Raw genomic sequence first — 57,210 nt, forward strand, 5'->3', positions numbered from 1 at the left:
GCTGGCGGACGGGGCGGGAGCCGCGCACGTCCAGATCAGGGGCGGGGGCACCGACAGGCCGCTCACCCCCGATCGGCTGGCGGACGGGCGGCCACGGCGGTGACGGGCTTCGGTTACAGCTGCGAGCCGACGAGCTTGACGAGGTCGACGAGGCGGTTGGAGTAGCCCCACTCGTTGTCGTACCAGCCGACGACCTTCACCTGGTCGCCGATGACCTTGGTCAGCCCTGAGTCGAAGATGCAGGACGACGGGTCGGTGACGATGTCGCTGGAGACGATCGGGTCCTCGGTGTAGGTGAGGTAGCCCTTCAGCGGGCCGTCGGCGGCGGCCCGGAACGCCTCGTTGACCTCCTCGACCGTCACGTCGCGGGACAGTTCGACGGTGAGGTCGGTGGCCGACCCGGTCGGCACCGGGACGCGCAGGGCGTAGCCGTCCAGCTTGCCCTTCAGCTCGGGCAGCACCAGGCCGATCGCCTTGGCGGCGCCGGTGGAGGTGGGGACCACGTTCAGCGCGGCGGCGCGGGCGCGGCGCAGGTCCTTGTGCGGCGCGTCCTGGAGGTTCTGGTCCTGCGTGTAGGCGTGGATCGTCGTCATCAGGCCCTTCTCGATGACGAAGTTGTCGTGCAGCACCTTGGCCAGCGGGGCCAGGCAGTTGGTGGTGCAGGACGCGTTGGAGATCACCGTGTGGTTCGCCGGGTCGTACTTGTCCTCGTTGACCCCGAGGACGACCGTGAGGTCCTCGTTCTTGGCCGGCGCGGAGATGATGACCTTCTTGGCTCCGTTGTCGGCGTGCACCCGGGCCTTGGTGGCGTCGGTGAAGAAGCCGGTCGACTCCACGACGACGTCGGCGCCGACCTCGCTCCACTTGAGGTTCGCGGGGTCGCGCTCCTCGAAGGCCTTGATGGACGTGCCGCCCACGACGATCTCGTCAGCGGTGGCGTGGACGTCCTCGGGGAAGCGGCCGAGGATGCTGTCGTACTTGAGCAACTGGGCGAGTGTCGCGTTGTCCGTCAGGTCGTTGACGGCCACGACCTCGATGTCGGCCCCGGACGCCTTCACCGCGCGGTAGAAGTTGCGGCCGATCCGGCCGAACCCGTTGATGCCTACTCGGATGGTCACGGAACCGCTCTCCTCGTACGTCGTATCGCCCGGTGCCAGCCGGGCTCTTACCTACGGTCGATCCGGGGTTCTCCCCCACCTCAGACCCTATCCAATGACCCACGAGTAGCCGGACACCGGTTTCGTGGGATTCACGGGTGAGGCCGCCTTCCCCCACCTGGGGGAGCCGCCCCGCCCCGCCCCCTTTCACGACATAGCACGATCATCACTACACTGCCGGGCCATGTGGCGCGGGTGGTCTGTTCTGTTGGCGGGGCTGGTGGGAGCCGTGCTGCTCGGCGGTCCGGCCGCGGCCGCACCCGTCTTGGAGCGCGCCAAACCGACGAGCCGCGCGGATGCCATCGCCGCCGCGCTCCGCCGCGACCCCGTGTACGTCACCGACCACGCGCCCAGGGCCCTGCCCCCTGACGCCGCCGCGCGGATCCGGGCGTCCGTCGCTCGCCTCGGGGTCCCCGTGTACGTGGCGGTGACGCCGACTTCGGGCCTCGGGCCGCAGAACCCGTCCGAGTCCTTCGCTTCGCTACTGCGCGACCGGCTGCGCAAGGACGGCGTCTACATCGTGGTCCCCCCTTCCGGAGGCGGCGGCGAGATCCGCCAGTTCGGCGACGTCCGCGGCCTCCCGCTGGACGACGCCTGGTCGGCCGCGGAGTCCGAGACCCCCTACGACGCGGGCGCACCGGGGGTGATCGCGCTGTTCGTGGACATCGCCCTGTCGGGGCACGCCCGGGAGCGCCGCGACCATCCCCGCCCGAGGCCGAAGTCGAAGGTCCGCGAGGCCCTGGACGCCGACGACGCGGCCGACCGGAGGGCGTCCCGCGTCGAGTGGGGCCTGTTCGCCCTCGGCACCACGCTCAGCGGGGGCTCGATCCTCGGCCTGCTGGCCGGGCGCCGCGTCCAGCTGGCGAGGCGGGCGCGGCGGCCGAGAAGACCACCGGCGAAGAAGAACACCAGGAAGGCGCGCAGATGAGGCCGTACCCGGTGGTGCTGCGGTTCCCGGTGGTGCTCGCCGCCCTCGTCCTCGCCGCGCTCGCGGCGGTCCCCGGCGCCGCCGCGGCCGGCGAGCCCCCGCACGCCTACCACCGGCTCGACCGGGTGGGCGCCGCGCTGGCCAAGGATCCGCTGTTCGTCGACCCGGACGTCGCGCAGGCGCTCGGCGCGTCCGACCGCGCCCGCCTCCGCGCGGCCATCGCCGGGACGGCGAGGCGGCTCGGCACGCCGGCGTACGTCGTGGTGATCCCGAACCCGAGCCAGTCGGAGTCGCAGGGCCGCGACGACGCGTTCCTGTTCATGCTGCACGACCGCACCCGCCGCGACGGCCTCTACGTGATGGCCGACGCGCACGGCGATCTGGAGTCCGAGGCGTTCAACGTGCCGCGCCGGGGCCGGTCCCCCCTGGACGATATGGACGAGGAGGACGAGCCGGGCGCCGCGACCCCCGCCGACTCCGAGCACCCGTTCGCGGGGCTCGCCGACCGGATCGCCCGGCGGCTGGACGGCTACGCGGCGGCGCCCTCGGCGTCCCCCACCCTGCCGCGGCTGTACTCCAGCCCCGACCCGTTCGGGCAGGAGAACACGCTGCGGCCCGACGAACCGGAGATCACGGCGCCGCTGCTGACCGGTCTCCTGCTCGCCGGGCCGGCGGCGGCCGCGGTCCTGTACGGGCTGGGCCTCGGCGTCCTGGCGCTGCGCCGGGGCGGGCCGCGGCCCTCCCCGGACCGGCCGAAGGCCGGACGGCACGCCCGGGCGCGCACCAGGCCGAGCATGCGCTGGCTGCGCCGGAACGGCGCCAAGGATCTTGAGAGGCTCCGCCGCCTGCTCGCCACGGCCGACACCCGGCGGGGACGCGCCTACGCCGTGTCCGCCTACGACGCCGCGCAGATCCTCTATGACGACGCCAAGGACGACGAGAGCAAGGCGATCGACCTCGTCGGCGCGATCGTGCTGGCCCGCCAGGGATGCGTCACCCTGGCCCGCGACATCGAGGCTCCGCCGTCACCGTGCCTGGTGAACCCGCTGCACGGCAGGTCGGTCGTGCGCAAGCGCGTTCGGAAGCTGGAGGAGGACCACGGCGGAGCACTGCCGAGGCAGTGCCCGCTCTGCGCGAACTGCCGGGATCTCGACAAGAGGCAGGCGCTGGACGAGCGGCGCCTCCTGCAGATCCCGGGGCCCGGCGGCCACCGCCCGCACACCCTCGTCCCGGGCGTGTGGCGCGAGACGGCATGGGGCGCCCACGGCAAGACCTTCCTCCCGCGTGTGATGAGGTACCTCGGTGTTGACTGAACCGTCCCCCGGCGAGCGGCTGGCCGCCGCCCTGCGCCGCTCCCCCGTCTACGTCGACCCGTCCCTGGCGTCCGCGCTCCCCGCGGCGGCCCGCCGCACGCTCATCGCCAAGCTGCGCAAGGCGCCCGCGCCGGTCTTCGTCGTGCTGGTCCCCATCGTCAAGGGCGGCACGTGGACGGACGCCGAGCAGCTCGCGACCGTCGTCCACGACCGCCTGGGCCGCGACGGGATCTTCATCACCTTCGACGACGACTCCCAGGACCTGAGGGCGCGCGAGTGGGGCGGCGACCACCGCGCCGACCGCGCCGCCTGGGCGGTCACCCTGGACCGCGCCATGGACGACGCGCCGCTCGCCGCCCGGCTGTCCCGCGTCGCCGACCTGATCGTCTCCGGCACCGGCCAGCAGGAGTACGACCGGGTCTCCGCCGAGATCGACAAGCGCTACAAGGCCCGGCACGGCACCCCGCCGCCCGGCCGCGGGGACGGGGACGGCGGGGGCGGGCTCGCGGTGCCCCTCGGCGCGGGCGCGGCGGTCGCGGCCGCGGCCGGCGCCGGGTTCCTGCTGTGGCGGCGGCGCCGGATGGCCTCGGTCCGCCGCGAGGGCGAGGGGCTGCTGATGCCCCGCACGGTGTTCGCCACGGCGAACCGCGCCACCGAGGACCAGCTCCGCGCGCAGGCGTCCCGCGAGGTCATCGCGTTCGGCGAGCTGCTGGACGACAGCGCCGTCCCGACCTCCGAGGAGCGCGCCCGCACCCTGGTGGCCCGCGCCCTGGACGCCTACCAGGCCGCGGGGAAGACCCTGGACGCGGCGCAGGGCGTCCCCGACCTGGCGGGCGTCCTGGTCCTGCTCGACCAGGGCCGCGACGCCCTCGCCTCCGCGCAGGCCGTCGCGAAGGGCCGGCCCGAGATCCCGCCCGTCCCGCTGTGCTTCTTCAACCCGCTCCACGGCGACGCGACCGCCGAGCTCGACTGGCGGCCCCTCGGCTCCCGCAGGCGGCTGAGCGTCCGCACCTGCCGCCCGTGCGCCCGCGCCGCCCGCGACAAGCGCGCCCCCGAGGTCCTCACCGACCGCCGCGACGGCCGCGAGGTCCCCTACTACGAGGCCGACCCGTCCCGCAGCGTGTGGGCCGAGACCGGCTACGGCCAGCTCCGCGACGACCTCATCGAGCGCGTGCTGCGCGGTGACAACACCCCCCGCTGACCGCGCGCCCCCGAATGTTTACCGTCCCTTCACCGGTGGCGGTCCGACGGCAGGGCGCGCCAGGTGTGTGGTGGGAACGTGGCCCATCGATCTTGGCGAGGCGCCCGCGGCACGGGGTGCGCCGCGCTCCTGCTCGCACTGTCGTGCGGCTGCCACGGCGCCGCCCCGCACGCCGTCCCGGTGACGGCGCGCGGCGCGGCGCGGGCCGTCTGCCTCGGCTACAACGGCCTGGACAGGGTGAACCCGGCGGCGCGGGTCCGCGCGGGCCGGTTCGCCACACCGAGCGCCGCCCCCGTCCGCGTCGCCGACGGGACGGACGTGGACTGGAGCCGCGACCCGTACGGCGACCGGTCGTGGCAGCTCTGGTTCCACTCCCTCGAATGGCTCGGCGGCCTCATCAGGGAGTACGAGCGGGCGGGCGACCGCGCCGCGCTGCGGACGGCCGCGGGCATCGCCCGGGACTGGCTCGCCGACAACGCCCGCCCCGGACGGTTCCCCGAGCACCGGCGCGAGGCGATCAGGGAGGCCGCCAAGTTCCGCCTCGCCACCCTCGTCTGCCTCCGGCGGCACCTGACCGGACGGTGGCTGGACGAGGCCATCGCCTCCCACGCGCGGTGGCTGGCCCGTCCCGAGCACTACTCCGGCCCCTGGAACCACGGCACCGACGAGGCGATGACGCTCATGACGGCGGGCTGCGGCATCGGCCGGCAGGACCTCGCCGACCTCGGCCACCGGCGCCTGCTCGACGCGATCCTCGCCCCGCCCGGTGGCGCGCGGCCGGCCGTCGACGACGAGGGCGCCGGCAACGAGCAGTCCGCGCACTACGCCGTCTACAACCGGAGCAGGTGGCGGCTCGCCTTCCACGTGATGCGCGAGTGCGGCCGTCCCGTCCCCGCCGAGCTCGTCCGCCGGCTCGACCTCCTGGACGAGTTCATCGCCTTCCAGACCACGCCCGCCGGGGACCTGCTCCAGATCGGTGAGTCGTACGCGGGCAGAGCCTCCGATATCGACAGCCCTGGAACGGGACCGCTCAGGTACGTCGCGACGCAGGGCGCGCAAGGCGTCCCGCCGAAGGAGCGAGCCCGCGTCTACAGCGCCGGGTACGTGATGGGCAGGTCCGGCTGGGGACGGGAGGGCCGCCCGTTCGCCGACGAGATGTCCTACACGGCGCGCTTCGGCCCGGCCCGGTACGCGCACGGGCAGAACGACCACATGGCGCTCACCTTCCATGCGCTCGGCCGCGACATCCTCGTCCCGAGCGGCAACATCGGCTACAGCGACACGACCTGGCGGAGGTGGCTGGCCTCGCCGGAGGCGCACAACACGCTCGTCGTGCGCGGCGTCCCGTTCCGCGAGCACGCGGCGACGGCCCTGGTCGCGCACGATTTACGGCGCGGCGCCGACACGTTCCGGTTCTCCGACACCGCCTTCGCGGGGACGACCCGCTCCCGCTCGGTGCTCGCCGCGTCCGATCCCGACGCCGTCGCCGTGCTGGACGAGGTGCGCTCCGCCGCCCCCCGCCCCGTCGAGCAGCTCTGGCACCTGCCCGCGGCGTTCACCGCCGTCCCGGACGGAGCCGGCGCCATCGCCACCGCGGGCCCCGTCCGCGTCTACTTCCTCCGGTTACCGCTGCCCGGCACGACGAGCGGCCCCACCAGGATCGTCCGGGGCTCCCTCACCCCGAGGCAGGGCTGGATCGCCCCCTCCGCCCGCAAGAGGCTCCCCGCCCCGGTGGTCTCCTTCACCGCACGGGGCGGAACCCCACCGGCCCGCATGCTGACCCTGATCGCGCCCGTCCGCGGCGAAGCAGGCCCAAGCGTCCGAACCCGCATGCTCGAGGACGGAACACTCCGCGTGGAGGCGGCCTTCTCCGGTCACCGCCTGACCTTCGAGGCCGCCCCCGACGGCACCCTCCACCGCCTCCCCTGACCGGCATCCACATTCAGCGCTCTCGGACGCGCCACGCCCGGACGCTCTTGGAGTCGACCTGAGCGAGGCCGCGGGTCGGGCGGCCGGAAGGCGCTCCAAGCGCCTGGAGGTCGCCCGACCCGCCGAGCCGGGCGACCGCAGCGACACGACAAGAGCCCGCACGGGCACCGAAACCCGCACCGTGGCGTGAGGATCGCCCGGCTCGCAACGGGGGGATCGGGGGGCGCCCCCCAGAAATCACTGCGCGAGCATGTCGGCGGTGAGGCTGGCCTCGGTACCGGGGATGCCCTGGTCGCCGGCCCGCTTGTCGGCCATGGCCAGGAGGCGGCGGATGCGGCCGGCGATGGCGTCCTTGGTGAGGGGCGGGTCGGCGAGCTGGCCGAGCTCCTCCAGAGACGCCTGCTTGTGCTCCAGGCGGAGGCGGCCGGCGTTGACGAGGTGCTCGGGGGCGTCGTCGCCGAGGATCTCCAGCGCGCGGGCGACGCGGGCCCCGGCGGCGACGGCGGCTCGGGCGGAGCGGCGCAGGTTGGCGTCGTCGAAGTTGGCGAGGCGGTTGGCGGTGGCGCGGACCTCGCGGCGCATCCGCCGCTCCTCCCAGGCCAGGACGCTGTCATGGGCGCCGAGCCGGGTCAGCAGGGCGCTGATGGCGTCGCCGTCGCGGACGACGACGCGGTCGACGCCGCGGACCTCGCGGGCCTTGGCGTGGATCTTCAGGCGGCGGGCGGCGCCGACGAGGGCGAGCGCGGCCTCGGGGCCGGGGCAGGTCACCTCCAGCGACATGGAGCGGCCGGGTTCGGTGAGGGAGCCGTGCGCCAGGAACGCGCCGCGCCAGGCCGACTCGGCGTCGCAGGCGGCGCCCGCGACCACGTGCCGGGGCAGGCCGCGGACGGGCCGGCCGTTGTTGTCGATGAGGCCGGTCTGCCGGGCGAGCGACTCGCCGTCCCGGAAGACGCGCACGACGTAGCGGTTGCCCTTGCGCAGGCCGCTCGGCGCGAGCACGACGACCTCGGAAGTATGCCCGAACACCTCCGAGATGTCCTTGATCAGCCGCCGCGCCGCCACCCCGGTGTCGATCTCGGCCTCGATCACGATGCGGCCGCTGACCAGGTGCAGGCCGCCGGCGAACCGCAGCAGCGTCGAGACCTCGGCCTTGCGGCAGCACGGCTTCAGCACCGTGAGCCTGCTCAGCTCGTCCTTGACCACACCGGTCATCGCCATCTGATGAACCCTCCCCCTATCGGACTTCCAGCAGTCTGGCCGATCCCGGCCGCGCCGGTCGTCACTCGGTGAATATCTGTACGAAGGCTTGGGCCAGACGGGCGGGTTCATGACGCGGCGATCCGTCGTCGGCGGCGACGTCGGCGAGCACGAGGCGTCCGCCGAGGTCCTGCACGGCCTTGTCGAGGGCGTCCGGGTCGTCCACCACCGCGCGGTCGGCGAGGACGACGTCCACGCGAAGGTCGGGCGCGTGCGCCTGGAGCACCTCCAGGTGGGTCTGCGGCGAGAAGTCGTCGGTCTCGCCGGGCTGCTGCGCGAGGTTCAGCGCGACGACGCGGCGGGCGCGGGAGGTGGTGAGGGCGCGGGCCAGCGCGGGCACCTTCAGGTGCGGCAGGACGCTGGTGAACCACGAGCCGGGCCCGAACACGATCCAGTCGGCGTCGTCGACGGCGGCGAGGGTCTCCGGGCAGGCGGGCGGGTCGGCCGGCACCAGCGAGACGCCGAGCACGCTGCCGGGAGTCCTCGCGCACGCCACCTGCCCCTTGACATGGGTGATCTCGTCGGGCCTTGCGGGGTCGGCGCCGCGCACCTCGGCGACGATGTCCATCGGGACGGCCGCCATCGGCAGCACGCGGCCGTGCGCCCCGAGCAGCCGGCCGACCCAGTCGAGGCCGGCGACGGTGGAGCCGGGCGAGGCGCCGCCGCCGCCGAGCAGCTCCCACAGCGCGACGATGAGCAGGTTGCCGACGGCGTGGCCGCGCAGGTCGCCCTCGCTGCGGAAGCGGTGCTGGACGACGTCGCGCCAGGTCTGGCCCCATTCGTCGTCGCCGCAGAGGGCGGCGAGCGCCATCCGCAGGTCGCCGGGCGGCAGCACGCCGAGCTCGCGGCGCAGCCTGCCGCTGGAGCCGCCGTCGTCGGCGACGGTGACGATCGCGGTCAGCCGGTCGGTGACGCGGCGCAGCGCCGACAGCGACGCGTAGAGGCCGTGGCCCCCGCCGAGCGCGACGACCTTCGGGCCGAGGGGCTTCACCGTGCCGTTTCTCTCCTCGTCCGGGCCCCCCGCCGGGTCCCGGCGCGGGCCGTCATTCGCGGCCGAGGTCACGATGGGCGACCTGCACCTCGATGCCCTCGTCCCGCAGCCGGGCGGCGATCTGTTCCGCCATGGCAACACTACGGTGTTTTCCACCGGTGCATCCCACGGCGAGGGTCACGTAGTGCTTGCCCTCACGCTCATACCCGCCGGCGAGGAGCCGCAGCACCTCGGAGTAGGCGTCCAGGAACTCCTTGGCGCCGTGCTGCCCGAGGACGTAGTCGCGGACGGCGGCGTCGCGGCCCGTCATCGGGCGCAGCTCCGGCACCCAGTGCGGGTTCGGCAGGAACCGGCAGTCGACGACGAGGTCGGCGTCGACCGGCAGGCCGTACTTGTAGCCGAACGACACGACGGTGGCGCGCAGGCTGGACTCGCCGCTGTCGTTGCCGAAGAAACCGATGATCTTGTTGCGCAGCTCGTGCACGTTGAGGCCGCTGGTGTCGATCACCAGGTCGGCCTCGGCGCGGACCTCGCGGACCAGCTCGCGCTCGCGGGCGATGCCGTCCACCAGGCGCCCGTCGCCCTGCAGCGGGTGGGGGCGGCGGACGCTCTCGAACCGGCGCACGAGGTCGGCGTCACCGGCCTCCAGGAACACCACGCGCGGGTGGACGCCGCGGGCCTCCAGCTCGGCGATCGAGGAGTGCAGGTCGTCGGTGAACGCTCGGCTGCGGACGTCCACGACGACGGCGATGCGCGGCACCGCGTCCTTCACCCGGCCGCCGAGATCGGCCATCGTGGCCAGCAGCCCCGGCGGCAGGTTGTCGACCACGAACCAGTCGAGGTCCTCCAGCGACTTGGCCGCCGTGCTGCGGCCCGCCCCGGACATGCCGGTGACGATCACGATGTCCGGAATCTTGGTATCGCTGGTCATGCGCTTCTCCCCCTGTGCTCCCCGTCGTCCCCGCCGGGATCCTCGCCCCCGCCGCCCGCCGTCGCGGCGCCGCCGTGCAGCGCCGCGACGATGCTCTCGGCGCTGCGCATGCCGATTCCCGGAACCTCGGCGACCTGCGCGGGCGTCGCGTCCTTCAGCCGCTTCAGCGACCCGAAGTGTTTCAGCAGCGCCGCGCGGCGCGCCGGGCCCAGACCCGGAACGTTATCGAGTTCGCTGACCGTCATGGACCTGGAACGCCGCTGCCGGTGGAAGGTGATGGCGAACCGGTGCGCCTCGTCGCGGACCCGCTGGACGAGGAACATGCCCTCGCTGTTGCGCGGCAGGATGACCGGGTCGCCCTCGCCGGGCAGCCAGAGCTCCTCCAGCCGCTTGGCGATCCCGCACACCGCGATGTCGTCGACGCCGAGCTCGTCGAGGGCGCGCTGCGCGGCCGCGACCTGCGGGGGGCCGCCGTCGACGAGGACCAGGTTGGGCGGGTAGGCGAACTTGCGCGGCCTCCCGGTCTCCGGGTCGATCGGCTGATGCGCGCCCTCCTCCGGGTCGCCGAGGGCGTCGAGCTCGCCGGTCTTCTCGCTCTCGGCCAGGTAGCGCCTGAACCGGCGGGTGATGACCTCGTGGATGGAGCGGACGTCGTCCTGCCCCTCCACGGCCTTGATCGTGAACCGGCGGTACTCGCTCTTGCGGGCCAGGCCGTCCTCGAACACGACCATGGACGCGACCACGTCGGTGCCCTGGAGGTTGGACACGTCGTAGCACTCGATCCGCAGGGGCGCGTCGTCGAGCTCCAGGGCCTCCTGGAGCTCCTGCAGCGCCCGGCTGCGGGTGGTGAGGTCGGACGCGCGGCGCGTCTTGTGCTGCTTGAGCGCCTCGTGGGCGTTGCGCGCGACCGTCTCGAGCAGGGTCCGCTTGTCGCCGCGCTGCGGGACGCGCAGCCGGACGGGCCCGCCGCGCTGCTCCGACAGCAGCTCGGTCATGGCCTCCTCCTCCGGCGGCAGGGCCGGGACGAAGACCTCGCGGGGCACCGACTCGCTCTCGCCGTAGATCTGGATGAGGAAGTGCTCGACCAGGTCGGCGGTGGTGACGTCCTCGACCTTGTCGACGACCCAGCCGCGCTGCCCGCGGATGCGGCCGCCGCGCACGTAGAACACCTGGACGGCCGCCTCCAGCTCGTCCTCGGCGAAGGCGATCATGTCGCAGTCGGTGCGGTCGGGCAGCACGACCGCCTGCTTCTCCAGGGCGCGCTCCAGGGCGCGGATGTCGTCGCGGAGCCGGGCCGCGCGCTCGTACTCCTGGGACGCGGCCGCCTCGCGCATGTCGCGTTCGAGGCGCTTGATGAACCGGCTGGTGTTGCCGGCCATGAAGTCGCAGAAGTCCTCGGCGAGCAGGCGGTGCTCGTCGGGCGAGACGCGGCCGACGCACGGGGCCGAGCACTTGCCGATATAGCCGAGCAGGCAGGGCCGGTCGAGCTGGTGCTGCCGCTTGAACACCCCGGCGCTGCACGTCCGGACGGGGAAGACGCGCAGCAGCTGGTCGACCGTCTCCCGGATCGCCCACGCGTGGGAGTACGGCCCGAAGTAGCGCACGCCCTTGCGTTTGGCGCCCCGCATCACCATCACCCTCGGGAAGTCCTCGTTCAGGGTGACGGCAAGGTAGGGATAGGACTTGTCGTCGCGGTAACGGACGTTGAACCTGGGGTCGAACTCCTTGATCCAGGAGTACTCCAGCTGGAGGGCCTCGACCTCGGTGCCGACGACCGTCCAGTCGACGCGCGCGGCGGTCCGCACCATCGTCTGGGTGCGGGGGTGCAGGGCGGAGAAGTCGGCGAAGTAGGACCCGAGCCGCGAGCGCAGGTTCTTCGCCTTGCCCACGTAGATGACCCGGCCGTGCTCGTCGCGGAACCGGTACACCCCCGGGGATTCCGGGATGGAACCGGGTGCGGGTCGGTAGGTCGCCGGATCTGCCACGCTCGAAAGCCTAATGGGCGGCACCGACACGCCGGGCCCCGCGGCCCGCGCCGCCGGGCGGCTCCCCGCGGAGTGACGCAGATCTCTCCCTCTCGCTCGGATGTTCGCAAAACCTCCGGAAAGGGAGGGTCAAACGGTTGGCGGATCCGGAAGGGGGTCGTCTCAGACATGTCCGCGCTCTGGGCATGGATCATCTTGGGCGCCGTCGTCGGCACGTCCGTGATCGTCGTGGAGGGGGGCCGCCGGCTCGTCGCGGGCCGGCTGTCGCACCGCTGGCCCGCGACGAGCCGGGTCGCCCGGCGCTGCACCGCGCCCGCGTTCGCGTTCGCGGTGGTGGTCGGCTCCAGCACCGCGATGCCGTACCAGTTCATCGGCGGGCACGCCGAGGGCGTGGTCCGGCACGCCATGCGGATCGCGGCGATCGGCGCCTCCACCTGGCTGGTGATGCGGATCGGGTACGCGCTGAGCGACCCGCCGCTGGCGCGGCTGATGCGGATCGAGGGCGAGCGCAACCGGCGGGCCAGGCGGGCACGCACGCAGATGCTGCTGCTGCGCCGCATCGCCGCCGTCATCATCGTGGTGCTCGCCGTCGGCGCGGCGCTGTTCACCTTCCCCGCCGTGCGGGCGGTCGGGGCCGGGGTGCTGGCCTCGGCGGGCGTCGCCGGCCTGGTGGTCGGCATCGCGGCGCGGCCGACCCTCGGCAACCTGCTGGCCGGGCTGCAGCTGGCGTTCAGCGACGCGCTGCGCCTGGACGACGTCGTCGTCACGCAGGGCATCTGGGGCCGGGTCGAGGAGCTGACGCTGTCCTACGTCGTCCTGCAGCTCTGGGACGACCGGCGCATGATCTTCCCGGTGTCGCACTTCACCGAGCAGCCGTTCGAGAACTGGACCCGGCACTCCAGCCGCCTGCTCGGCTCGGTCGAGCTGCACGTGGACTGGGCGGTCCCGGTCGAGGACCTGCGCGCCGAGCTGTACTCGGCGCTGAAGGAGAACCCGCTGTGGGACCGGCGGGAGTGGATGCTGCAGGTGGTGGACGTCCAGCCGACCGGCCTCGTGACGGTGCGCGCGCTGATGAGCGCCGCCGACTCGGCGAGCACCTGGGACCTGCGCTGCGACGTGCGCGAGCACCTGGTCTCCTACATCCGCGACCGCCATCCGGAGGCCCTCCCCCGGCTCCGCGTCGGCCCCGAGCCGGTCGTGGACGGCGCCGAGGCCGAGACGGGCGGCCCGGCGCCCGCCACCGAGGGCGAGGTGGCGGAGGGACGGCACGCCGACGGCGCGCGGGCCGTCCCGCGCGAGGACGGCCCGGCGCGCGCGGCGTCGCTCAGGCGAGCATGATCTTCCCGCCCTGGACGGTGACCTTCCTGCCCGCCAGGGGCTCGTCGGCCGGCGGACTCGCCACCGACCCGTCGGTGATCTTGAACTTGCTGCCGTGACAGGGGCAGTTGATCGTGCCTCCGGACACCGATCCGACGCTGCATCCCCGATGGGTGCAGGTCGCGGAGAACGCGGTGAACTCGCCCTGGCGGGGCTGGCAGACGACGACCTTGGCGTCCTCGAACACCTTGCCGCCGCCGACGGGGATCTCGCTCACCGAGGCCAGGGCCGCATCCGCGCCGCCGTCACCGCTCCCGTCCCCGGAGCCGCCGGAGCCGCCCGAGCCGCCGGACCCGTCCCCGCCGTCGCCCGACTCGCCGCACGCCGCAGCCAGCCCGGCCGCGCCCGCGAGCCCCGCGCCGAGGAGGAGGGCCCTGCGGCTGCCACCGGCGGGCCCCTCCCCCGGCGTGCGCTCCGTTCCGTCCGCCTGCGTCTCGGACCTGTGTGGCATCCTCGCCCCTCCGGTGACCTGTCTCGGTTCCTGTCCGTCACCGGGAAGCACGGATGCGCGAGCGGGCCGGTTCAACGCGCGGCCGGACGATGATCAGGTGACGACGATGCCGCCGCCCTCGACCCGCACGGGGTACTCCTTGAGCGGCGCCTTCGCGGGGCCGTGCTGCACCGACCCGTCAGTGATCTTGAACTCGCTGCCGTGGCAGTGGCACTTGATCAGCCCGTTCGCGACCCCGCCGACCGTGCAGCCCTGGTGGGTGCACACCGCCGTGAACGCCTTGTAGGCGCCCTGGCTGGGCTGGGTCACCACGACCTTCGCGTCGCCGTACACCTTGCCGCCGCCGACCGGGATGTCGGCGGTCTTCGCGATCTGCTTGCCCTTGAGGTCCGCGGCGGGCTTCGCCCCGCCCCCGGACGCGCACCCCGCCAGCGCGGCGGCGCCGATCGCCCCCGCCCCGCACAGCACCGCGCGCCGGCCGACTCCCCCGCACCCCGCGGCCTCGGCGGCCCCGGGCGTCACTTCGTCTTCCATGGCTCCATCCTGGTGGACGGTCTCACCCGCCGCGCACCGGCCCGCCCTCCGCTAGGCGAGGATCTTCTTGAGGAACTGGCCGGTGTGGCTGGCCTCGACCTCGGCGACCTCCTCGGGGGTGCCGGTGGCGACGACCGTGCCGCCGCGCGAGCCGCCCTCGGGGCCCATGTCGATGATCCAGTCGGCGGTCTTGATGACGTCGAGGTTGTGCTCGATGACCAGGACCGTGTTGCCCTTGTCGACCAGGCCGTTCAGCACGCCGAGGAGCTTGCGGATGTCCTCGAAGTGCAGGCCGGTGGTCGGCTCGTCCAGCACGTAGATGGTGCGGCCGGTGGAGCGCTTCTGCAGCTCGGACGCCAGCTTGACGCGCTGCGCCTCGCCGCCGGACAGGGTCGGGGCGGGCTGGCCGAGCCGGACGTACCCGAGGCCGACGTCGTTCAGCGTCTTCAGGTGCCGGTGGATCGCCGTGATCGGCTCGAAGAACTCGGTGGCCTGCTCGATCGGCATGTCGAGCACCTCGGAGATCGTCTTGCCCTTGTAGTGGACCTCCAGGGTCTCCCGGTTGTAGCGGGCGCCGTGGCAGACCTCGCACGGGACGTAGACGTCCGGCAGGAAGTTCATCTCGATCTTGATGGTGCCGTCGCCGGAGCAGTTCTCGCAGCGGCCGCCCTTGACGTTGAAGGAGAACCGGCCGGGCTGGTAGCCGCGCACCTTCGCCTCGGTGGTCTGCGCGAACAGCTTGCGGATGTGGTCGAACACGCCGGTGTAGGTCGCCGGGTTGGACCGCGGGGTGCGGCCGATCGGCGACTGGTCGACGTGCACGACCTTGTCGAGCTGGTCGACGCCGTTGACGCGCTTGTGCCTGCCGGGGACGGTCTTCGCCCCGTTCAGCTTCTTCGCCAGCGCGTTGTAGAGGATGTCGTTGACCAGCGTCGACTTGCCGGACCCCGACACGCCGGTGACGGCGGTGAGGACGCCGAGCGGGAACGCCACGTCGACGTCGCGCAGGTTGTTCTGCTGCGCGCCCTTGACGGTGACCTCGCGGCCCCTGGTGCGGGGCCGCCGGATCTGCGGGACCGCGATCTCGCGGCGGCCGTCGAGGTAGGCGCCGGTCAGGGAGCGCTCGGACTTCTTCAGGTCCTCGACCGTGCCGGAGACGACGATCTCACCGCCGTGCTCGCCCGCGCGCGGGCCGATGTCGACGATCCAGTCGGCGGCGGCGATGGTGTCCTCGTCGTGCTCGACGACGATCAGGGTGTTGCCCATGTCGCGCAGCCGGAGCAGCGTCTCCAGCAGCCGGTGGTTGTCGCGCTGGTGCAGGCCGATGGACGGCTCGTCCAGCACGTACAGGACGCCGACCAGGCCGGAGCCGATCTGCGTGGCCAGCCGGATGCGCTGCGCCTCCCCGCCGGCGAGCGTGGCGGACGCCCGGTCGAGGGTGAGGTAGTCGAGGCCGACGTCCAGCAGGAAGCCGAGCCGGGCGTTGATCTCCTTGAGGACGCGTTCGGCGATGTGCGTCTCGCGCTCGTTCAGCTCGAGCGCCAGCAGGAACTTCGCGGCCTCGCCGATCGGCATCGCGGCGATCTCGGCGATCGACATCCCGCCCATGGTGACGGCGAGCACGACCGGCTTGAGCCGGGCGCCCTCGCACGTCGGGCACGGGATCTCCCGCATGTAGCCCTCGAACCGCTCCCGGCTGGAGTCGCTCTCGGACTCCGCGTGGCGCCGCTGGATGTAGGGGACGACGCCCTCGTAGGCCGTGTAGTACGAACGCGTCCGGCCGTAGCGGTTCTTGTAGCGGACGTGGACCTGCGTCTCGTGCCCGTTCAGGATCGCCTTGCGCGCCTTGGCGGGCAGCCTGTCCCAGGGCGTGTTCAGGTCGAAGCCCATCGCGTCGCCCAGCGCCGACAGCAGCCGCAGGAAGTAGTCGCTGACGTGCCCGCCCGACCACGGCTGGATCGCGCCCTCGCCGAGCGAGAGCTCCCCGTCGGGGACGACGAGCTCGGCGTCGACCTCCATGCGCGTCCCGAGGCCGGTGCAGTCGGGGCAGGCGCCGTACGGCGAGTTGAACGAGAACGAGCGGGGCTCCAGCTCCTCGAACGACAGGTCGTCGTAGGGGCAGTAGAGGTGCTCGGAGTACATCCGGGTGCGGTGCTCGTCGTCTTCGGGAAGGTCGACGAAGTCGAGGACGATCGTGCCGCCCGCGAGGCCGAGCGCCGTCTCGACCGAGTCGGCGAGCCGCTGCCGGGCGGAGTCCTTCACCGAGAGCCGGTCGACCACGACGGAGATGTCGTGCTTCTCCTGCTTCTTCAGCCGGGGCGGCTCGTCCAGGCGGATCATCTGCCCGTCGACCAGCGCCCGCGAGTACCCCTTGGACTGCAGCTCGCGGAACAGCTCCAGGTACTCGCCCTTGCGCCCGCGGATCACCGGCGCCAGCACCTGGAAGCGGGCGCCCTGCTCCAGCTCCAGCACCCGGTCGACGATCTGCTGCGGCGCCTGCCGGCTGATCGGCCGGCCGCACTCGGGGCAGTGCGGGTGCCCGATCCGGGCGTAGAGCAGCCGCAGGTAGTCGTACACCTCGGTGATCGTCCCGACCGTGGACCGGGGGTTCTTGCTGGTCGACTTCTGGTCGATCGAGACCGCCGGGGACAGCCCCTCGATGAAGTCGACGTCGGGCTTGTCCATCTGCCCGAGGAACTGCCGGGCGTAGGCCGACAGCGACTCCACGTACCGGCGCTGCCCCTCGGCGAAGATCGTGTCGAAGGCCAGGCTGGACTTCCCGGAACCCGACAGACCGGTGAACACGATCATGGAGTCCCGCGGGAGGTCGAGCGAGACGTCCTTCAGGTTGTGCTCGCGTGCTCCACGCACGATGAGTCGGTCATGCACGTTCTTCCGGTTCCTCTTCTGGGCGCGGCGATCTGCGGATACGGCGGCTCGGTATCAAGGCTAGCCACGGGGTGCGACAGGATCCCCCGGATTTCTCAACAGCGGCGCTCGCCGCTGCATTTCATGACGCTACCCGGCCGATCCGAGCGGTCGGGACGGCACCATCGCACCGTACACGTGTTCGAACGATGCCCGCCACCGGAACACGGCCGGAAGCGCGGCACCCCTTCCGACCACCCGGAACGCGCTCCGGCCGAGGACGCGCCCGGCCCGCCTCACTCGTCGTCGGAGCTCCATGATCACCTGCGCCGCGGCGGCCTGGCGCCGGCCGGTCCGGTGCGACAGGATTTCGGTGCGACAGGATGGAGCGTCCTTTCCGCCGAGGAGGGTCATGGACTGGCGCGACGTGATCGACGAGCTGGACGCGGGCGTGGAGCGTATCGCCGCGACGCTGGAGGGACTGACCGGCGACGCCCTGCGGGGCGCGTCGGCGCTGCCGGGGTGGAGCCGCGGGCACGTGGCGACGCACATCGCGCGCAACGCCGACTCCCTGTGGAACCTGCTCGAAGGGGCGCGCACGGGGACGGAGATCCCGCAGTACCCGAGCCTGGAGCGGCGCGACGCCGACATCGCCGCGGGCGCGGACCGCGCCCTCGGTGAGCTGGTCGCGGACGTCCGGGCGACGCAGACGCGGTTCTCCGAGCAGGCCCGGTCACTGCCCGAGAGCGCCTGGAGCGCTCCGGTGCGGGCGATGGCGGGCTGGCCCCATCCGGCCTGGTACACGGTGTTCCGCCGCTGGAACGAGGTGGAGGCCCACCACGTGGACCTCGCCGCCGGGTACGGCCCCGCCGACTGGCCGGAGCCCTTCGTCCGGTGGTCCGCGGCGGCCACGCTGACGGACATGGCGGTGCTGCCCGACCGGCTCCTCGGGGAGCTGGCCGGGCTGCGGATCACCGCGACCGACTCCGGCGAGACCGCCGAGCTCGGCCGGGCCCCGGGCGGCCCGGAGGCGTCCGGCTCCGCGCGGGCGCTGCTGGGCTGGCTGAGCGGACGCTCGGACGGCGCGGGCGTGCACCTGCGCCCGGACGGCCCCCTGCCCGCCCCGCCGCCCTGGCCGCACGAGCCTTCGCGGTTCCAGGAGCCGGGCCCCTGAAAGGGCCGGGCGCCCGGGAAAGGCCGCGGGCCTAGGACCAGGTCTCGAAGTGGCTCCGGCCACGCCGCGCGAACGCGTGAGCTGGCCGGTGGAGCGAAGCCGGAGGCGAGCGGAGCCGGGCAGATCGCGAAGCGATGCCGCGTTCGCCCAGTACCGGTCACGTAGCGAGCCGCCAGGCGAGCTACGTGGGCCGGGACGTGGAAACACAGCCTAGGGAGGGTCGTCGCCGGCCAGCCGGTGCAGGGCGTCCGCGGAGTGGACGGCGATCGCGCTGCGGGCGACGGTCACGCGGCCGCGCACGGGCTCGGCCGCGAGGATCTGCGCGACCTTGCGGCGGCCCATGCCGGCCCAGCGGCCGAGATCCTGCTGGGTGACCGGGACCTGGACGAGGACGCCCTCCTCCGTCACACCGTCCGGGCGCTCCCGCTTGACCGGTGCGCCGAACCGCGCCGCCAGGCGCAGCAGGCGGCCGGCGAGGCGGCGCTCGGGGTCGTCGGGGAAGTGGGCGACGCGCAGTCCGTTGGCGTCGCGGAGCCGCTCGGCGAGGACGGCGGCGACGGCCCACACCGAACCGGGCTGGTCGTCCAGGACGCCGCGGAAGCGCGCGGCGGGCAGCACCAGGGCCTCGACCCGCGTCAGCGCCTCGGCGTTGGCGTGCCGGGTCCCACCGTCCACCGCCTCCAGCTCCCCCACCAGGTCGCCGGGGCCGAGGACGTCGAGGATGGCGGTCTCGCCGTCCCGGTCCACCCAGACCTTCACCGCCCCGGACCGCAAAACGAAGACCTGGGCCGCGCGGGTGTGCTCGCGCGTCAGGAACGCGCCGGGCCTGATCACCACCGGGGCGCCCGCCCGCCGCAGGGCCTCCTGGGCGCGGGGGGTCAGCGCGTCCCAGAACCGGGTGGTCTGCATGTCGCCTCCTCACCGGACCCGGATCCGGACGGGCCCCGGCTTCATGATCGCGTGCGTCGCGGTCCAGTGAACGCCCCCCGGGGACCCGCCGACCAGGTCATCGGTCACACGTCGAGCGGTCGTTCCGGGGCGAGCAGGCCGTCCAGGGCGCGGACGCGGCGGACGCAGTCCGCGGCGGCGGCCTGGTCGCCGAGCGCCAGGTGGGAGTCGCGCAGCAGCTCCAGCGCCCGCCGCAGCCCCCGCTGGTCGTCGGTCTCGCGGCGGATGGCGATCTCGGCGGTGACGTGCTCCACCGCGCGGGCGTGCTCGCCGGTCAGCTGGGACGCGCGGGCCATGCCGTGCAGGGCGTGGGCCTGCTCGCGGGTGGCGCCGAGCTCGGCGGCGAGGTCGAGGGCGCGCCCCCCGGTCGCGAGGGCCTCGCCGGCGCGGCCGAGGTCGAGGTGGATCGCGGCGAGGTGGACCAGGCCGACGGCCTCGCTGTGCCGGTCGCCGACCTCGCCGAGGAAGCGCAGCGCCTCCAGCTCCCGCTCCAGCGCCTCCTCGGGACGGCCGGCGCGGCGCAGCACGGCGGCGAGGGTGTCCATGCCGACGCCGAGGCCGTACCAGTCGCCGCCGGACTCGCGGATGCCCAGCGCCTGCCGGGCGGCGCGCTCGGCCTCCTCGGGCAGGCCGAGCCGCGAGTACGTGCGGGCCAGGCTGCCGAGCGTGCCGGCCATCCCGCTGCGCGCGCCGAGCCGGTGCCACAGGTCGAGGGCCTCCAGCCCGAGGATGAACGCCTCCTGATGGCGGTCGAGGCGCCGCATCACCACCGACAGGTGCTCCAGGTCGTGGGCCTCGCCGTGCTGGTCCCCGATCTCGCGGCGGATCTCCAGGGCGCGCAGGAGGTGCTCGCGCGCCTCGCGGTACCGCCCGAGGCGCCAGTGGACGATCCCGATCTGCGCGAGCGCCTCGGCCTCGCCGTGCCGGTCGCTGGTCTCGCGGTGCAGCCGCAGCGACTGCCCGCAGTAGGTGAACGCCTCGGCGAACCGCGTCGCCTCGCACATGAGCATGCCGAGCGTGGTCAGCGCGCGCGCCTCTCCGTGGCGGGCGCCCAGGGCGCGGTAGGTGCGCAGCGCCTGCTCGGCGTCCTGCTGCGCCAGGTCGCGCAGGCCGAGCGCGGCGTTCATCCGCGCGAGCTCGGTGAGCGCCTGGGCGGCGCCGTGCATGTCGGCGAGTTCCTGCCGGATGGCGAGCGCTTCCAGAGCATGCGAGACCGCGCCGTGGACGTTCCCCTGGCGGCGGTGCACCTGGGCGACGGTGAGCAGGGTCTCGGCCACGCCCGGTTGGTCATGCGTCCGGCGGCGGATATCGAGCGCCTTCGCGGCGTTGTCCAGAGCCGCCTCGTAGTGGCCGAGGCCCAGGTAGGCCCGGGCCAGGATGTCGTGGCCCTCGGCCGTTCCAGCGTCGTCTCGCAGCTCGCCGTGGATGGCAAGGGAGCGCCGCGCGTGGTCGATCGCCGTCAGGTAGCGCCCCAGCGCCACGTGAACGTCGGCCAGGGTGGCCAGCGTGGCGGCCTCCCCGTAGCGGTCGGGCGGGTCCACGGCCCGGAACCCGCGCCGCGCGTCCTCCCCGTACCCGATGGCCTGGACGGAGTCGCCCAGCTCGAAGTGCGCCATCGCCAGGTTGTGGAGCATGACGGCCGCGGCCGCCCAGTCCTCCTCGCTGCGGGCGGCGTGCAGGCCCACCTGGTGGACGGCGATGCTGTCCTCGCCGTAGCGGCGGAACTCCTGGAAGTCGAACAGCGCGTCGGCGAGCTCCCAGCACGTCCGGTGCAGGCCCAGCCGGGCGGCCTGGTGCACCGCGGCGACCAGGTTGCGCCGCTCGGCCTCGAACCAGGCGAGCCCGGCGGCGCGCTCGGCGGCGGCGGACGGACGCCCCCGCGCCTCCCCCGGGTGCGCCCTGGGACGGGACCGCGCCGCCATCGCGTCCCCCGCGTGGCGCGCTTCGGCGAGGTAGCCGGCCAGCAGCCGCCGTTGCGCCGCCTGAAGCTCGCCGTCGGAATCCTCGCGCAGGCCCCGTTCGCGGGCGAAGTCGCGCAGCAGGTCGTGCATCCGGTAGCGGTCCGGTCCCACGTCCTGCACCAGGTACGCCTGGCGCAGACCCGCCAGGCATCCGCGCGCCTCGCCGACCGTGCAGTCCTGCAAGGCGGCGAGGGCGGTCGGCGTGAAGTCGGGTCCCGCGACCAGGCCGAGCCTGCGGAACGCCTCCCGCTGGCCGCGGCGCAGGCTCCGGTAGGCGACGTCGAACGTCGGGCTGAGGACGGCCAGCAGCGCCGTCCCGGACGTGCCGGGAGCCGCGCCGTCGCCCAGGCCCGCCCCCGCGAGGCCCGGCCCGTACGGCGCGGCGTCCCGGACGTCCCGGGCCGCCAGTTCCCGGACGGTCCCGGCGATCGACTCGCCGGGGTTCTCGGCCAGCCGTCCGGCCATGACGCCGAGCGCGAGCGGCAGGTGGCCGCATTCGCGGGCGAGCCGCTCGACCGCCTTGTCCTCGTCCCGGAGGCGGGGGTCGCCCGCCCCGAGGACGTTGGAGATGAGGTCCACGGCCTCCTGCGTCGCCATCTCCCGCAGTTCCAGGGTCCGGACGTCGGCGCCTTCGAGCAGGGCCGGGAGCCGCCGCCGGCTCGTCACGACCACCAGCCCGGAGGCCATCGCCGCCAGCAGCGGCCTGATCTGCTCGGGCCGGGCGGCGTTGTCGAGGATCAGCAGCATCCGCCGGTCGCCGAGCAGGGACCGGCACTGCGCCGCCAGCTCCGCCTGCGTCCGCGGGACCTGGTCGCCGGGCACGCCCGCCGCGCGCAGCACCTGCCCCATCGCCTCCGCCGGGGTGACGGGGCTGCGGGAGGTGCCGCGCAGGTCGGCGAACAGGACGCCGTCGGGGAAGCGGTCGACGACCCGGTGCGCCCAGTGCAGCGCCAGCGTGGTCTTGCCGACGCCCGCCATCCCCTGGACCACGACGGCGCGCGGCCACACCGACTGGCCGACCAGCAGATCGAGCTTGCCGAGGCTGACCACGCGCCCGGCGAAGTAGGGGTTGTCGGCGGGCAGGCGCACGGCGGGCGGCCCGGCGGGCGCCCCGAGCCGCACCGGTTCGCGCGCCGCGATCCCGGCGCCGCCGGCCCCGTCCCGCACGTCCTCGGGCGGCCGCTCGGGCTCGGCCGCCGGCCAGTCGTCGCCCCAGGGGCTCGCGGCGCGGCGGAGCCGTTCGACGTCGAGGACGGTCAGCGGGCGGGCCCGCCGGTCGAGGATGCCCTTGGCCCGCCACGCCCGGAACCAGCGCACCAGCGTCTCGCGGGAGATCCCCGCCCAGTTCGCCAGCTCCGCCTGGCTGAGCCGCAGCGGGATCCGCGTGCCCTGCCCGGAGGCGGGCTCGCCGAACCGGTACACCAGCTCCAGCAGGTGGTAGGCGAGCCGCTGGGGGTGGTCGGCGGCCCGCACCGCGTGCCGGCGTCCGCCGTAGGTGACGCTCTCGGAGACGGCGTGCATCATCGCCTCGGCGACCTGCGGGCTCGCCGCCAGCAGGCTGCGGAACTTGCGGCGGTCCACGCGCAGCGCCGTGACGTGGTCCAGGGCGGCGACCGTGGCGCGCTGCGGATGCCCCCACGGGCCGAGCGCCCCGACCAGGTCCCCCGCCCCGAACAGGTCGATGATCGACTCGTCGCCGTCGCTGGAGTCCACGAACTCCTTGGCCACCGCGTTGCTCGCGGCCCGCGGCGACGCCTTGAACACCACGTAGACGGCAGGCGCGACCGTCCCCTGGTGGCACAGCATGCCGCCGGGCGGGATGTCGGTGCGCCGGCCCATGGCGCGCAGGGCCTGCCGGTCGGTGGGGGCCAGCCGCTCCCAGAAGCTTCCCGGCCGGAGGCCCGGGCCGTCGCCGATCATCCGGTCACCCTCCCGCCATCGCCGCCGCCGGCGTCCGTCGAACCTGATCTTCCAGTTCCCATGGTGCGGTGGAAAGAGGGAAAAGTCCGTCCGGCAGCGCACGGTTCGGCTGCGTCTGGTGACGCATTCCCCGCGCGGGCCCCGGGGCGCGGGTGATCGTGTGCGCCGATGATGGAAGATGGTCTTCGAACGATCGACGGGGAGGACGCATGACCTACACCGGTAACGTCGAGGCCGGGGGGCGTCCGGACGTCCGCGAGCTGCCCGGGCTGCGGGTGACGAAGGTGGCGGTCGGCCCGTACGACAACAACGCCTACCTGCTGCGGTGCACCGCGACCGGCGAGCAGTTGCTGATCGACGCGGCGAACGAGGCGCCCCGGCTGCTGGAGCTGATCGGCGACGGCCCCCTCGCGCGGATCGTCACCACGCACCGCCACGAGGACCACTGGATGGCGCTGAGCGAGGTGGCGCGGGCCACGGGCGCGCCGGTCGTCGCCCACCCGCGCGACGCCGTCCCGCTCCCCGAGCCGGTCGCCGAGCCCGTGGAGCACGGCGACACCGTCACGGTCGGGCAGGCGTCCCTCGACGTCATCCACCTGCGCGGGCACACGCCCGGCTCGATCGCGCTGCTCTACGACGCCGGCGGCGAACTGGCCGACCGCCCGCACCTGTTCACCGGCGACAGCCTGTTCCCCGGCGGCGTCGGCAACACCTGGGGCGACCTGATGCGGTTCCGGCAGCTGCTCGCGGACGTGGAGGAACGCGTCTTCGACCGCCTCCCCGACGCCACCTGGTTCTATCCGGGCCACGGCAAGGACTCGACGCTCGGCCGCGAGCGCCCCTCGCTCCCGGAGTGGCGCGCCCGCGGCTGGTGACCTCCGGGCCGGCCCGGAACAAGTGGTGCGGGACGTTCGTTGGCCCCAACACACTTCCGGCCCGAGACCAGGAGTCGACCATCCCCCACCCCCACGATGCGGATCCGGGACCCGCGCTGCGCTACCCGGCGGGTTCGCTGGTGCTGGTGGCCGGCCTGCCCGGCGCCGGCAAGAGCACCCTGCTCAACCGCCTGTACGGGTTGCGCGGCGACGAGACGGCGCCGGTGCGCGCCGGGGACGTCCGGGTGATCGACTCCCGCCAGTCCCGCAACTGGTGGGCGCGCTTCCTCGGCCCGCTGCCCGTCCGGCTGCGGACCCCGGTCGTCCAGGCCACCCATGTCTGGCGCATCGGCCGCGCGGTCGTCGCCGGGCACGGCGTCGTCGCCCACACCCGCGGCACCTGGCCGCACATCCTGCACTGCTTCGCCTGGCTGGCGCGCCGCCGCGGCGGGCGGCTGCACCTGATCCTCATCGACGTCGCGCCGGAGACCGCCCGCGCCGGCCAGTACGCGCGCGGCCGCGTCGTCACCTCCATCGCCTTCGCCCGTCACTGCCGCCGCTGGCGCCCCCTGATCGCCCGGGCCCGCAGCGGCGGCCCGCTGCCGCCCGCGGCCGGCGTCACCGTCCTCGACCGCGACGCCGCCGACAAGCTGCGGGCCATCCACTTCACCTGAGCTCGCCGAACCAGCGGACGATCCGGGCGGTGCCCTCGAGGTTGGAGCCGAGGTGACGGGAGCCGCCGTAGAGCCGGTCGCCCACCTCGACGACGGGCACGGTCACGCCGCGCTCCCGGAACCCCGCGGCGCAGTGGTCGGTGTTGGCGGTGCCGGCCTGCTCGTCACCGGCCATCTTGTAGAGGCGGACCGGGATGCGCGGCGTCCAGGCCGTGCAGACCTCCGCGTCCACGCGCAGGGCTTCGGCGAACGTGCCGGACGGATGCTCCAGCAGCGCGAAGCCGCGTGGAGTGAGGAGCGCGTCGAGGGTGTCAGGCAGTCCGTCGAGCATGACGGGCCCCGGCGTCGTGCCGTCGAAGTACTTCTCGACGCGCTCGGCGTAGGGCTCGCGGAACAGTTCCGAGGGAGACCCGTAGATGCCTCCGTGAACGCGGTTCCATGAGGTGAGCAGGTACGACGTGTAGGCGACCGCCATCTTCGGAGCGATGTCCCCGGCCAGCAGGGAGGGCAGTTCCGCGCCCCGGAAGTCGTAGGCGCCGCTGATCGGGGCCAGCGCGCGGACCCGGAAGTGCGGATCGGCGCCGCCCTGAAGCGTCCGCGCCAGGCCGAGAGCGGACGAGGCGCCCTGCGAGAAGCCGGTGACGAAGACCCGGCCGTCCAGGACGCGGCCCGTGCGCGGTGCGAAGTGGCGCGCGGCGCGGAGCATGTCGAGAGACGCGCTCGTCTCGGACGGCACGTCCTTCCACGGATGGATCCCTGGCCCGAGGCCCAGACCGAGGTAGTCGGGCGCGACCGCCGCGAACCCGGCCGCGGCATAGGTGACGGCGGGGCCGGGGCCCCAGGCGTCGTCCGCCGTCGAGGGCGCGTCCGGCTTGTAGCTGGTCGTGCCGTGCGTGTAGGAGACGGTGGCGAGCCGGCGGTCCCGGTTGCGAGGCAGGACGACCAGACCGCTGGCGGTCGTCGCGCGGCCGCGGGTGTCGACCGTCCGGTAGACGAGCCGGTAGGTGTCCACGCCGTGGCGGACGGACGCCGTGTCGAAGTCCTCCGACGCCAGCCAGGCGCGCACCTGCTCGGCGGACATGGTGGCGAGGTGGCTGACCGAGACCAGGTGTCCGCGTGCGGCGTTCTGGGCGGCGGCGGCCCCGCCCTGGGGGCCTCCGGTCGGGCGTTCGAAGGGAGCGGCGGACGCGGGGGCGACGCCGGCGGCCGTGATCGCGGCTGCGGCCAGCACCCCTGCGGTGAAACGGGTCACGATGCGTGTCATGGGCAAAGCCTCGTGTCGGGCGGGCCGGACCCGCGTCACGCCCGCAGGTGATCTCGCGTCCGCTACCTGAGAGGGTCCCGCGGCCGGAAGTGAACAGGAGGGCGGGCGGGGCGTGGGTAGGGTCGGGGGGAGATCGAGACGACGAGAGGCGGCAGCATGGCGCAGCAGGTACGCGGGGTCGTCGCACCCGGCAAGGGACAGCCGGTGCGGATCGAGACGATCGTCGTCCCGGACCCGGGGCCCGGCGAGGCGGTCGTCGACGTCCAGGCGTGCGGGGTCTGCCACACCGACCTGCACTACCGCGAGGGCGGGATCAACGACGAGTTCCCGTTCCTGCTCGGGCACGAGGCCGCCGGGGTCGTCGAGTCGGTGGGCGAGGGTGTCACCGAGGTGGCGCCCGGCGACTTCGTGGTCCTCAACTGGCGCGCGGTGTGCGGGCAATGCCGCGCCTGCCTGCGCGGGCGGCCCTGGTACTGCTTCAACACCCACAACGCCGCCCAGAAGATGACCCTCGAGGACGGGACGGAACTGTCGCCCGCGCTCGGCATCGGCGCGTTCGCCGACAAGACCCTCGTCGCGGCCGGGCAGTGCACCAGGGTCGACCCCGCGGCGCGGCCCGAGGTCGCCGGGCTGCTCGGATGCGGGGTGATGGCGGGGCTCGGCGCGGCGATCAACACCGGCGGGGTCGGGCGCGGCGACTCGGTCGCGGTCATCGGCTGCGGCGGCGTCGGCGCCGCCGCCGTGCTCGGCGCCCGGCTGGCCGGGGCCGCCCGGATCATCGCCGTGGACCTGGACGAGCGCAAGCTCGCCACCGCGTCCTCCCTCGGCGCCACGCACACCGTGAACGGCGCCGAGAAGGACGTCGTCGCGACGGTGCGGGAGCTGACCGGCGGGTTCGGCGCGGACGTCGTCATCGACGCGGTCGGCCGCCCCGAGACCTACGAGCAGGCCTTCTACGCCCGCGACCTCGCCGGGACGGTGGTGCTGGTCGGGGTGCCGACACCGGAGATGAGGCTGGAGCTGCCGCTGCTGGACGTGTTCGGGCGCGGCGGTTCGCTGAAGTCCTCCTGGTACGGCGACTGCCTGCCGTCCCGGGACTTCCCCATGCTCATCGACCTCTACCTCCAGGGGCGCCTGGACCTGGACGCGTTCGTCTCCGAGACCATCCAGCTGGACGGCGTCGAGGCCGCCTTCGAGAAGATGCACCGCGGCGACGTGCTGCGCTCGGTGGTGATGCTCTGATGGCCGCGCGCGTCGACCACGTCGTCACGTCCGGGACGTTCTCACTGGACGGCGGGACCTGGGACGTCGACAACAACGTCTGGATCGTCGGGGACGACCGCGAGGCGATCGTCATCGACGCCGCGCACGACGCCGAGGCGATCGCGGCGGCGCTCGGCGACCGCCGGCTGGTGGCGATCGTGTCCACGCACGGGCACGACGACCACATCGACGCGGCGCCCGCCCTGCGGGCCCGCACGGGCGCGCCCGTCCTGCTGCACCCGGACGACCTGATGCTGTGGAAGCGGCGCCACCCGGACACCTCGCCCGACGGCGAGCTGTCCGACGGGCAGGTCATCACGGTCGCGGGCACCGACCTCACCGTCCTGCACACGCCCGGCCACAGCCCCGGCGCGGTGTGCCTCCACGCGCCCGCCCTGGCGACGGTCTTCTCCGGCGACACCCTGTTCAGCGGCGGGCCGGGCGCGACCGGCCGGTCGTTCTCCGACTTCCCGACGATCATCGCCTCGATCCGGGAGCGCCTGCTGACGCTCTCGCCGGAGACGACCGTCCGCACCGGGCACGGAGAGTCCACCACCGTCGGCGCGGAGGCCCCGCATCTCGAGGAATGGATAGCCCGCGGCCACTGACCGGGATAGTGTCCCCGGTGGCGGACAGGCGTCCAGGGCCGGGAGGGTGCGATGCGGCGCAGGGCACCGCTGGCCCTCCTGCTGTGCGGGGCCGTCACGGGCTGCGGCCAGAGCGCGCGCGGCGCGGACCTGCCGGGCGTGCCGCCGCCGACCGCGCCGCCCGCCTCGGCCACCGCGCCCGCCGCGAGCCCGCCTCCCGCCACCGGCGTCCCCGCGCCCGCGACCAGCGGGCCCGCGCTGCTCGGACGGGTCGCGGGGTGGCGCATCACCACGTACTACACGGCGTTGGAGAGCCTCTACCGAGGCGAGCGCAAAGCGGTGCGCGGCTGCGCCCGCTTCCACTGCTCGCACGGGAAGGCACCGCTCGGCTCCTACCCGAAGGACTTCCTCAAGGTCGTCCAGACCGAGGGCAGCGGGCGCATCACCGAGGGGCCCGAGCGGGGCCGGTACCTGAACTGGTCGCACAGCGTCGGCTTCTGGCTGGACGACACCACCCGCGACTCGCGGGGGCGCCCGCTGCGGGCGTGGGCGTCGGCGGCGGCCGACAGGTCCGTCCTGGCGCGGGGCCAGCGGTTCGCGGTCGTCGACTGCGGCAGGGAGGGCGGCCGCGCCGTCGATGACGAGGTCTGCGCGGCGTTCCGGAAGGCCCGCTGGACGGTCACCGACCTGTTCCGCCCCGGATATGGCGGCGAGAACCACGCCGACGTCTACATCGGCGAGGAGAAGGGCTCGCGGCTGGCCGGATCGCCCTTCTACACGACGCTGACCGGCGCCACCCTCGGCCCGTCCTGAGAAGCCCTGTCTCAAAGCCCCCCTGCGCCACGCGCGCGAACGCGTGACCTGGCCGGTGGAGCGAAGCCGAAGGCGAGCGGAACCGGGCAGATCGCGAAGCGATGCCGCGTTCGCCCAGGCCTGGTCACGTAGCGAGCCGCCAGGCGAGCGAAGTGGGCCGGGACCGTTGAAACACAGCCGCCAGGCGAGCGAAGTGGGCCGGGACTTTGGAACACAGCTCAGGTCGGGACGCGCTCGGCCGGGAACGGGGAGGCGAGGCGGGTCGGCTGTGTCCGGCCCCGCAGGGTGACCTCGTCGCCGAGCGACCAGTGCGCCGCCTCGTCCGGCCCCGCCTCGGCGAGGAGGGAGCCCGCCGCCAGCACGCGCTCGGAGGTGGTCTTGGCCATGTCGGTGAGGCGGGCCGCCTCGTTCACCGGGTCGCCGATCACGGTGTACTCGAACCGCTCCTCGGCGCCGATGTGCCCGGCGACGGCCTCGCCCGCCGAGACGCCGACGGCGGCGCTCAGCGCCGGGACGTCCTCGCGCAGCCGGCGGGCCAGCTCGCGGGACGCGGCGAGCGCGCGGGCGGGCGCGCCGTCCAGCGCGAGCGGCGCCCCGAAGATCGCCAGCGCGGCGTCGCCCTCGAACTTGTTGATCCAGCCGCCGTGCGCGCCGATCACCTCGACGACCACGGCGAAGAAGTCGTTCAGCAGCCGGACGACCTCGGCGGGCGGCCGGTCGGCCGCGAGCCGGGTGGAGCCGATGATGTCCACGAAGATCACCGCGACCTCGCGCAGCTCGCCGCCGAGGTCGATGCCGCGCTCCACCGCGACGCGGGCGGCGTCCGCGCCGACCTGGCGGCCGAACAGGTCGCGCAGCCGCTCGTGCTCGCGCAGCCCGGCGGCCATGTGGTTGAACCCGGCCTGCAGCAGCCCGACCTCGCTGGCGTCGTAGACGGGGACCTCGACGTCCAGGTCGCCGCGCTCGATCCGGGCGAGGCCGAGCCGCACCGACTCGACGGGGTCGGCGATGGCGCGGGCGGCGCCGTAGGTGACGCCGAGCCCGACGACCAGCGCGATGCCGCCGAGCGCGAGGACGGCGACGGCGAACTCCCGCACGGTGATCCTGGCGATGACGAACGAGCCGACCGCGAGGGTGATGAGCCCGAGGATCGGGACGGCGGTGCCGAGTCCCCAGGCCAGCACGGAGCGGGCGACGACGCCGGGCAGCCCGGTGCGGCGCGGCATCTCGCTGCGCAGCGCGGTGGTCACCGCGCGCCGCAGCAGCCGCTCGGTCAGCAGGTAGACGACCGTGCAGGTGGTGAGGCCGCCGAGCAGGCTCGTCAGGCCCAGCTTGACGGCGAGCAGGCCGGAGAAGGGGGCGTTGATGACGACCCAGCCGACGGTCCCGATCCCCCACAGCGTCAGGTGCAGGGCCATCAGCCGCAGCGGCCCGTACAGCAGCAGGGAGCGTTCGTGCCGGTCGGGCTCGTCGTGCCGCTCGACCATGCGCCGGACGCGGCGGAAGAACCGCTCGCCGAGGACGAGGCCGACCGGAACCGCGGCGGTGACGTAGAGGGTGAAGACGATCAGGTTGATGAGCCGGAGCCGCTCGGACACCTCGCCGACGGGGTCGGGGACGATGACGGCGAACGCGAGCACGACCAGGGCGCCGCCGAGGTTCGCCAGCGCGGTGGAGATCCGCACCAGGACCCTGGCCCGGCGGGCGATCTCGGCCCGGGTGTCGTCGGGGCCGCCGTCGATCAGCCGCCAGAGGGGGCCGAGAACGCTGCCCGGCCGGCGCCGGGCGCGGGGGGAGGTCGCGGCCCTTTCGGTCTTCATGAGCGAGGAGATTATCCGGTCGGATCCTCCCGGGCCCCTCCGCGGGCGCGCGACCTCGCCGAGGGATTGCTCACTCAGGTGCGGATCGGGTCCAGCAACCGGTGCGGGTGGCGCAGGACCATGCTGACGGGGTCGGTGCGGCGGCGGACGCCGGGCCCGGCGTGGATCTCCAGCTCCTCCGGGGCGACGTGCCGCCCGCACGCCGCGCACCGCCCGTCCGGGCCGATCTCGGTGCCGCAGGCGAGGTGGACGAAGACGCGGCACGGCTCGGCGGACAGGTGGTCCTCCGCCCAGCGGGCGAGGGTGTGGACGACGGGCCACAGCTCCTTGCCCATCTCCGTCAGCACGTAGTCGTGGCCGTCCTTGACGAGGACCCCGGCGTCGACCAGCGACTGGAGCCGCGCCGACAGCACCGCACGGGGGATGTCCAGGTGGACGTGGAAGTCGCTGAACCGGCGGACGCCGTAGAAGGCGTCCCGGACGATCAGCAGCGTCCAGCGCTCCCCCACGACCTCCAGCGCGCGGGCCAGCGAGCAGTCCTGCGCCGCGTAGTCCTTGCCGAGTGCCATGGCACCACAGTACCCGCCGGGGGGTTCATTGATTGAACCCGCACGTGCTACGGTCACTCCGATCAGTTCGTTCAATGAACTTGGAGACCGCATGACGACTCTGGCGACCCCCCGCACCGCGCGCAGCGCGCCGGGAACCGCCGCCGCGCTGACGCTGCCGGCCGCCGCCACCCTGCTGGCACTGATGAACTACTGCGCCCCCGCGGCGACGCTCGCCGACACCGCGCGCGGGCTGCACGCCGGAGCGAGCGCCCAGATCTGGCTGATGAGCTCGATCAGCCTCGGTCTGGCGGCGGCGCTGCTGGCCGCCGGCAGCCTCGCCGACGACCACGGGCGCAGGCGCGTCTTCGTGGTCGGCGCGGTGGCGCTCGCCGTCTCCAGCGTCGCGTGCGCGCTCGCGCCCAACGCGGCGGTGTTCATCGCGGGCCGCGTCGCGCAGGGCGCGGCCAGCGCGGCACTGCTGGTGACCGGGCTCGGCATCATCGGCGCCTCGTTCGCGGCGGGGCCGCGGCGGGCGCGGGCCACCGGCATGTGGGGCGCGATGGTCGGGCTCGGCATCGCGCTCGGCCCCGTCGCGGCGGCCGGGCTGACCGCCGCCGGGGGCTGGCGGCTCTGGTACTGGGCCACGGTCGCCGCGTCCGCGGTGCTCGCCGCGGCGGCGTCCCGCGCGCTCACCGAGTCGCGGGCCGAGCGCCCGCGCGGCGTGGACGTGCCGGGCCTGGCCACCATGAGCCTCGGCGTGGCGGCGCTGGTGGCCGCGATCACCTGGGGCCGCGCCGGCTGGACCGCGCCGGGCGTCCTCGCGCTGTTCGCCGCCGCGGCGGTCCTGCTGTCCGCGTTCGTCCTCGTCGAGTCGCGGCGGCGCGAGCCGATGGTCGACCTGGCGCTGTTCCGGAGGCCCGCGTTCCTGCTGTCGGTGACCGGGGCGCTCGTCACCGGGCTCGCCGTGATCGGCGTCATGACCTACCTGGCGACGATGATGAGCCTGGTGATGGGCCTGTCACCGATCGCGGCGGCGCTGGTGCTGGCGATCTGGTCCGGGCTGTCGTTCCTCGTCGCCCTGCAGGCCCACCGCCTCCCGGCGCGGCTGCCCGTCCGCCGCCTGCTCGCCGCCGGGTTCGCGCTCGCCGGCGTCAGCGAGCTCGCGCTGGCGGGCCTGGCCCCGGACGCGCACTGGTGGCGGCTCGTCCCAGGGCTCGCCGCCGCCGGCGTCGCGAGCGGCCTGACCAACGCCATGCTCGCCCGGCTGGCCGTGGAGAGCGTCCCCGCCGACCGCGCGAGCATGGGGGCGGGCGCCAACAACACCGCCCGCTACATCGGCGCGTCGCTGGGCGTGGCGATCGTCGGGGCCATCGCCACGGGCTCCGGGCACGACGCGGCCTCGCTGGCGCACGGCACGAACGTCGCGATGGTCGTCTCGGCCGTGACCGCCCTCGGCTACGCCGTCCTCGCCCTGGTGATCCGGGATCGGGCCCGGGCCTCCTGAACTAGGCGAGCTCCTCGATGAAGGCGGCCAGCTGGGTCAGGTTCCGGCACTCGTACATGGGGAGCAGCTCGCCGTAGCGGGACGCGGCGGAGTCGCCGGTGTCCCACTGGGCGCGGGGCTCGGGATTGAGCCAGTAGGCGTGCCGGGCGCGGTCCACCATCGACCGCACGATCGGCAGGGACAGCTCCCCGTAGTTGGACCGGGCGTCGCCGAGGATGAGCAGGGACGTCCTCGGGGTGACGGCGTCGCGGTACCGGTCGTCGAACACCTTGAAGGCGTGGCCGTAGTTGGACCGCCCCGTGATCCACACGAGGTCGGCCTCGGCGGCGAGGCGGGTCATCGCGCCGGTGACGTCCGCGCCCGGCGCGAAGTACTTGGTGATCTCGTCGGTGGCGTCGATGAACGCGAACGCGCGGACCTTGCTGAACTGCTCCCGCAGCGCGAACGTCAGCAGCAGCGTGAAGTGCGCGAACGCCGACACCGAGTCGCTGGCGTCGCACAGCACCACCAGCTCGGGCCGGTGCGGGCGCCGCGGCCGGTGGTGGGTGGTGAGCGGCACTCCCCCGCTGGCCAGGGACGCGCGCACCGTCCGGCGGAAGTCGAGCCGGCCCCGCCGCCCGTGCCGCTGCCTCTGCACGAGCCGGGACGCCAGCTTGCGCGCCAGCGGGTACACCTCGCGGCGCAGCGCCTCCATCTCGGCGCGGGTCGCGCCGGCGAAGTCGAGCCGTTCCAGCGGGGGGCGCACGGCGATGCGGGCGGTCCGCTCGACGCCGGTGTCCTCGGCGATGCGGCGCCGCACCTCGCCCGCGACGAGGCCGGAGAACCGGGCGATGCGGTCGCGGAACGTGCGGCGCGCGACGCGCTCGGCCATGCCGCCCCGCTCCCGCCCGGTCAGGACCGCCTCCAGCAGCCGCGCCATCAGGGTCTCCGGCGACAGCGCGCTCAGCACGCCGGAGGAGAACCAGGACTCCTGGCCCGGCGTCCGGCCGTACTCGGCCACGGCCAGCCGGGCGAACCGCCGCAGCCCGGCGTCGTCGCCGGACAGGAGCAGGTCGGCGAGCTCGTCGCGGCGCCGCCGCACCCGCGGGTCGAGCGCCGCCGGGACGGGACGCCCGTCGTCGTCCACCGTCCTCGCCGGGAGCTCGGGATCGCGCGCCGCGCCCGCGCCGTCCCCGACGGCCGCCGGGAACCACAGGTCGAAGAGCGTGTCGAACGTCGCGCGGTGCTGGGGCCGCTTGACGACCGTCGCGGCGTAGGCGGCCCGCAGCGACTCGCGGTCGAGCAGGTCGACGGCCCGCACGGCGCGCACCGCGTCCAGCCCCTCGGCCACCGACACCGGCAGCCCGGAGCGCCGCAGCTCCGCGACGAACCCGGTGTGCCGGTCGACGAGTGAGGCCATGTCAGCCGCTCAGCCCGAGTTCCTTGGCGGCCCGCTCCTGGTCGGAGACGTGCTTGAGGACGACGCCGAGCGTGCGCCCCACGGCGGCCTCGTCCAGGTCGTCCAGGCCGAGGGCCAGCAGCGTGCGCGCCCAGTCGACGGTCTCCGCGATCGACGGCGCCTTCTTGATCTCCAGGTCGCGCAGCGTGCCGACGGTGCGGACGAGCTGCTCGGCCAGCGCCGCCTCGATGCCCGGCACCTGCGCGAGGACGATGTCGCGCTCCCTGTCGGGCGCTGGGTAGCCCAGGTGCAGGTAGAGGCAGCGGCGCTTGAGCGCCTCCGACAGCTCCCGCGCCGCGTTCGAGGTGATCAGCACGAAGGGGCGGCGGACCGCCGCGACCGTCCCGAGCTCGGGGATCGTCACCTGGAAGTCCGACAGGACCTCCAGCAGCATGCCCTCGACCTCCACGTCGGCCTTGTCCGCCTCGTCGATGAGCAGGACGGTCGGGTCGCTGCGGCGGATCGCCGCCAGCAGCGGCCGCTCCAGCAGGAACTCCTCGGAGAAGATGTCGTCGTGGGTCTCCTGCCAGGCGCGGTCGGCGGGCGCGGCCTGGATCGCGAGGAGCTGCTTCTTGTAGTTGAACTCGTAGAGCGCGCGGGCCTCGTCCAGCCCCTCGTAGCACTGCAGCCGGATCAGCTCCGCACCGGTCGCCGCCGCCACGGCCTTCGCCAGCTCCGTCTTCCCGACACCCGCCGGGCCCTCCACCAGCAGCGGCTTGCCGAGCGCCTGGGCCAGGAACACCGTCGTGGCGATGGCGTCGTCCGCGAGGTAGCGGACGCCGGCGAGCCTGCGCCCGGCGTCGGCCGGTGAGGCGAACATCGCGTCGGTCATCCCTTGCCCTTTCGCACGGCGGCCTTCTTGTAGGTCTGGTTGGTGCCGGCGAAGACCAGCGACGCCTTGTCCTCGCTGAGCGCGACACCCCAGTACGACGCCGACCTGGGGTCGCCGCCGTTCCACGAGAAGCGGTACTTGCCGCCGCCCTCGGGGATGGCCGAACCGCTCCACAGCTTCTGCCGCCCCCGCACCCAGACGCCGCTTCCGTCGGCCGTGAACTGGAAGTAGTCCTTGGCGGTGCCGACCCAGCGTCCCACCAGCGGCTTGACGTCGGCGGGCTTCACCGCCGGCAGCGGCGCCAGCGTGGTCGGCGGTGCGGACGGCGCCGCGTCCGCTGCCTGCTTGTCGCCGCCGCAGCCCGCGAGGGCCAGCCCGGCCGCGAGGGCGCAGGCCGCGAGGACGGTCGAACGGGCCCGCACTGTCACGGGGACCTCCGGATTTCCTGGGACAAGAGCGGAATCCTACCCGCGCGTTCGCTCACACCTGAGGGGTAGCCGCCACATGGCACCGGGGGGTGACGCGGGCGCCCGTCCCGCCCGCCTATAACGGTGTCATGACGACCCCACGACTGCCGCGCGACGACCTCATGGCGGCCATGGCGGCCCGGCGCGAGCTGGGGCCCGACTATGACGACGCCTTCATCGAGACGGTCGTCGACCGCATCGAGGAGACCCTCGACGCCCGCGCCGCCGCGCCGCGCACCCGGCGCCGCGCCCCGGCGCCCGAACCCCGGCACGGCGAGCGCGACCACAGCCTGGCCATGGCGCTGCTGTCGCTGCTCGCCGCGATCCCGCTGAGCGCGATCGGCGTCGTCAACGCGGGCCTTCCCGGCCTCCTCATCGCCCTGACCGGCGTCGTCCTCGTCAACTTCACCTACACCTTCCGGAGGTAGTTCCCAGGGGTGGCGACCCCCCTGGAACCCCCCGTTACGAGCCGGGCGATCCTCGCGCCACGGAGCGGGTCTTCGTGCCCGTGCGGGTTCGCGTCGTGTCGCTGCGGTCGCCCGGCTCGACGGGCAGGCGGCTGAGGTTCGTACCCGGTCGGGGTTGGGGTCGTGGTCGGTGGGGTTACTTGCCTGGTTCGGGGTCTCTCGGGAGGCCGAGGATGCGTTCGCCGATGATGTTGAGCTGCACCTCGGTGGTGCCGCCGTAGATGGTCATCGCGCGGCTGAACAGCATGGCGCGGCCCACGATGCCGCTCTCGGCCATCGGGACCTCGGTGGCCGCGGCCGCGCCCTGCGCCGCCCAGCAGTGGTCGGCGACGTCCTGGTTGAACTGGACGCCGAGCAGCTTGCGGACGCTGGCCTCCGCGCCCGGCTCCACGCCGTTCAGCTGCTTGAGCGTGGTGCGCAGGCCGAGCAGGTCGATCGACTGGCCCTGGGCGACGAGCCTGCCGGCCTCGGCGGCCGCGACCGCGTCCAGGTCCCGGTCGGCGAAGAACCGCAGCAGCTCGGGGACGCCCATGCCGAGGCCGCCGCCGGTCGACAGCGACACCCGCTCGTTGGACAGGGTGTTGCGCGCGACCTGCCAGCCCTGGTTCACCTCGCCCACCACACGGTCGTCGGGGACGAACACGCCGTCCAGGAAGACCTCGTTGAACAGGGCGTCGCCGGTCAGCTCCCGCAGCGGGCGGACGTCCACGCCCTCGGACGCCATGTCCACGAGGAAGTACGTGATGCCGTCGTGCTTGGCGGCCGCGGGGTCGGTGCGGGCGATGCAGAACCCCCACTGGGCGTGCTGGGCGAGTGACGTCCAGATCTTCTGCCCGGTGAGCTTCCAGCCGCCCTCGACCCGCTCGGCCTTCATGGACAGCGACGCCAGGTCCGAGCCGGCGCCCGGCTCGGAGAACAGCTGGCACCAGACGATCTTTCCGCGCAGCGTCGGCCGCAGGAACCGCTCCTTCTGCTCGTCGGTCCCGTAGCGGACGAGCGAGGGCACCAGCCAGGCGCCGATCCCGAGGTTGGGCGTCCTGACCTTGGCGGCCCTCAGCTCCTGCTGGATGAGGATCTGCTCGACCGGCCCGGCCTCGCGCCCCCAGGGCCGCGGGAAGTGCGGGACGGTCCAGCCCCCGTCGCCGAGGCGCTCGGCCAGCGCGTCCTTGTCCTCGACCGCGGCCAGCTCGGCGATCTCGGCGCGGATCCGCTCGCGCAGCGGCTGGGCGTCCTCGTCCAGCTCCAGCACGACCTCGCGGCGCCCGCCGTCCAGCGCGAGCGCGGCGACCTTGGCGGCCCAGCCCTTGGACGGGCCGAGCAGCGCCCGCAGCGTCAGGGCGCGGCGCAGGTAGACGTGAGCGTCGTGCTCCCAGGTGAAGCCGATGCCGCCGAGGATCTGGATGGCGTCGCGGGCGGTCTGCACCCCGGCGTCCACCGCGATGACGGCCGCCACGGCGGCGGCGAACCCGGCTTCCTCGGTGCCCTCGTCCAGGGCGCGGGCCGCGTCCCAGGCGGCGGCGCGGGCCTGCTCCAGGGCGATCAGGCTGCGGGCGGCCTTGTGCTTGACGCCCTGGAACTGCCCGATCGGGCGGCCGAACTGCTCACGGACCTTGGCGTACTCGGCGGCCGTCTCCACCAGCCAGCCCGCCAGGCCCGCGGCCTCGGCGCCGAACAGCGCGGCGGCCAGGTCCCGGACCCGGCCGGTGGTGAGGCCGTCCAGGACGCGGTCCGGGGCGACGGCGGCGCCGGAGACCTCGACGGAGGCGACGCGCCGGACCCGGTCCAGGCTCGCCACCGCGGTGACGGCGAGGTCGGCCGCGTCCACCGCGACCCACTGCTCGCCGTCGTCGACGGCGACCGGGAGGACGAGCACGTTGGCGAGGGCGGCGCCGAGCACCGTGCCCGACGTGCCCGACACCACGAGCGAGTCGCCCTCGCGGCGGCCGGTCAGCTCGCCGTCCAGCGCGACGGCGGCCGTGCGGGACCCGTCGGCGAGGCCCGGGAGCAGCTCGGCGCGCAGCTTGGCGTTGCTGGAGGCGTCGATGACCGTGCTGGCGAGCACGGTCGGCAGGAATGGTCCGGGCGCGGCGGCGCGGCCCAGTTCCTCCAGCACGACCGACAGTTCCAGCAGGCCGAAGCCCTGCCCGCCGTGCTCCTCGTCCAGGTGCAGGCCCAGCAGGCCCTGTTCGGCGAGGGCCGGCCAGAACCCGGGCCTGGTCTCCTCTTCCGCGTCCAGCGCGGCCCGGACGGCCGTCGCCGGAATGTTGCGCTCGGCGAAGCCGCGCACCGATTCGGCGAGCGCCTCATGCTCCTCGGTCAGCCCGATGGCCATGCGTCAACCCTCTCTCGACCCTTTTGACCGAGATTCTAGAACAGGATTCGGATGGTGTGGGGACGCGGACCCGGACTCAGCCCTCGCGTGTCGCCGGACTCTCCGCCTCGGCGGCGGGCTCGGCCTTCGAGAGCGGCTCCTTGGACGGCCTGCGACCGGCGGTGAGGCTCGCGACCGCGGTGGCGGTGAGCGTCCCGGCGATCACGGCGAGGGACAGCCAGATCGGGATGTCGGGCGCCCACCCGGCGCCGTACTCGTGCAGCGCGTGCAGGATCAGCTTGACGCCGATGAACCCGAGGATGAACGCCAGCCCGTGCCCGAGGTAGACGAGGCGGTCGGCGAGCCCGCCGAGCAGGAAGTACAGCTGGACGAGGCCCATCAGCGCGAACGCGTTGGCCGTGAAGACCAGGTACGGCTCGGTCGTCAGACCGAAGATCGCGGGGATGGAGTCCAGCGCGAACAGCACGTCGGTGGAACCGATCGCGATCATGACGATGGCCATCGGGGTGACCAGCCGGCGCCCGCCCCGCCGGGTGAGGAACCGGCTGCCGTCGTACTCGTCCGACGTCGGGATGACGCGCTTGGCCCAGCGCAGCAGCGCGTTCTCCTTGAACTCGTCCTCGTCGCCGCCGCGGACCAGGCCGATCGCCGTCCAGATGAGGAACGCGCCGAAGAGGAAGAACACCCAGGTGAAGGTCGCGATGGCGGCCGCGCCGACCGCGATGAAGGCGCCGCGCAGCACCAGCGCGATCACGATGCCCGCCATCAGCACCGTGTGCTGCGCGTGCTTCGGCACGGCGAAGCGGGCGAGGATCACCATGAACACGAAGAGGTTGTCGACGCTGAGGCTCTTCTCCATGACGAAGCCGCCGAAGTACTGCGCGGCGTACTCGCCGCCGGAGAACGCCCAGACGCCGAGCCCGAACAGCGCCGCCAGGCCGATGTAGACCACCGACCAGAACGCGGCGCGGCGGGTGGTGAACTCCCGCGTGTCGTTGCGATGGATCAGGAACAGGTCGGCGGCGATGATCGCAAGGATCGCCGCGATGGTGAGGCCCCAGACGAGGGGGGAGACCGACAACGTGAACACCTCCGGCGGACATGAGACGAGCGCCGGAGGTCTCTCCCGCCCTGTGATCGGGTACGGGCCGCGGAACCCGGGCCGGCATGGGCCGACCGTATTGACGAGAACCGCGCGCGGGGATACTCCCCTCCGTTACCTGCTTCAACGCAGGCCGAACCGGGCCGGTTCCCCTCCCCCGCGACTTTTCCGGTCCCGTCCGCGAACCGGAGCGCGCAAGGCCGCGTCTAAGGCCCGGAAAGCTCCAGGTACAGCTCCGCCAGCTGCTCGACGGCGTCGTCCTCGCCGGGAAGCCGCGCCGCCCGCTGGGCGGCGGCCGAACCCAGCCGCGCCGCCAGCGCCGGGTCGTCCAGGACGCGGCTCACCGCGCGGCCGAGCGCCTCGGCGTCGTTCGGCGGCACCAACAGCGCCGCGTCGGACTCGGGCCCCTGCAGCAGCGAGGCCCCCTCGGCGCGCTCCCCGGCGCCCACCATGCCGGGGATCCCGCCCACGCGGGTCGCGACCAGCGGCCGTCCCGCCCGCAGGATCTCCTGGACGACCAGCGGCTGCCCCTCCCACACGCTCGGCACGACCGCCACGTCGCAGGCGGCCAGCAGCCCGGCGACGTCGGAGCGGCGGCCGAGCAGCCGGACCGGCAGGTCCTCGGCCTCGATCCGGGCGCGCAACTCGTCCTCCAGCGGCCCGTCGCCGGCGATCGCCACGAGCGGCGGCGGGGTGCGTCCCGCCCACGCCGCCGCGGCGTCCAGCAGCGTCGGCAGGCCCTTCTGCGCGGCGAGCCGGGCGACGGTGACGACCAGCGGCCGCTCCCCCACGCCGAGCTCGGCCCGCAGGTCCGCGCGGACGGCGGGCCCGGGCGGCGCCTGCGGCGCGGGCGCCGGGACGATCGCGTGCCCGACCGACCGGGCGCCGAGGGCCCGCATCCGCTCCTCCAGGTCGGGCGAGACGCCGAGGACGCGGGTGGCGCCGCGCGCCACGACGCGTTCCAGCACCCCGTAGACCGCGGCCGTCCGGCCGCCGGTGATGACGGCGTTGTGGAGCGTGACGAGCAGCGGCGGGCCTCCGCGCGCGAACCGCAGAGGGCCCGGCACGACGCGCGCGCACGCCGCCGCGGCGAGCGCCCCGGCGCGCAGGCCGTGGGCGTGGACCACGTCGGCGCCGCGCAGCAGCCGCCGCAGCCGGGCGACGGCCCTGGCATCGCTCGCCGGGCGGGGCCGGTCGGCGAGGTCGACCTCGGCGAACCGGGCGCCGCCCGCGCCGAACCCGAACAGCTCCTCGGTCGCGGCGGGCCCGCACACCACGACGCGGGCACCGCGCTCGACCAGGCCGTCGGCGACGGACCGGACGTGCCGGCCGACGCCGCCGGCGGCGGTGCCGAGGACGAGCGCGACGCGCAGCCCGTCCAGATCCTGCCTGTCAGACATTGCGGGTGACCTTCCGGCTGAGGACGGCCCGCAGGTCCCGGCCGTCGATCACGAATGCGATGATCAGGAAGACGGCGCCGGCGGCCAGCGCGGCGAGCGCCCCGGTCCCGACGTTGCGCAGTTCCCCGGCCGGGCCCGTCCCGCCGAGGCCGAGCAGCGCGGCCGTCGCGTACCCGGCGGCGCCTCCGGCCGTGGCGCCGAGCAGCCCGGCGGCCAGGGCCCGCGGCACGCCGCGCACGGCCGCGGCCCCCCGCGCGCGCACCAGCGTCACTAGCAGCAGCACCCCGGCGACCGTCATCCCGACGGCGTTGCCGACGCCGAGCGCCGCGACGACCCACTGCCGGTCGACCGACAGCACCAGCGCGACCTCGGCGACCATGACGACGACCCAGCCCGTGACCACGGCGGCCGCGCCCATCCGTCCCCGGTGGCACGCGTACAGGACGCGGCCGAGATGCGCGACGAGCCCGTAGCCGAGCAGGCCGGGCGCGAACGCCAGCACAGCGCGCGACAGCACCTCCTGCTGGTCGGGGTGCCCGGGGTTGAACACCGCCGCGACGGGGACGGCGACAGCGGCCAGCGCTGCGGCCCCCGCGCACGACACCAGGATCACCGCGCGGGTCGTGGACGCGGTGACCCGGTCGAACCGTTCGTGGTCGGCCGCGCTCATCCGCGCCGACAGCAGCGGGAACGCGCTGGTCGCGATCGGCACCGCGAGGATCGCCCACGGCAGCAGGTAGATCGCCCACGCGTACTGGTAGTTGGCGAGCGCGCCGCGGGTGCCCTGCGAACTGAGCCGGACGACCAGCAGCGTCGCCAGCTGCTGCGCCGCGACCGTCGCGATCCCGGCCGCCGCGAGCCGCCGCACCCGCCGCGCCACCCCGTCGGGGAAGCGCAGCGTGGGCCGCAGCCTCAGACGCAGCCGCCACGCGGCGAGCGCGGCCGTGGCGGCCATCGCGACGCCGCCGAGCGCCGTCCCGATCGCCAGCGTCAGCTCGGCCCCCGGCGGGAGGCCGGCCAGGTCGTTCTCGAAGCCCCTGCCGAGCGGCGCGTAGACGAGGTAGGCGCCGATCACCACGAGGCTCGACACCAGCGGCGCGAGGGCGGGCGCGACGAACCGGCGGTGCGACTGGAGCAGCCCGTACAGCACGACCGCGATCCCGTACATCACCATCTGCACCGACTGGATCGCCAGCATGTCACCGCCGACCCGCACGACCTCCCCGCGCGAGCAGCCCTGCGGGTCCTTCGCCACCGCCAGCTCCATGAGGGGGTGGGAGAGCAGCGCCATCAGCACCGACAGCGGCACCATCAGCACGACGATCCAGGTGAGCAGCGCCGACCCGATCCGGCGGACCTCCTCGCGGTCGCCGCGCTCGGCGGGCCCCGCCAGCACCGGCACCACCATGCTGGCGAGCGCCCCGCCCGCGACGATCTCGTAGACGCTGCTGGGGAGCTGCGTGGCGCTGAAGTACGCCTGGCTCAGGCACGAGGTGGTGACGGTCTGGGAGAAGGCGTAGGTGCGCCCGAACCCGGCGAGCCGCGCCAGCACGGTGATGACCGCGATGACGACGGCGGCGCCGGCGAGCCCGCCGGTCAGCCGTCGCGCGCCGGACCGCCGCCGGGGCGGCGGTGGCGCTTCGGATGGGGGCACGGTAGGTGAAGGCACGCTCGTCGAGGTCTGCGGGGGGCGTCCGGCGGGCTAGGCGGGGTCGGCGACGCCGTCGCCCGCCGGGTCGGCCTGCGGCGGGACGGCCGGGCGGTACGCGTCCTCGGTGTCGGGCTTGCCGGTCTCCTGCGGCGCCGCCTCGGCGGCGGCCGGGGCGGGGGCGGCGGCCGGGCGGCGGCCGAGCATGTCGACGCGGTTCAGCACCGGATTGCCCGCGATGACCTTGGTGAAGCTGACGAACTCGCTGGCGGCGTTCAGCCCGGCGATCCCGGCGAGGACGGCGAGCCGCGGCCCCCGGCCGAGACGGGTCGCGGCGAGGCCGAGCAGCGCGCCGAGCGCATTGGCGCCGGTGTCGCCGAGCATCGCGCGCTCGCCGAGGTCCTCGGGCAGCAGCGCGGCGGCGGCGCCGAGCGGGGCGGCGACCACGGCGGAGCCGGAGCGGGTCAGCGCCAGCGGCGTCCCCGCGACCAGGCCGACCTTCACGGCCCGCCCGGGGCGCAGGTCGAACAGGTTCATCAGGTTCGCCGACCCGGCGACGACGGCGCCGTTGACGAGGGTGTCGAACGCGCGGCCCGTCCGGGTCGGGGCGGGCGAGCCGGCGACGGCGGCGGCGGCCAGCCCGGTCGCGCCGATGCCGAGGATCTTCACGGCGCCGCTGGTCACCTCGCCGCGCGCGAGCGCGGTCAGGTGGCCCTTGAAGCCGCGCGAGGACGCCGAGCCGGCGAGGTCGTCGTAGCCGCCGAGGGCGCCGCACCCGGCGCCGGCCAGCAGCGCGGCGGCGCGCATCCGGGCGGTGGCGCCGGGGGCCAGCAGCCCGGCCGCGGCGGCGCCCGCGACGAACGCGGGGCCCTCCAGCAGCGTGACCGGCTCGCCGCGGTGGTTGGTGCGGCCCCAGACCTGCTCGCCGGGCAGCCCGTTCAGGCCGGGCGGGCGCCGCGTCAGCGCGGTGTAGGCGGCGCGCGCCGCCACCGCGCCGAGCCCGGCGCCGGCCGCCAGCCGCGTGCTCCTGGCGATGCCTCGTCTCATCAGGTCACCCGTTCTTCGCCGTGGGCGCGGGCGAGGGCAGGTAGCCGCTCGCGCCGGCGCCCGTGCCGTACTGGCCGGACTTGCCGCCGATCTCGTTCTGCAGCGCCAGGATCGCGACGACCTGGCCGGCCGCGGTGTCCACCACGTCGACGGTGGAGACCGAGTCGGCGGCGTCGGAGTCGCGCAGCGCCGCGATCAGCCCGCCCTCCTGCGCGGAGGTCGGCGGGCCACCGACGACGGTACCGCGCCCGGCGCCGTCGAGTGCGGAGGCCAGCGAGATCAGTGCCTTGTTGTCGTCGCCCCCGCCGGCGTAGGCGTAGGCGGCGGCGGGAGCGACCATGACGGCGAGGGTGGCGTGCTGGCCCGGCTTGCCGCTGGTGGTGACGTATCCGGCCTGCTTGAAGCCGTTGAGGACGGCGCCTCCGGCGGCGTCCTCGCGGCCGGACTTGGCGGGGTCCTTGGTGACGAGCGCGCCCGCGAGGACGGCGCCGGCCTTGCCGTAGGCGCCCGCGTTCTCCGGGAACTTCACGTCCTCGGCCTTGAGCTGCGTGGCGAGCTCGTCGACCGTGGTCTGCTGGTCGTCGTCCAGGAGCTTCTTCTGGATCGTGACGCGCCCGGTGACGGCGGCGCCGGAGTCCTTCGCCAGCTGGCTGATCTGCTCGATGCTGTCGTTGCCGGCGCCGGGCGTCTCGATCAGCACGACGGACTGGCCCTTGAGCCGCTCGGCGACGATCTGCGGCGAGAGCACCTTGGTGAACTGCTCCTCGCCGTCCAGCTGGTGCCGCAGGTCGCGCTGCGCCAGCCGGGCCTGCTGGGCCGTCTTGGCGGCCGAGTTGGCCTGCTGGCGCAGGGTGTCGCTCACCGAGTTGGACAGCGTGGTGGAGCCCAGCACGATGCCGAGCGCCAGCGCGAGGAAGATCGCGACGATGGAGACGAGGTGATAGCGGAAATCGATCACGTGAAGAGTCCGGTCAGCCAGAAGAGGAAGGCGTGCCAGCGGTCGGCGAGCAGGGGACTGATGACGTCCCCCGCCGGTGACATGGCGACGGCGGTGACGATGGCGATGAACGCGCCGAGGACGAGGAACAGCAGCGACCAGGTGGAGATCCGGCTGCGGTAGAGCCTGCTGACGCCCTTGGCGTCGACGAGCTTGCTGCCGACGCGCAGGCGGGTGAGGAACGTGCTGGCCATGCCGGCGCGCCCCTTGTCGAAGAACTCCTCCATGTTCGCGTGCGTGCCGACCGCGACGATCAGGGTGGCGCCCTTGTCGTCGGCGAGGAGCATCGCGATGTCCTCGCTGGTGGCGGCGGCGGGGAACACCACGGCGTCCTTGCCGAGCTCGTGCACGCGCTTGAGGCCCGGCGCGCGGCCGTCCCGGTAGGCGTGCACGACGAGTTCGGCGCCGCAGGTGAGCGCGTCGTCGGAGACCGAGTCCATGTCCCCGACGATCATGTCGGGGCGGTAGCCGGCCTCCAGCAGCGCGTCGGCGCCGCCGTCCACCCCGATCAGCACGGGGCGGTACTCGCGGATGTAGGGGCGCAGGGTCGCGATGTCCTCGCGGTAGTGGTAGCCGCGCACGACGATCAGGGCGTGCCGCCCGGAGATCCTCGTGGCCACCTCGGGGACGCCGACGCCGTCGATGAGCAGGTCGCGCTCGCGCTTGACGTACTCCATCGTGTTGGCGACGAACGCCTCCAGCTGGGAGGCGAGCCCGGCCTTGGCCTCGGTCAGCGCCTCCTCGATGGACGCGGCGGTCTGCTCGGTGCCCTTGGCGACGACCTCCTCGCCCCGGTGCACGGCGGGCCCCTCGACGCGGACCTGGTCGCCCTCCTGCAGCTTGCTGAAGATCTCCGGGCCGACGTCGTCGACCAGCGGGATGCCGGCCTCGATCAGGATCTGCGGCCCGAGGTTCGGGTAGCGGCCCGAGATGCTGGGCGCGACGTTGACGACGGCGCCGACCTCGCGCGACACCAGCGCCTCGGCGCTGACGCGGTCGAGGTCGACGTGGTCGATGACCGCGACCTCGCCGGGCTGCAGCCGCTTGGTCAGGTCCTTGGTGCGGCGGTCGAGCCGGACCGTGGCGCTGACCCCGGGCCGCCCGTCGTCGCGGCTCCGGCCCAGCGTGAGGACGCGCCGGGGCAGCCTCTGGGCCAGCCGGACGCGTCGCTCTGCGGTGGGTGACGACTCGTTCATCAACTGCCATCCTGCCAGAGCACGGGAGCGAACGCCGGAAAGGCCGACTGTCCAGGCGTGTCCGTTCGCGCACTCTCTGTAATCTTTGCCGGAGCGGGCGGCGGCCCGCTCCGGCGCTGACATGGGGTCCTCGGTCCGCCGCTACCGCTCCTCGGCGGCCATGGCGAGCAGCTCCTCGGCGTGGGCGCGGCCGAGCTCGGAGTCCTCCAGGCCGGCCAGCATCCGCGACAGCTCCCGGACGCGCCCCTCCCGGTCCAGGGCGGTGACGCCGCTGCTGGTGACGGTCCCGTCGTCGGACTTCTCCACCAGCAGGTGCTGGTCGGCGAACGCGGCGACCTGCGGCAGGTGCGTGACGACGATCACCTGGGCGTTGCGGGCCAGCCGCGCCAGGCGCCGCCCGATCTCCACCGCGGCCTTGCCGCCGACACCGGCGTCGACCTCGTCGAACACGAACGTCGGGACGGGGTCGGCGCCTGCGAACACGACCTCGATCGCCAGCATCACGCGCGACAGCTCGCCGCCCGAGGCGCCCTTGTGCAGCGGCAGCGGCGGCGACCCGGGGTGCGGGGCGAGCCGCACCTCGACCTCGTCGACGCCGTGCGGGCCGTAGTCGCCGGCCTGGGTGACGGTGACGGCGACGCGGGCGTGCGGCATCGCCAGCGCGGTCAGCTCCTCGGTGACGGCCTCGGAGAACCGCTCGGCGGCCCGGGTGCGGACCGCGGTCAGCTCCGCGGCCTCGGCGGCGAGCCGCTCGGTGAGCTCGGCGTGCTCGGAGCGCAGCTCGTCGATGCGGTCGTCGTCGCCCTCCAGCTCCGCGAGGCGGGCCGCGGACCTGCGGGCCCACTCCAGGACCTCGGTGACCGTCCCGTCCGTCCCGCCGTACTTGCGGGTCAGGGCGGTCAGCTCGGCGCGGCGCTCCTGGACGGCCGCGAGCCGCGCCGGGTCGGCGTCCACGGACTCGGCGTAGGACGCCAGGTCGGTGCCGACGTCGGAGACCAGGTAGCCGGCCTCGGCGAGCCGGTCGGCCAGCCCCGCGAGCTCGGGGTCGTGGTCGCGGACGGCGTCCAGCGCGTTGCGGGCCTGGCCGAGCAGGCCGGTCACGTTCGCGGCCTCGAACGCGGCGGCGGGGTCGCCGAGCAGGGCCTCGTGGGCGGTGTCGGCGGCGCCGCGCAGCGCGTCGGCGTGCCCGAGGCGCTCCTCCTCGGCGGCGAGGCCGGTGTCCTCGCCGTCCTTGGGGTCGACCTTCTCGATCTCCTCCAGGCCGAAGCGCAGCAGCTCGGCCTCCTGGGCCCGCTCGCGCGCCCGCGTCGTCAGCTCCTCCAGCAGCGCGCTCACCTGGCGGTGCCGCTGGTAGGCCTTGGTGTAGGCGCGCATCGGCTTGGTCAGCGCCCCGCCCGCGTACCGGTCGAGCGCGCCGCGCTGCCGCGCCGACTGCAGCAGCCGCTGCTGGTCGGACTGCCCGTGCACGGCGACCAGCTCGTCCGCCAGGGTGATCAGCACGCTGACGGGGACGGACCGGCCGCCGAGGAACGCGCGGGAGCGGCCCTCCGCCGACACCGAGCGCGTGACGATCAGAGCGCCGTCGTCGAGCTCGCCGCCGGCGTCCTCGACCCGCTCGACCACCCGGCCGCCCGGATCGACGACGATCCGGCCCTCCACCGTGGCGCGCCCCGCGCCCGGCCTGACCCGCTGCGGGTCGGCGCGGCCGCCGAACATCAGCCCGAGGCTGGTGACCACCATGGTCTTGCCCGCCCCGGTCTCCCCCGTCACCACGTTGAAGCCCGGCGACAGATCGAGCACGGCCTCGTCGATCACGCCGAGGCCCTGGATCCGCACCTCATCGACCATCGGACGCACCAGCGTCACAACCCTCCGCAACCAGATCCCCGATCAGCGCCTGTGGAGATTATCCCCTCTGACCGCCCGCCGCCTCCCCGTCCGGCCCCGGGGGCGCGCCCTGCGGCGGAAAGCCGGGGCCCGGGTAGCCGGCGATGCCGCCGGCCGCCGGGGCGTCCCCGACCTGGGAGTCTCCGAGCGGCGGGGACGGCCGGGACGGCTGCCGGACCCGCCCGCGCCAGCCCGTCACGGGCAGCCCGAACTTGGTGACCAGCCGGTCGGTGAACGGGGTGAGGTGCAGCCGCGCGAGCCGCACCGGCTCGGCGCCGCGGCGGACCTCCACCCGCGCGCCCGGCGGCAGGTCGAGCGTGCGGCGCCCGTCGCACCACAGCACCGCGCGGGGCGTGTCGGGCAGCACCTCCACCGCGACCGACGAGCGCGGCGAGACCACCAGCGGGCGCGCGAACAGCGAGTGCGCGCTGAGCGGCACGACGAGCATCGCCTCCACCTCCGGCCACACGACCGGGCCGCCGGCGGAGAACGCGTACGCGGTGGAGCCGGTCGGGGTGGCGCACACCACACCGTCGCAGCCCCAGTTGGACAGCGGCCGGCCGTCGATCTCGGCGACGACCTCCAGCATCCGCTCCCGCTCGGCCTTCTCGATGCTGGCCTCGTTCAGCGCCCACGTCGTGCCGAGGACGGTGCCGTTGCGGCGGGCGGTGACGTCGATGGTCATGCGCTCCTCGACGTCGTAGCGGCGGGTCACGACCCGGTCGACGGTGGCGGCGAGGTCCTCGCGCTCGGCCTCGGCGAGGAACCCGACGTGGCCGAGGTTGACGCCGAGCAGCGGCGTCCCGGAGCTGCGGGTGAGGTCGGCGGCGCGCAGCAGCGTCCCGTCGCCGCCGAGGACCATGACGACCTCGGCCTCGTCGGCGGCCGCCGCGGTGCTGGGCATGACCTCCACGCCCGTGCAGCCGATGTCGTCGGCCTCGCCGTCCAGGACCCGCACGCAGATCCCGGCCTCGCTGAGCCGTTCGATGACCAGCTGCGCGCTGCGGACCGCCTCGGGCCGCCCGGTGTGCGCCACGACCAGCACCGACCTTGTGCTCATGCTCCCGCCCCACTCCCCGACGCGCTCCGCCGTACAGACGTCTGGACGAACGCCCCCGCGCGGGGCGTTCCCGGTTTCGACGCCCTCTGTACGCGCGGTGCGCCGCCGCCGCTCACTGCGGGCCCTCCGCGATGGCCTTCGCCAGGGCCTCCTCGTCCAGCGGCGGGGCCCCCGCGCGCAGCCACAGGAAGTACTCCACGTTGCCGGACGGCCCCGGCAGCGGGCTCGCCGCCACCCCGAGGACGCCGAGGCCGAGCGTCGCCGCGTGCCCGGCCACCCCGCGCACCGCGTCGGCGCGCAGCTGCGGGTCGCGGACGACGCCGCCCGCGCCGACCCGGTCCTTGCCGACCTCGAACTGCGGCTTCACCATCACCGCGTAGTCGGCCTCGGGGTCCGCGCACCGCTGGACCGGCCCGAGGACGAGCTTGAGCGAGATGAACGACAGGTCGCCGACGACGAGGCTCGGCGGCGGGCCGTCGAGCATCCCCGGCTCCAGGTCGCGGATGTTGACCCGCTCCAGGACGGTGACCCGGTCGTCGGTCCGCAGCGACCAGGCGATCTGCCCGTACCCGACGTCGACCGCGTACACGTGCGCCGCGCCCGCGCGCAGCAGGACGTCGGTGAACCCGCCGGTCGAGGCGCCCGCGTCCAGGCAGACCCGGCCCCCGGTCTCCAGGCCCGCGAACGCCTCCAGCGCGCCGGCGAGCTTGTGGCCGCCGCGCGAGACGTACTCGGGGCCGCCGCCGGCGTCGGCCACGACGATCGCGGCCCCGGCCTCGACCTGCGTGGCCGCCTTCGCCGCGGTCTGCCCGCCGACGCGGACCCGGCCGTCGCCGATCAGCTGCCCGGCCTGCTCCCGCGAGCGGGCCAGCCCGCGGCGCACCAGTTCGGCGTCCAGGCGGCGCCGGCTACTCACGGGGGCGCAGGGCGTCGGGGAAGGCGGGCCGGGGCGGCGCGGGACGCTCGTCCTGGCCGGCGGCCGCGAGGAGCTCCTGGAGCCGCTGGTGGACGTCCTCGAAGACCTCCACGTGCGCGGCGACGGGCCGCCCGCCGAGCTCGCCGAGAAGGGCGAGGGCGGCGTCCACGCGCGGGTCGCCGGTCGGGTCGGGCGGCGGCGCCGCCGGGAACTCCGGCCCCTCGGCGGCCTCGTCGGACATCACGTTTACCTCCCAGTGCTCCCGGAGCGCACGCGACGAGTCGCCTCCGGCTCACCATGAACGCTACCGTCCCTGAACGACATCGATGCCGGACGAACGGGGAACGGCCTGACCATGGCGAACGAGGAGGAGTGCCGTGCGGCGCTGGAGCGCGTCGCGGCGCGCCTGGCGGAGGTGGACGCCGACCGGCTCGCCGAGCACGTCGTCGAGCGGACGATCAGCTGCCGGGTCGCCGACCTCGGGCTGGCCTTCCGCAGCCGGCTCCACGGGGCCGGCCTCGACCCGTTCGAACGCGACGAGGACCCCGGGGCCGCCCAGGTGCGCCTCACCGTGGACAGCGACGACCTCGTCGCGATGGCCTTCGACGAGCTGAACCCGGCCAAGGCGTGGACCGCCGGCCGCCTGAAGATCGAGGCGAGCATCTTCGACCTCCTCCGGCTGCGCAAGCTCCTCTGACCGGCGCTCAGAGCGAGAGGGTCTCCAGGGCCTCGGTGAGCGCCTCCGGGGGCGGCGGCCGCTCGGTCTCCCAGGCGGCGGACGCGAGGGCGCGGAGGCCGTCGTAGGGGTCGCCCGATCCGCTGAGCGCGAACGCGTCCCCGTCGCGGCTCGCCGTCCAGCCGCCGCACCGGTGGGCGCCGCCCTCCCGGACGGTCTCCGGGTGCGGGACGAGAAGGCCGGACAGGTCGGGCGCGAGATAGGTGGGGCGCCTGTGGGGCGGGGCGGTGAGCGCCTGGAGGTGGCCGGTGACCCCGGTGAAGACGAGGAGGCTGTCGGCGCCGCCGTTGTCGGCGCCCTCGATGTCGGTGTCGAGGCGGTCGCCGACCACCAGCGGGCGCTCGGCGCCGGTGCGCAGGATCGACTCCTGGTGCAGCGGCCGCTCGGGCTTGCCGGTGACGATCGGCTCCACGCCGGTGGCGCCGCTGATCACGCGGAGCAGGGCGCCGTTGCCGGGATGGGGAGGCCCCTCGCCACCGGGGATGGTCAGGTCGCCGTTGGAGCCGACGAACAGGGCTCCCATGGCGACCGCCTGGGCGCCCTCCGACAGCAGCCCGTACCCGAGGTCGGGATGGTAGCCCTGCACGACGGCGGGGGGACGCCCGGACGCCGTCGACACCGGCCGCAGGCCCCGCTGGTAGAGGGCGTGGCGCAGCCCCATGCCGCCCACCACGAGCACCTCCGACCCGGCGGGCAGGCGTTCGGCCAGCAGGCGGGCGGCGGCCTGCGCGGAGGTCACCACGTCCGACGCCTCGGCGGGGACGCCGACCTCGATGAGCAGTGCCGCGACCGCCGAGGGCGTCCGCGACGCGTTGTTGGTCACGAACGCCAGCCGCTGCCCCGCCGCGCGCGCCTTGGCGAGCGAGTCCGCCGCCGCGGGGACGGGCCTGCGGCCGACGTAGACGACCCCGTCCAGGTCGAGCAGGGCGACGTCGTACGCCTCGCTCAGGGGACGGTCGCTGCCTTTCATCGCGCTCCTCATGCCTGCGATCGTACGGGGGGCGTTACCGGCGGGTAAGGGGTGGGTCAGCGCCGGGAAGCGAGGGTGGCCCTGGCGTGCTGCAACGCCCGCGCGTAGTCCTTGTTCTCCGGCCGCATGGCCGCGGCGAGCGCGAGATGCTCGACGGCGGCCTCGAAGTCGCCCATCCGGCTGAGCGCCAGCCCGAGCCCGAACCGGGCGTAGTCCTCGGCGGGCTCCTCCTCCACGATCCCGCGGAAGCTCTCGGCCGCCGCGCCGAACTGCCGCGCCCCGAACTGGGCGCGGGCGAGCGCCTCGCGGATGCTGTGCGACTGCGGCTCGGCCTCGGCCGCCCTGGCCAGCAGCTGCAGGGCCGCCGCCGCGCTGCCCGCCCGCAGCAGTTCGAGGCCCCGCGTGTACCACTCGTAGACCCCGCCCTGCGGCGGGTCCGCATGCTCGCCCGGGTCCGCGCCTGGGGAATCCTCCGGCCGTCCGGGTCCTTGAGTACTCATGTGGACCTCCCCTCGGACATCGATCACCACGACCGTACCCGCCGCGGCACCGGACGCCCTCCGGTGAATAGCATGCCCAGCGTGGACGACGACCTCTCCTCCGGTCTCGACCCGGAGGAGTTCAGCGCACGCGTCTTCGGGACGGCGGCCCCGCGCACGGGCGGCGGCCTGGAGCTGACCCCGTTCCGCGGCGTCCGCTTCGTCCCCGAGGTCGCCGGCGACCCGGCGTCGGTGACCATGCCGCCGTACGACCTGATCGACGAGGCCGCGGCGCTGCGGCTGCTCGCCGAGGGCGGCCACAACATCATCCGGCTCAACCTGCCGCGCGCGGCCGGGGAGACCTACGACGCCGCCGGACGCCGGCTGCGCCGCTGGCTGGACCGTGGCGCGCTCACCGTCGACCCCGAACCCGCCCTGTACGTCTACGAGGCGGCCCGCGGCGCGACCGTCCTGCAGCGCGGCCTGATCGGCGGCCTCGGCCTGCGCGCGGAGTCCGACGGCGTCGTGCTGCCGCACGAGAACGTCTTCCCCGGCCCCGTCCGCGACCGGCTCGCGCTGATGGCGGCGGCGAACGCCAACCTGGAACCGATCTTCCTGGTGTACGAGGGCGGCGGGGACGCGGCCGGCGTCGTCGACGGCGCCGCGGCCGGGACGCCGCTGATGGAGTTCGACGCCGACGACGGGCTGACGCACCGGCTGTGGCGCGTCACCGACCCCGCCCTGCACGCGCGGGTGGCCGCCGACCTGCGCGGCAAGCAGGCCCTCATCGCGGACGGCCACCACCGCTACGCCACCTACCGCGCCCTCCAGGCGCGCCGCCACGCGGCCGGCGACGGCCCCGGCCCCTGGGACGCCGGGCTGGCCCTGCTGGTCGACTCGACGCGCTACCCGCCGCACCTGGGCGCCATCCACCGCGTGCTCCCGGGGCTCAGGCCCGACACCGCGCTGGACAAGGCCGGCCAGGTCTTCACCGTGACCGGCTTCCAGGACGAGGATGAGGCCCTGGACGCGCTCGCCCGCGCCGAAGGGCCCGCGTTCCTTCTCGGCGGCGGCGACTCCCTGCACCTGCTCACCGGTCCCGACCCGGACGCCCTGCGCGAGGCCATGCCGCCCGAGCATTCCCCGCGCTGGCGCGCCCTCGACACCGCCGTCCTCGACCATCTGCTGATCGGCGCCGTGTGGGGCGTCCCCGAGAACGAGAACGCCATCGAGGTGGTGCACGACGATCCGTCGGCGGCCGTCGCCCGCGCCCGCCGCAGCGGCGGGACCGCCGTGATCCTCAACCCGCTCAAGGTCGAGGACGTGCTGGCGGTCGCCGGCGGGGGCGAGCGCGTGCCGCGCAAGTCCACCTCGTTCGGCCCCAAGCCCCGCACCGGCCTCGTCCTGCGCCTCCTCGACCCGGACGCCCCGCGGACGCCGTGACCGGGGCATGATCGGGGCATGGAGACCACGACCACGATCACGCCGCTCGGCGGGGACGTCTACGAGATCGACACGCGGATGGCCGGCTACACCGGGATCACCGCCGGATACCTGATCCTCTCGGACCGGCCCTGCCTGGTGGAGCCCGGCACGTCCGGCTCGGCGCCCGTCGTCCAGGCCGCGCTGCGCGAGATGGGCGTGGGGCCGGACGACCTGGCGAGCGTGGTCGTGACGCACATCCACCTCGACCACGCGGGCGGCGTCGGCGACATCGCCGGCATGTACCCGCGTGCGGAGATCGTCGTCCACGAGAAGGGCGCCCGGCACCTGGCCGACCCGTCCCGCCTCATGCGCAGCGCCCGCATGATCTACGGGGACGCGCTCGACACCCTGTTCGGCGAGCTGAAGCCCACGGACGCGGCGCGGATCCGCGCCGTCGAGGACACCGGCGTGATCGACCTCGGCGGCGGGCGGCGGCTGGAGTCGCACCACTCCCCCGGCCACGCCAAGCACCACGTCGGGCTGGTCGACTCGCAGACCGGCGACCTCTACGTGGGCGACGCCGCCGGCATCTACGTCCCGGAGACGGCGGACGTGCTGCCCGCCACGCCGCCCCCGGACTTCGACCTCGACACTGCGCTGGAGTCGCTCGGCAAGTTCCGGTCACTGGGCCCGCAGCGGCTGCTGTTCGCGCACTACGGGCCCGTGCAGGAGGTAGAGGACACCCTGGAGCGCTCGGCGGAGGAACTGCGGATCTGGGTGGACGCCGTCAAGGACGCCCGCGACCAGGGCCTGGACCTCGACCACGCCGTCGCGATGGTCGTCGACCGCACCAGGGGCCGCTACTCGGCCGTCGGCGACGACATCGATCCGGAACTGGCCGCCAAGTACGAGATCCTCAGCAGCGCCGAGAGCAACGTCGCCGGCATCATGCACTCTCTCGGCCGGGACGCCTAGCGACGCGTCAGCGGCGGAACGGGCCGGTCACCTCGAAGGTGCAGCCGTCCGTTCCCGCGATGAATCCGCTCTTGCCGCGCTGGGACGAGAAGTACAGGCGCGACCCGTCCGGGCTGAACGCCGTCCCGGTGACCTCCGACTCGTCGTGGCCGATCACGCGCAGGAACGGCGTCACGACCCCCTCGGCGGTGATGAGGTTGACCTCCATGTTGTCGCCGTCCTCGGCGACGTAGAGGTCGCCGGACGCCGTGGCGGTCACCGCGTCGACCCCGTGCAGGGGCGCCTCCCCGCCGGTGACGAGGTCGTCGTCGTAGGCGATGTCCAGCCGCGCGGCGGCCGCGTCGTACGCCCACACGCGGTTGTCGCCCTTGGTGGTGAAGTAGCAGACGCCCCGCGAGTAGTAGCAGCCCTCACCGCCGTGGAAGCGCATGGCGCCGTCCACCTGGTCCCGGGTCGGCGTGAGCCACACCTGGGGGTTCGGCACCTTCGCCCACTGGACGGGGCCCGTTCCGGAGCCGACCAGCACTTCGAGCGTCCCGGACGACAGGTCGCCCCAGGTCTGCGGCCGGAACCTGTAGAAGCAGCCGTCCGACTGGTCCTCGGTGAGGTAGACGACCTTGCGCTCGGGGTCGGAGGCCGCCGCCTCGTGCTTGAACCGGCCCAGCGCCGGGCGGGACACGGCGCCCTTCTGCCCGCGCGGGTCCGTCTCGTGGACGAGGCCGAGGTCGTGCTCCTCGCACGACAGCCACGTCCCCCACGGCGTCGCCCCTCCGGAGCAGTTCAGCGAGGTGCCGTTCAGGATCCGGTACGCCGACGTGACCTTCCCGGACGCGTCGAACCGCATGGCCGACACCCCGCCGACCGCGGGCACCTCCGAGTTGCTGACGTAGATCCAGCCGTCCCCGTCGCGGAAGCACGCGCCCCCGTCGGGGGCGGGATGCCACGTGTACCTCGTCCCTTCGACGCGTTGCAGCGAGCGTGCCACGACCCGGCTGGTGAACCCCTGCGGCAACTGCACCCCGTTGCCGTCAGCGGCCAGCAGCGGCCCGTACGGGCCCGGGCCGGGCTGCGCGGGCCCCGAGGCGAAGGCCCGCTGCCACAGGGCGCCCGAGAAGGCGGTCGTCCCGCCGGCCACGGCGGCGGCGCGCAGGAACGTGCGTCGGTCCAAGGGCATGGCAACTCCAAAGAGTCGGTCTCCGCCGGACGCATCCGGCGGCCCCCCGAACGGCACGGTCCCGTGAATATCCGGGAAAGCTACCCGCCAGTCAAGTACCGGAGGTCAGTCCGCCGGAGGCCGCTCCTCGTCGCTCTGCTTCGGCTCCAGGAAGACCGCCGGGGCCTCCGGCGCGCCCTCGTCGGGCGCGTCCAGCACCTCGGGCTCGGCGGGCCGGAACGCGATGTCGGTCGCCGACGCCTCGACGGGATCCGGCTCCCGCTCCTCGGCGGACTCCTCCGCCGAGGCTTCGGCGGGTTCCTCCACGTGGACGTCGGCGGATTCCTCCGAGCGGACCTCGCCGGAGGCCTCTTCCTCGTCCTCTTCGGTGTCGAGGATCTCGAGGCCTTCGAGCTCGGCGTACCGCTCGGCCGCGTCGGTCTCCCCGTCGCGGTCCGCCGCGGAAGCCCGCGCGAACCAGTCGGACGCCTCGCTCTCGCGTCCCGCCTCGGCGAGCGCGTCCGCGTAGGCGTAGAACAGCCGCACCGACCACGGCCGGAGCCGCCGGTCGCGCAGCTCCGGGATCTGCAGCGTCACCACGGCCGCGTCGGTCTGGCCCATGTCGCGCCGCACGCCCGACTCCACGATGCGCAGCTCCACGCGCCCCGCCGGGTCCAGCTTCTCCGCCTCCGGCGACTTGACCAGGTCGAGGGCGCGCTCGGGCCGCCCGAGACCGCGCTCGCAGTCGGCCATGACGGGCAGATAGGAGTAGTCGCCGGCGCCCAGCCGCCGCGCGGCCCGCAGCTCGGCGAGCGCCTCCGCCCACTCGCCCGCGTGGTAGGCCGCGATCCCCGCGGCCTCCCGCACGATCCCGACGCGGGACGCGAGCCGCCGTGCCGCCTTCGCGTGCCGGAAGGACTGCTCGGGCTCGTCCTCGGCGAGACGGCCCGCCATCACCAGGTGCCGGGCGACCTTCACCGCCAGGTCCTTCGGCAGCGTGCGGAGCTCCTCGCGGGCCTCCACGTCCAGCTCGTCGCCGGTGACGTCCTCGGGCAGCAGCGGGTCGTCGTGCTTCGGCGCCGGACGCTCACGCTCCTCGTACCGCGCCGGCCGCTCGCGGCGATCGCGGGGCGGCCCATAGGAGCGTTCGCCGTCCTGAGGGCGCCTCGGTCCACTGCGGCCCTTGAACGACTTGTCGCGCTCTCCCGGACGTCCTTCACGCTTGCCTTCGAACTTCCGCCCACCTGGACGGCGCTCGTCGCGCTCATCACGACGGCCCTTGAACGGGCGATCCTGCGGGCGCCCCTGGGAGCGTCGCTCCCCCTGACCGCCACGGCCCTGGAACCCGCCCGGGCGCCCTTCCCGGCGCGGCCCGCCGCCGCCCTGGCCGGCACGAGGCGCACGGTTGTCGGAGGGACGCCCTTCCCGGCGCTCACCCCCCTGCCCGGAGAAGCGCCCGTCTCTACGTTCGCCGCCCTGCCCGGAGTAGCGTCCTTCTTTACGCTCACCGCCGGGGCCGAACGATCGGCCTTCCTTACGCTCACCGCGCTGGCCAGAGAACCGGGAGTCCCGGCGCTCGCCGCCCTGACCGGAGAACCTGCCCTCTTTCCGCTCACCGCGCGGACCGGAGAACCGGCCTTCCTTGCGCTCGCCGCCCTGGCCGGAGAAGCGCCCCTCTTTACGCTCACCGCCAGGGCCGAAGGATCGGCCTTCCTTACGCTCGCCGCGCTGGCCGGAGAACCGGGAGTCCCGGCGCTCACCGCCAGGGCCGAAGGATCGGCCCTCTTTACGCTCACCGCGCTGGCCAGAGAACCGGGAGTCCCGGCGCTCGCCGCGCTGGCCGGAGAATCGGCTGTCCTTGCGCTCGGTGCCAGGCCGGCCTTCCGGGCGGCCCTCACGGGATTCGGGACGCCGATCGTCACGTCGCTCGTCGGAGCGCTTGAACGGGCGGCCGGGCTTGCGGTCGTCGCGCTTGCCGCGCGCGTCCCGCTCCTGCCCGCCGCCAGGACGGCCGCGCCCGCTCTGCGGGCCGCCGGCACGGAACCCTCCGCCGCGGGGGCCGCCGCTCTTGCGGGCCCCGGGCCCTCCCTGGCCGCCGCGGGCATCGCCCCCACGACGTGCCGGCGTGTCCCGCCGTCCGTTGCCGCCCCGCCGCTCGCGGCTGTCGTCGCCGCGGCCGTCCTCTTCCGCGCTCATCACGTCCGTCACTGTTCTTGATGCTGGTTCGGTGGACTCTTCAGCCTACTTCGGCAGGGCCACGACATGCGTCGAGGGCCGCCCCGCGAATTCCGGGGCGACCCTCGACCAATTCATGTCCGGCGGTGTCCTACTCTCCCACACGGTCTCCCATGCAGTACCATCGGCGCTGAAGGGCTTAACTTCCGGGTTCGGGATGGGACCGGGTGTT

At 74.4% G+C, this 57,210-nt stretch carries 46 protein-coding genes, 1 rRNA gene and 1 pseudogene; 16 read left to right on the forward strand and 32 right to left on the reverse strand.

From position 1 onward, the window contains the following. Window positions 1–113: 113 nt before the first annotated feature. Window positions 114–1,118, reverse strand: a complete 1,005-nt coding sequence (gene gap / locus AB0C84_RS36525) for a type I glyceraldehyde-3-phosphate dehydrogenase (RefSeq protein ID WP_179841869.1) — start codon at window positions 1,116–1,118, stop codon at window positions 114–116. 247 nt (window positions 1,119–1,365) lie between these two features. Between gap and AB0C84_RS36530 the strand changes: the two genes are divergently transcribed. The 4 genes from AB0C84_RS36530 to AB0C84_RS36545 all read left to right on the forward strand — a co-directional run bounded on the left by AB0C84_RS36530 (window position 1,366) and on the right by AB0C84_RS36545 (window position 6,528). Continuing rightward, window positions 1,366–2,085 (forward strand): hypothetical protein, encoded by a 720-nt coding sequence (locus AB0C84_RS36530; RefSeq protein ID WP_361075172.1) that lies wholly within the window; start codon window positions 1,366–1,368, stop codon window positions 2,083–2,085. Beyond that, entirely contained in the window at window positions 2,082–3,398 is a 1,317-nt protein-coding gene (locus AB0C84_RS36535) for a hypothetical protein (RefSeq protein WP_361075174.1), read from the forward strand. The genes AB0C84_RS36530 and AB0C84_RS36535 overlap by 4 nt, the downstream gene beginning before the upstream one ends. Next, window positions 3,388–4,599 (forward strand): hypothetical protein, encoded by a 1,212-nt coding sequence (locus AB0C84_RS36540; protein ID WP_361075176.1) that lies wholly within the window; start codon window positions 3,388–3,390, stop codon window positions 4,597–4,599. The genes AB0C84_RS36535 and AB0C84_RS36540 overlap by 11 nt, the downstream gene beginning before the upstream one ends. 78 nt (window positions 4,600–4,677) lie before the next feature. After that, window positions 4,678–6,528, forward strand: coding sequence for a heparinase II/III family protein (locus tag AB0C84_RS36545; RefSeq protein WP_361075178.1), 1,851 nt, complete (start codon window positions 4,678–4,680; stop codon window positions 6,526–6,528). A gap of 237 nt (window positions 6,529–6,765) precedes the next feature. On the opposite strand, the gene whiA is transcribed toward AB0C84_RS36545, so the two are convergent. The 4 genes from whiA to uvrC form a co-directional block, all read right to left on the reverse strand. Beyond that, window positions 6,766–7,746, reverse strand: a complete 981-nt coding sequence (whiA, locus tag AB0C84_RS36550; protein WP_345184327.1) for a DNA-binding protein WhiA — start codon at window positions 7,744–7,746, stop codon at window positions 6,766–6,768. A 61-nt stretch (window positions 7,747–7,807) separates the two neighbouring features. Further along, a complete protein-coding gene (gene yvcK, locus AB0C84_RS36555; protein ID WP_361075232.1) occupies window positions 7,808–8,776 on the reverse strand; it encodes a uridine diphosphate-N-acetylglucosamine-binding protein YvcK in 969 nt (322 codons plus the stop codon). Window positions 8,777–8,828: 52 nt separating this feature from the next. Continuing rightward, complete coding sequence (rapZ, locus tag AB0C84_RS36560) at window positions 8,829–9,707, reverse strand: RNase adapter RapZ (protein ID WP_179841875.1); 879 nt, start codon at window positions 9,705–9,707, stop codon at window positions 8,829–8,831. Then, a complete protein-coding gene (gene uvrC / locus AB0C84_RS36565; protein WP_361075180.1) occupies window positions 9,704–11,692 on the reverse strand; it encodes an excinuclease ABC subunit UvrC in 1,989 nt (662 codons plus the stop codon). Before uvrC ends, rapZ begins: the two co-directional genes overlap by 4 nt. A 168-nt stretch (window positions 11,693–11,860) precedes the next feature. Here uvrC and AB0C84_RS36570 point away from each other — a divergent pair, with 168 nt between their 5' ends. Next, the gene (locus AB0C84_RS36570; RefSeq protein WP_361075182.1) at window positions 11,861–13,030 is read left to right on the forward strand and encodes a mechanosensitive ion channel domain-containing protein; all 1,170 of its coding nucleotides are present in this window, start codon (window positions 11,861–11,863) and stop codon (window positions 13,028–13,030) included. Here AB0C84_RS36570 and AB0C84_RS36575 read toward each other — a convergent pair. From AB0C84_RS36575 to uvrA, 3 genes are all read right to left on the reverse strand, one after another. Beyond that, window positions 13,017–13,520 carry a Rieske (2Fe-2S) protein gene (locus AB0C84_RS36575; RefSeq protein WP_361075184.1) on the reverse strand — a complete coding sequence of 168 codons (504 nt, stop codon included), beginning with the start codon at window positions 13,518–13,520 and terminating at the stop codon, window positions 13,017–13,019. The two genes, AB0C84_RS36570 and AB0C84_RS36575, sit on opposite strands and share 14 nt — an antisense overlap. Before the next feature lie 93 nt (window positions 13,521–13,613). Next, the gene (locus tag AB0C84_RS36580; protein ID WP_361075186.1) at window positions 13,614–14,054 is read right to left on the reverse strand and encodes a Rieske (2Fe-2S) protein; all 441 of its coding nucleotides are present in this window, start codon (window positions 14,052–14,054) and stop codon (window positions 13,614–13,616) included. A 51-nt stretch (window positions 14,055–14,105) separates the two neighbouring features. Further along, complete coding sequence (gene uvrA / locus AB0C84_RS36585) at window positions 14,106–16,943, reverse strand: excinuclease ABC subunit UvrA (protein ID WP_258940017.1); 2,838 nt, start codon at window positions 16,941–16,943, stop codon at window positions 14,106–14,108. 391 nt (window positions 16,944–17,334) lie between these two features. Here uvrA and AB0C84_RS36590 point away from each other — a divergent pair, with 391 nt between their 5' ends. After that, window positions 17,335–18,096, forward strand: coding sequence for a maleylpyruvate isomerase family mycothiol-dependent enzyme (locus tag AB0C84_RS36590; RefSeq protein WP_361075188.1), 762 nt, complete (start codon window positions 17,335–17,337; stop codon window positions 18,094–18,096). Window positions 18,097–18,306: 210 nt separating this feature from the next. On the opposite strand, the gene AB0C84_RS36595 is transcribed toward AB0C84_RS36590, so the two are convergent. Then, window positions 18,307–19,005, reverse strand: coding sequence for a Crp/Fnr family transcriptional regulator (locus AB0C84_RS36595; RefSeq protein ID WP_179841882.1), 699 nt, complete (start codon window positions 19,003–19,005; stop codon window positions 18,307–18,309). A gap of 104 nt (window positions 19,006–19,109) precedes the next feature. After that, window positions 19,110–22,925, reverse strand: coding sequence for a tetratricopeptide repeat protein (locus AB0C84_RS36600; RefSeq protein ID WP_361075191.1), 3,816 nt, complete (start codon window positions 22,923–22,925; stop codon window positions 19,110–19,112). Between the two features lie 209 nt (window positions 22,926–23,134). On the opposite strand from AB0C84_RS36600, the gene AB0C84_RS36605 reads away from it, so the two are divergent. Next, window positions 23,135–23,800 carry an MBL fold metallo-hydrolase gene (locus AB0C84_RS36605; RefSeq protein ID WP_361075192.1) on the forward strand — a complete coding sequence of 222 codons (666 nt, stop codon included), beginning with the start codon at window positions 23,135–23,137 and terminating at the stop codon, window positions 23,798–23,800. Next, window positions 23,779–24,474 carry an ATP-binding protein gene (locus AB0C84_RS36610; protein WP_361075194.1) on the forward strand — a complete coding sequence of 232 codons (696 nt, stop codon included), beginning with the start codon at window positions 23,779–23,781 and terminating at the stop codon, window positions 24,472–24,474. Before AB0C84_RS36605 ends, AB0C84_RS36610 begins: the two co-directional genes overlap by 22 nt. On the opposite strand, the gene AB0C84_RS36615 is transcribed toward AB0C84_RS36610, so the two are convergent. Further along, a complete protein-coding gene (locus AB0C84_RS36615) occupies window positions 24,467–25,738 on the reverse strand; it encodes a hypothetical protein (RefSeq protein ID WP_361075196.1) in 1,272 nt (423 codons plus the stop codon). The genes AB0C84_RS36610 and AB0C84_RS36615 overlap by 8 nt on opposite strands. Window positions 25,739–25,894: 156 nt before the next feature. Here AB0C84_RS36615 and AB0C84_RS36620 point away from each other — a divergent pair, with 156 nt between their 5' ends. From AB0C84_RS36620 to AB0C84_RS36630, 3 genes are read left to right on the forward strand one after another with little or no spacing between them, the layout of a single operon-like run. After that, window positions 25,895–26,980: an S-(hydroxymethyl)mycothiol dehydrogenase gene (locus tag AB0C84_RS36620; RefSeq protein WP_361075198.1), complete on the forward strand. Its 1,086-nt coding sequence runs from the start codon at window positions 25,895–25,897 to the stop codon at window positions 26,978–26,980. Next, the gene (locus AB0C84_RS36625) at window positions 26,977–27,609 is read left to right on the forward strand and encodes an MBL fold metallo-hydrolase (protein WP_361075234.1); all 633 of its coding nucleotides are present in this window, start codon (window positions 26,977–26,979) and stop codon (window positions 27,607–27,609) included. The genes AB0C84_RS36620 and AB0C84_RS36625 overlap by 4 nt, the downstream gene beginning before the upstream one ends. A 51-nt stretch (window positions 27,610–27,660) precedes the next feature. Continuing rightward, window positions 27,661–28,401, forward strand: coding sequence for a hypothetical protein (locus tag AB0C84_RS36630; RefSeq protein WP_361075200.1), 741 nt, complete (start codon window positions 27,661–27,663; stop codon window positions 28,399–28,401). 218 nt (window positions 28,402–28,619) lie between these two features. On the opposite strand, the gene AB0C84_RS36635 is transcribed toward AB0C84_RS36630, so the two are convergent. Continuing rightward, complete coding sequence (locus tag AB0C84_RS36635) at window positions 28,620–30,221, reverse strand: adenylate/guanylate cyclase domain-containing protein (protein WP_361075202.1); 1,602 nt, start codon at window positions 30,219–30,221, stop codon at window positions 28,620–28,622. 74 nt (window positions 30,222–30,295) lie between these two features. Continuing rightward, window positions 30,296–30,790, reverse strand: a complete 495-nt coding sequence (locus AB0C84_RS36640; RefSeq protein ID WP_179841888.1) for a helix-turn-helix domain-containing protein — start codon at window positions 30,788–30,790, stop codon at window positions 30,296–30,298. A 91-nt stretch (window positions 30,791–30,881) separates the two neighbouring features. On the opposite strand from AB0C84_RS36640, the gene AB0C84_RS36645 reads away from it, so the two are divergent. Further along, entirely contained in the window at window positions 30,882–32,276 is a 1,395-nt protein-coding gene (locus tag AB0C84_RS36645) for an MFS transporter (RefSeq protein ID WP_258940025.1), read from the forward strand. Window position 32,277: 1 nt separating this feature from the next. Here the strand turns inward: AB0C84_RS36645 and AB0C84_RS36650 are convergent, their stop codons facing one another. The 3 genes from AB0C84_RS36650 to AB0C84_RS36660 are packed head-to-tail and all read right to left on the reverse strand — an operon-like array spanning window position 32,278 to window position 34,974. Then, entirely contained in the window at window positions 32,278–33,675 is a 1,398-nt protein-coding gene (locus AB0C84_RS36650) for a VWA domain-containing protein (RefSeq protein ID WP_361075205.1), read from the reverse strand. Between the two features lies 1 nt (window position 33,676). Continuing rightward, the gene (locus tag AB0C84_RS36655; RefSeq protein ID WP_258940027.1) at window positions 33,677–34,546 is read right to left on the reverse strand and encodes a MoxR family ATPase; all 870 of its coding nucleotides are present in this window, start codon (window positions 34,544–34,546) and stop codon (window positions 33,677–33,679) included. Beyond that, window positions 34,543–34,974 (reverse strand): hypothetical protein, encoded by a 432-nt coding sequence (locus AB0C84_RS36660; RefSeq protein ID WP_361075207.1) that lies wholly within the window; start codon window positions 34,972–34,974, stop codon window positions 34,543–34,545. The genes AB0C84_RS36655 and AB0C84_RS36660 overlap by 4 nt, the downstream gene beginning before the upstream one ends. Window positions 34,975–35,102: 128 nt before the next feature. Between AB0C84_RS36660 and AB0C84_RS36665 the strand changes: the two genes are divergently transcribed. After that, window positions 35,103–35,441: a hypothetical protein gene (locus tag AB0C84_RS36665; RefSeq protein ID WP_361075209.1), complete on the forward strand. Its 339-nt coding sequence runs from the start codon at window positions 35,103–35,105 to the stop codon at window positions 35,439–35,441. A gap of 175 nt (window positions 35,442–35,616) precedes the next feature. Here the strand turns inward: AB0C84_RS36665 and AB0C84_RS36670 are convergent, their stop codons facing one another. The 11 genes and pseudogenes from AB0C84_RS36670 to AB0C84_RS36720 form a co-directional block, all read right to left on the reverse strand. Further along, window positions 35,617–37,812: an acyl-CoA dehydrogenase gene (locus tag AB0C84_RS36670; RefSeq protein WP_361075211.1), complete on the reverse strand. Its 2,196-nt coding sequence runs from the start codon at window positions 37,810–37,812 to the stop codon at window positions 35,617–35,619. Between the two features lie 76 nt (window positions 37,813–37,888). Then, on the reverse strand, window positions 37,889–38,893 hold the full coding sequence (locus AB0C84_RS36675) for a TerC family protein (RefSeq protein WP_258940031.1): 1,005 nt from the start codon (window positions 38,891–38,893) through the stop codon (window positions 37,889–37,891). Window positions 38,894–39,120: 227 nt separating this feature from the next. Continuing rightward, window positions 39,121–40,314 (reverse strand): glycosyltransferase family 4 protein, encoded by a 1,194-nt coding sequence (locus AB0C84_RS36680; RefSeq protein WP_361075213.1) that lies wholly within the window; start codon window positions 40,312–40,314, stop codon window positions 39,121–39,123. Further along, window positions 40,307–41,968, reverse strand: a complete 1,662-nt coding sequence (locus AB0C84_RS36685; RefSeq protein ID WP_361075215.1) for a lipid II flippase MurJ — start codon at window positions 41,966–41,968, stop codon at window positions 40,307–40,309. The genes AB0C84_RS36680 and AB0C84_RS36685 overlap by 8 nt, the downstream gene beginning before the upstream one ends. A 48-nt stretch (window positions 41,969–42,016) precedes the next feature. Further along, window positions 42,017–43,009 carry a hypothetical protein gene (locus AB0C84_RS36690; protein ID WP_361075217.1) on the reverse strand — a complete coding sequence of 331 codons (993 nt, stop codon included), beginning with the start codon at window positions 43,007–43,009 and terminating at the stop codon, window positions 42,017–42,019. Window positions 43,010–43,013: 4 nt separating this feature from the next. Further along, window positions 43,014–43,967 carry a copper transporter gene (locus AB0C84_RS36695; protein WP_179841896.1) on the reverse strand — a complete coding sequence of 318 codons (954 nt, stop codon included), beginning with the start codon at window positions 43,965–43,967 and terminating at the stop codon, window positions 43,014–43,016. Then, entirely contained in the window at window positions 43,964–45,202 is a 1,239-nt protein-coding gene (gene steA / locus AB0C84_RS36700; protein WP_179841897.1) for a putative cytokinetic ring protein SteA, read from the reverse strand. Before steA ends, AB0C84_RS36695 begins: the two co-directional genes overlap by 4 nt. Window positions 45,203–45,343: 141 nt before the next feature. Next, on the reverse strand, window positions 45,344–47,050 hold the full coding sequence (gene recN / locus AB0C84_RS36705; protein WP_258940035.1) for a DNA repair protein RecN: 1,707 nt from the start codon (window positions 47,048–47,050) through the stop codon (window positions 45,344–45,346). 217 nt (window positions 47,051–47,267) lie between these two features. Then, window positions 47,268–48,149 (reverse strand): annotated as a pseudogene (locus AB0C84_RS36710) (NAD kinase); the annotation flags it as partial. Between the two features lie 112 nt (window positions 48,150–48,261). Further along, window positions 48,262–49,065, reverse strand: coding sequence for a TlyA family RNA methyltransferase (locus tag AB0C84_RS36715; protein WP_258940036.1), 804 nt, complete (start codon window positions 49,063–49,065; stop codon window positions 48,262–48,264). Continuing rightward, window positions 49,058–49,309, reverse strand: a complete 252-nt coding sequence (locus tag AB0C84_RS36720; protein WP_361075220.1) for a hypothetical protein — start codon at window positions 49,307–49,309, stop codon at window positions 49,058–49,060. The genes AB0C84_RS36715 and AB0C84_RS36720 overlap by 8 nt, the downstream gene beginning before the upstream one ends. Before the next feature lie 111 nt (window positions 49,310–49,420). Here AB0C84_RS36720 and AB0C84_RS36725 point away from each other — a divergent pair, with 111 nt between their 5' ends. Further along, on the forward strand, window positions 49,421–49,762 hold the full coding sequence (locus AB0C84_RS36725) for an SCP2 sterol-binding domain-containing protein (RefSeq protein ID WP_179841902.1): 342 nt from the start codon (window positions 49,421–49,423) through the stop codon (window positions 49,760–49,762). Window positions 49,763–49,769: 7 nt separating this feature from the next. On the opposite strand, the gene AB0C84_RS36730 is transcribed toward AB0C84_RS36725, so the two are convergent. Both AB0C84_RS36730 and AB0C84_RS36735 read right to left on the reverse strand, forming a co-directional pair. Next, a complete protein-coding gene (locus AB0C84_RS36730) occupies window positions 49,770–50,771 on the reverse strand; it encodes an HAD-IIA family hydrolase (protein WP_361075236.1) in 1,002 nt (333 codons plus the stop codon). Between the two features lie 56 nt (window positions 50,772–50,827). Then, window positions 50,828–51,271 (reverse strand): tetratricopeptide repeat protein, encoded by a 444-nt coding sequence (locus tag AB0C84_RS36735; RefSeq protein ID WP_361075222.1) that lies wholly within the window; start codon window positions 51,269–51,271, stop codon window positions 50,828–50,830. Between the two features lie 72 nt (window positions 51,272–51,343). On the opposite strand from AB0C84_RS36735, the gene AB0C84_RS36740 reads away from it, so the two are divergent. Then, window positions 51,344–52,693 (forward strand): DUF1015 domain-containing protein, encoded by a 1,350-nt coding sequence (locus AB0C84_RS36740; RefSeq protein ID WP_361075224.1) that lies wholly within the window; start codon window positions 51,344–51,346, stop codon window positions 52,691–52,693. Window positions 52,694–52,711: 18 nt separating this feature from the next. After that, a complete protein-coding gene (locus AB0C84_RS36745) occupies window positions 52,712–53,650 on the forward strand; it encodes an MBL fold metallo-hydrolase (RefSeq protein ID WP_361075226.1) in 939 nt (312 codons plus the stop codon). Window positions 53,651–53,657: 7 nt separating this feature from the next. Here AB0C84_RS36745 and AB0C84_RS36750 read toward each other — a convergent pair whose 3' ends face one another. From AB0C84_RS36750 to rrf, 3 genes are all read right to left on the reverse strand, one after another. Next, window positions 53,658–54,824 carry an alkaline phosphatase PhoX gene (locus tag AB0C84_RS36750; RefSeq protein ID WP_361075228.1) on the reverse strand — a complete coding sequence of 389 codons (1,167 nt, stop codon included), beginning with the start codon at window positions 54,822–54,824 and terminating at the stop codon, window positions 53,658–53,660. 105 nt (window positions 54,825–54,929) lie between these two features. Next, on the reverse strand, window positions 54,930–57,011 hold the full coding sequence (locus AB0C84_RS36755; RefSeq protein ID WP_361075230.1) for a hypothetical protein: 2,082 nt from the start codon (window positions 57,009–57,011) through the stop codon (window positions 54,930–54,932). 105 nt (window positions 57,012–57,116) lie between these two features. After that, window positions 57,117–57,210, reverse strand: a 5S ribosomal RNA gene (gene rrf, locus AB0C84_RS36760); the annotation flags it as partial.

The sequence above is a fragment of the Actinomadura sp. NPDC048955 genome (assembly GCF_040649435.1).
GTDB lineage: Bacteria > Actinomycetota > Actinomycetes > Streptosporangiales > Streptosporangiaceae > Spirillospora > Spirillospora luteofluorescens.

What these genes read in the sequence shown, in the direction of transcription:
- AB0C84_RS36535 (WP_361075174.1), top strand. Translation starts at nt 2,082, where the DNA reads ATGAGGCCGTACCCGGTGGTGCTGCGGTTCCCGGTGGTGCTCGCCGCC.
- whiA (WP_345184327.1), bottom strand. Translation starts at nt 7,746, where the DNA reads ATGGCGATGACCGGTGTGGTCAAGGACGAGCTGAGCAGGCTCACGGTG.
- rapZ (WP_179841875.1), bottom strand. Translation starts at nt 9,707, where the DNA reads ATGACCAGCGATACCAAGATTCCGGACATCGTGATCGTCACCGGCATG.
- AB0C84_RS36570 (WP_361075182.1), top strand. Translation starts at nt 11,861, where the DNA reads ATGTCCGCGCTCTGGGCATGGATCATCTTGGGCGCCGTCGTCGGCACG.
- AB0C84_RS36575 (WP_361075184.1), bottom strand. Translation starts at nt 13,520, where the DNA reads ATGCCACACAGGTCCGAGACGCAGGCGGACGGAACGGAGCGCACGCCG.
- AB0C84_RS36580 (WP_361075186.1), bottom strand. Translation starts at nt 14,054, where the DNA reads ATGGAAGACGAAGTGACGCCCGGGGCCGCCGAGGCCGCGGGGTGCGGG.
- AB0C84_RS36590 (WP_361075188.1), top strand. Translation starts at nt 17,335, where the DNA reads ATGGACTGGCGCGACGTGATCGACGAGCTGGACGCGGGCGTGGAGCGT.
- AB0C84_RS36595 (WP_179841882.1), bottom strand. Translation starts at nt 19,005, where the DNA reads ATGCAGACCACCCGGTTCTGGGACGCGCTGACCCCCCGCGCCCAGGAG.
- AB0C84_RS36600 (WP_361075191.1), bottom strand. Translation starts at nt 22,925, where the DNA reads ATGATCGGCGACGGCCCGGGCCTCCGGCCGGGAAGCTTCTGGGAGCGG.
- AB0C84_RS36605 (WP_361075192.1), top strand. Translation starts at nt 23,135, where the DNA reads ATGACCTACACCGGTAACGTCGAGGCCGGGGGGCGTCCGGACGTCCGC.
- AB0C84_RS36615 (WP_361075196.1), bottom strand. Translation starts at nt 25,738, where the DNA reads ATGACACGCATCGTGACCCGTTTCACCGCAGGGGTGCTGGCCGCAGCC.
- AB0C84_RS36620 (WP_361075198.1), top strand. Translation starts at nt 25,895, where the DNA reads ATGGCGCAGCAGGTACGCGGGGTCGTCGCACCCGGCAAGGGACAGCCG.
- AB0C84_RS36630 (WP_361075200.1), top strand. Translation starts at nt 27,661, where the DNA reads ATGCGGCGCAGGGCACCGCTGGCCCTCCTGCTGTGCGGGGCCGTCACG.
- AB0C84_RS36635 (WP_361075202.1), bottom strand. Translation starts at nt 30,221, where the DNA reads ATGAAGACCGAAAGGGCCGCGACCTCCCCCCGCGCCCGGCGCCGGCCG.
- AB0C84_RS36640 (WP_179841888.1), bottom strand. Translation starts at nt 30,790, where the DNA reads ATGGCACTCGGCAAGGACTACGCGGCGCAGGACTGCTCGCTGGCCCGC.
- AB0C84_RS36645 (WP_258940025.1), top strand. Translation starts at nt 30,882, where the DNA reads ATGACGACTCTGGCGACCCCCCGCACCGCGCGCAGCGCGCCGGGAACC.
- AB0C84_RS36650 (WP_361075205.1), bottom strand. Translation starts at nt 33,675, where the DNA reads ATGGCCTCACTCGTCGACCGGCACACCGGGTTCGTCGCGGAGCTGCGG.
- AB0C84_RS36655 (WP_258940027.1), bottom strand. Translation starts at nt 34,546, where the DNA reads ATGACCGACGCGATGTTCGCCTCACCGGCCGACGCCGGGCGCAGGCTC.
- AB0C84_RS36665 (WP_361075209.1), top strand. Translation starts at nt 35,103, where the DNA reads ATGACGACCCCACGACTGCCGCGCGACGACCTCATGGCGGCCATGGCG.
- AB0C84_RS36670 (WP_361075211.1), bottom strand. Translation starts at nt 37,812, where the DNA reads ATGGCCATCGGGCTGACCGAGGAGCATGAGGCGCTCGCCGAATCGGTG.
- AB0C84_RS36680 (WP_361075213.1), bottom strand. Translation starts at nt 40,314, where the DNA reads ATGTCTGACAGGCAGGATCTGGACGGGCTGCGCGTCGCGCTCGTCCTC.
- AB0C84_RS36690 (WP_361075217.1), bottom strand. Translation starts at nt 43,009, where the DNA reads ATGAGACGAGGCATCGCCAGGAGCACGCGGCTGGCGGCCGGCGCCGGG.
- steA (WP_179841897.1), bottom strand. Translation starts at nt 45,202, where the DNA reads ATGAACGAGTCGTCACCCACCGCAGAGCGACGCGTCCGGCTGGCCCAG.
- recN (WP_258940035.1), bottom strand. Translation starts at nt 47,050, where the DNA reads ATGGTCGATGAGGTGCGGATCCAGGGCCTCGGCGTGATCGACGAGGCC.
- AB0C84_RS36725 (WP_179841902.1), top strand. Translation starts at nt 49,421, where the DNA reads ATGGCGAACGAGGAGGAGTGCCGTGCGGCGCTGGAGCGCGTCGCGGCG.
- AB0C84_RS36730 (WP_361075236.1), bottom strand. Translation starts at nt 50,771, where the DNA reads ATGAAAGGCAGCGACCGTCCCCTGAGCGAGGCGTACGACGTCGCCCTG.
- AB0C84_RS36735 (WP_361075222.1), bottom strand. Translation starts at nt 51,271, where the DNA reads ATGAGTACTCAAGGACCCGGACGGCCGGAGGATTCCCCAGGCGCGGAC.
- AB0C84_RS36740 (WP_361075224.1), top strand. Translation starts at nt 51,344, where the DNA reads ATGCCCAGCGTGGACGACGACCTCTCCTCCGGTCTCGACCCGGAGGAG.
- AB0C84_RS36745 (WP_361075226.1), top strand. Translation starts at nt 52,712, where the DNA reads ATGGAGACCACGACCACGATCACGCCGCTCGGCGGGGACGTCTACGAG.
- AB0C84_RS36750 (WP_361075228.1), bottom strand. Translation starts at nt 54,824, where the DNA reads ATGCCCTTGGACCGACGCACGTTCCTGCGCGCCGCCGCCGTGGCCGGC.